The organism is Leclercia sp. UBA7405 (assembly GCF_037152215.1).
GTDB classification, from domain to species: domain Bacteria; phylum Pseudomonadota; class Gammaproteobacteria; order Enterobacterales; family Enterobacteriaceae; genus Enterobacter; species Enterobacter pneumoniae.
Genome location: NZ_JBBCMR010000003.1, coordinates 511,840 through 559,868 on the forward strand (window position 1 = coordinate 511,840; position 48,029 = coordinate 559,868).

General features: G+C 53.8%; 47 protein-coding genes and 1 rRNA gene (1 of these 48 running past the window's edge). 28 read left to right on the forward strand and 20 right to left on the reverse strand.

Annotated features, from left to right (window positions below; genetic code table 11):
* The 3 genes in view from WFN75_RS17780 to WFN75_RS17790 are tightly spaced (each overlapping or abutting the next) and all read left to right on the forward strand, a layout consistent with a single transcriptional unit that may run on beyond the window.
* Nucleotides 1-669: the 3' portion of a fimbrial biogenesis usher protein gene (locus WFN75_RS17780; RefSeq protein WP_336996600.1), read on the forward strand. The gene continues 1,767 nt to the left of window position 1, outside the view; 669 of the gene's 2,436 nt are visible here — the last part of the coding sequence; the start codon falls outside the window, past its left edge; its stop codon occupies nucleotides 667-669.
* Complete coding sequence (locus tag WFN75_RS17785; RefSeq protein WP_212476789.1) at nucleotides 666-1,202, forward strand: hypothetical protein; 537 nt, start codon at nucleotides 666-668, stop codon at nucleotides 1,200-1,202. Before WFN75_RS17780 ends, WFN75_RS17785 begins: the two co-directional genes overlap by 4 nt.
* The gene (locus WFN75_RS17790; RefSeq protein ID WP_336996601.1) at nucleotides 1,199-1,903 is read left to right on the forward strand and encodes a DUF1120 domain-containing protein; all 705 of its coding nucleotides are present in this window, start codon (nucleotides 1,199-1,201) and stop codon (nucleotides 1,901-1,903) included. Before WFN75_RS17785 ends, WFN75_RS17790 begins: the two co-directional genes overlap by 4 nt.
* 60 nt (nucleotides 1,904-1,963) lie before the next feature.
* Here WFN75_RS17790 and sspB read toward each other — a convergent pair whose 3' ends face one another.
* The 5 genes from sspB to zapE all read right to left on the reverse strand — a co-directional run bounded on the left by sspB (nucleotide 1,964) and on the right by zapE (nucleotide 5,656).
* A complete protein-coding gene (gene sspB, locus WFN75_RS17795; RefSeq protein ID WP_040073849.1) occupies nucleotides 1,964-2,461 on the reverse strand; it encodes a ClpXP protease specificity-enhancing factor in 498 nt (165 codons plus the stop codon).
* A 5-nt stretch (nucleotides 2,462-2,466) separates the two neighbouring features.
* The gene (sspA, locus tag WFN75_RS17800) at nucleotides 2,467-3,105 is read right to left on the reverse strand and encodes a stringent starvation protein SspA (protein WP_040073848.1); all 639 of its coding nucleotides are present in this window, start codon (nucleotides 3,103-3,105) and stop codon (nucleotides 2,467-2,469) included.
* 311 nt (nucleotides 3,106-3,416) lie between these two features.
* Complete coding sequence (gene rpsI / locus WFN75_RS17805) at nucleotides 3,417-3,809, reverse strand: 30S ribosomal protein S9 (RefSeq protein ID WP_003860436.1); 393 nt, start codon at nucleotides 3,807-3,809, stop codon at nucleotides 3,417-3,419.
* Nucleotides 3,810-3,824: 15 nt separating this feature from the next.
* On the reverse strand, nucleotides 3,825-4,253 hold the full coding sequence (gene rplM, locus WFN75_RS17810; RefSeq protein ID WP_040073847.1) for a 50S ribosomal protein L13: 429 nt from the start codon (nucleotides 4,251-4,253) through the stop codon (nucleotides 3,825-3,827).
* 278 nt (nucleotides 4,254-4,531) lie between these two features.
* The gene (zapE, locus tag WFN75_RS17815) at nucleotides 4,532-5,656 is read right to left on the reverse strand and encodes a cell division protein ZapE (protein ID WP_233800472.1); all 1,125 of its coding nucleotides are present in this window, start codon (nucleotides 5,654-5,656) and stop codon (nucleotides 4,532-4,534) included.
* A 190-nt stretch (nucleotides 5,657-5,846) separates the two neighbouring features.
* On the opposite strand from zapE, the gene zapG reads away from it, so the two are divergent.
* From zapG to degS, 3 genes are all read left to right on the forward strand, one after another.
* Nucleotides 5,847-6,245: a Z-ring associated protein ZapG gene (gene zapG / locus WFN75_RS17820; RefSeq protein ID WP_040073845.1), complete on the forward strand. Its 399-nt coding sequence runs from the start codon at nucleotides 5,847-5,849 to the stop codon at nucleotides 6,243-6,245.
* 170 nt (nucleotides 6,246-6,415) lie between these two features.
* Entirely contained in the window at nucleotides 6,416-7,780 is a 1,365-nt protein-coding gene (gene degQ, locus WFN75_RS17825; protein ID WP_286808707.1) for a serine endoprotease DegQ, read from the forward strand.
* Nucleotides 7,781-7,867: 87 nt separating this feature from the next.
* Nucleotides 7,868-8,938: an outer membrane-stress sensor serine endopeptidase DegS gene (gene degS / locus WFN75_RS17830; RefSeq protein WP_046885859.1), complete on the forward strand. Its 1,071-nt coding sequence runs from the start codon at nucleotides 7,868-7,870 to the stop codon at nucleotides 8,936-8,938.
* A gap of 53 nt (nucleotides 8,939-8,991) precedes the next feature.
* On the opposite strand, the gene mdh is transcribed toward degS, so the two are convergent.
* Entirely contained in the window at nucleotides 8,992-9,930 is a 939-nt protein-coding gene (gene mdh / locus WFN75_RS17835; RefSeq protein WP_040073843.1) for a malate dehydrogenase, read from the reverse strand.
* A gap of 404 nt (nucleotides 9,931-10,334) precedes the next feature.
* On the opposite strand from mdh, the gene argR reads away from it, so the two are divergent.
* From argR to yhcN (WFN75_RS17850), 3 genes are all read left to right on the forward strand, one after another.
* Nucleotides 10,335-10,805: a transcriptional regulator ArgR gene (argR, locus tag WFN75_RS17840; RefSeq protein WP_046885760.1), complete on the forward strand. Its 471-nt coding sequence runs from the start codon at nucleotides 10,335-10,337 to the stop codon at nucleotides 10,803-10,805.
* A gap of 378 nt (nucleotides 10,806-11,183) precedes the next feature.
* A complete protein-coding gene (gene yhcN / locus WFN75_RS17845; RefSeq protein WP_040073841.1) occupies nucleotides 11,184-11,447 on the forward strand; it encodes a peroxide/acid stress response protein YhcN in 264 nt (87 codons plus the stop codon).
* A 103-nt stretch (nucleotides 11,448-11,550) separates the two neighbouring features.
* Nucleotides 11,551-11,817 carry a peroxide/acid stress response protein YhcN gene (yhcN, locus tag WFN75_RS17850; protein ID WP_336996602.1) on the forward strand — a complete coding sequence of 89 codons (267 nt, stop codon included), beginning with the start codon at nucleotides 11,551-11,553 and terminating at the stop codon, nucleotides 11,815-11,817.
* A 56-nt stretch (nucleotides 11,818-11,873) separates the two neighbouring features.
* On the opposite strand, the gene WFN75_RS17855 is transcribed toward yhcN (WFN75_RS17850), so the two are convergent.
* From WFN75_RS17855 to aaeX, 5 genes are all read right to left on the reverse strand, one after another.
* On the reverse strand, nucleotides 11,874-12,146 hold the full coding sequence (locus tag WFN75_RS17855) for a barstar family protein (protein ID WP_040073839.1): 273 nt from the start codon (nucleotides 12,144-12,146) through the stop codon (nucleotides 11,874-11,876).
* A 44-nt stretch (nucleotides 12,147-12,190) separates the two neighbouring features.
* On the reverse strand, nucleotides 12,191-13,645 hold the full coding sequence (locus WFN75_RS17860; RefSeq protein ID WP_336996603.1) for an NAD-dependent succinate-semialdehyde dehydrogenase: 1,455 nt from the start codon (nucleotides 13,643-13,645) through the stop codon (nucleotides 12,191-12,193).
* A gap of 90 nt (nucleotides 13,646-13,735) precedes the next feature.
* Entirely contained in the window at nucleotides 13,736-15,703 is a 1,968-nt protein-coding gene (gene aaeB, locus WFN75_RS17865; RefSeq protein WP_207292485.1) for a p-hydroxybenzoic acid efflux pump subunit AaeB, read from the reverse strand.
* A 5-nt stretch (nucleotides 15,704-15,708) separates the two neighbouring features.
* The gene (gene aaeA, locus WFN75_RS17870; RefSeq protein WP_040073836.1) at nucleotides 15,709-16,641 is read right to left on the reverse strand and encodes a p-hydroxybenzoic acid efflux pump subunit AaeA; all 933 of its coding nucleotides are present in this window, start codon (nucleotides 16,639-16,641) and stop codon (nucleotides 15,709-15,711) included.
* Between the two features lie 7 nt (nucleotides 16,642-16,648).
* Nucleotides 16,649-16,852: a p-hydroxybenzoic acid efflux pump operon protein AaeX gene (gene aaeX, locus WFN75_RS17875; RefSeq protein ID WP_040073835.1), complete on the reverse strand. Its 204-nt coding sequence runs from the start codon at nucleotides 16,850-16,852 to the stop codon at nucleotides 16,649-16,651.
* A 179-nt stretch (nucleotides 16,853-17,031) separates the two neighbouring features.
* On the opposite strand from aaeX, the gene aaeR reads away from it, so the two are divergent.
* On the forward strand, nucleotides 17,032-17,958 hold the full coding sequence (gene aaeR / locus WFN75_RS17880) for an HTH-type transcriptional activator AaeR (RefSeq protein ID WP_040073834.1): 927 nt from the start codon (nucleotides 17,032-17,034) through the stop codon (nucleotides 17,956-17,958).
* Nucleotides 17,959-17,996: 38 nt separating this feature from the next.
* Here the strand turns inward: aaeR and tldD are convergent, their stop codons facing one another.
* The 8 genes from tldD to csrD all read right to left on the reverse strand — a co-directional run bounded on the left by tldD (nucleotide 17,997) and on the right by csrD (nucleotide 30,272).
* Nucleotides 17,997-19,442: a metalloprotease TldD gene (gene tldD / locus WFN75_RS17885; protein WP_286790051.1), complete on the reverse strand. Its 1,446-nt coding sequence runs from the start codon at nucleotides 19,440-19,442 to the stop codon at nucleotides 17,997-17,999.
* 90 nt (nucleotides 19,443-19,532) lie between these two features.
* Nucleotides 19,533-23,333, reverse strand: coding sequence for an AsmA2 domain-containing protein YhdP (gene yhdP / locus WFN75_RS17890; RefSeq protein ID WP_336996604.1), 3,801 nt, complete (start codon nucleotides 23,331-23,333; stop codon nucleotides 19,533-19,535).
* 45 nt (nucleotides 23,334-23,378) lie between these two features.
* Nucleotides 23,379-24,848 (reverse strand): ribonuclease G, encoded by a 1,470-nt coding sequence (gene rng, locus WFN75_RS17895; protein WP_040073831.1) that lies wholly within the window; start codon nucleotides 24,846-24,848, stop codon nucleotides 23,379-23,381.
* Entirely contained in the window at nucleotides 24,838-25,431 is a 594-nt protein-coding gene (locus tag WFN75_RS17900) for a Maf family protein (protein WP_046885754.1), read from the reverse strand. The genes rng and WFN75_RS17900 overlap by 11 nt, the downstream gene beginning before the upstream one ends.
* 10 nt (nucleotides 25,432-25,441) lie before the next feature.
* A complete protein-coding gene (gene mreD, locus WFN75_RS17905) occupies nucleotides 25,442-25,930 on the reverse strand; it encodes a rod shape-determining protein MreD (protein ID WP_040073829.1) in 489 nt (162 codons plus the stop codon).
* Nucleotides 25,930-26,943 carry a rod shape-determining protein MreC gene (gene mreC, locus WFN75_RS17910; protein ID WP_040073828.1) on the reverse strand — a complete coding sequence of 338 codons (1,014 nt, stop codon included), beginning with the start codon at nucleotides 26,941-26,943 and terminating at the stop codon, nucleotides 25,930-25,932. Before mreC ends, mreD begins: the two co-directional genes overlap by 1 nt.
* A gap of 61 nt (nucleotides 26,944-27,004) precedes the next feature.
* A complete protein-coding gene (gene mreB / locus WFN75_RS17915; protein WP_000913396.1) occupies nucleotides 27,005-28,048 on the reverse strand; it encodes a rod shape-determining protein MreB in 1,044 nt (347 codons plus the stop codon).
* 283 nt (nucleotides 28,049-28,331) lie between these two features.
* A complete protein-coding gene (gene csrD, locus WFN75_RS17920; RefSeq protein ID WP_046885753.1) occupies nucleotides 28,332-30,272 on the reverse strand; it encodes an RNase E specificity factor CsrD in 1,941 nt (646 codons plus the stop codon).
* Between the two features lie 183 nt (nucleotides 30,273-30,455).
* Here csrD and acuI point away from each other — a divergent pair, with 183 nt between their 5' ends.
* The 18 genes from acuI (at nucleotide 30,456) to WFN75_RS18010 (ending at nucleotide 47,800) form a co-directional block, all read left to right on the forward strand.
* Nucleotides 30,456-31,430 carry an acrylyl-CoA reductase (NADPH) gene (acuI, locus tag WFN75_RS17925; protein WP_263616203.1) on the forward strand — a complete coding sequence of 325 codons (975 nt, stop codon included), beginning with the start codon at nucleotides 30,456-30,458 and terminating at the stop codon, nucleotides 31,428-31,430.
* 77 nt (nucleotides 31,431-31,507) lie between these two features.
* Nucleotides 31,508-32,509 (forward strand): protein-methionine-sulfoxide reductase catalytic subunit MsrP, encoded by a 1,002-nt coding sequence (gene msrP, locus WFN75_RS17930; protein ID WP_040073825.1) that lies wholly within the window; start codon nucleotides 31,508-31,510, stop codon nucleotides 32,507-32,509.
* The gene (gene msrQ, locus WFN75_RS17935; RefSeq protein ID WP_263616202.1) at nucleotides 32,509-33,108 is read left to right on the forward strand and encodes a protein-methionine-sulfoxide reductase heme-binding subunit MsrQ; all 600 of its coding nucleotides are present in this window, start codon (nucleotides 32,509-32,511) and stop codon (nucleotides 33,106-33,108) included. The genes msrP and msrQ overlap by 1 nt, the downstream gene beginning before the upstream one ends.
* Nucleotides 33,109-33,342: 234 nt before the next feature.
* Entirely contained in the window at nucleotides 33,343-33,795 is a 453-nt protein-coding gene (aroQ, locus tag WFN75_RS17940; RefSeq protein WP_046885750.1) for a type II 3-dehydroquinate dehydratase, read from the forward strand.
* Between the two features lie 21 nt (nucleotides 33,796-33,816).
* Nucleotides 33,817-34,284 carry an acetyl-CoA carboxylase biotin carboxyl carrier protein gene (accB, locus tag WFN75_RS17945; protein WP_046885749.1) on the forward strand — a complete coding sequence of 156 codons (468 nt, stop codon included), beginning with the start codon at nucleotides 33,817-33,819 and terminating at the stop codon, nucleotides 34,282-34,284.
* A 10-nt stretch (nucleotides 34,285-34,294) separates the two neighbouring features.
* Entirely contained in the window at nucleotides 34,295-35,644 is a 1,350-nt protein-coding gene (gene accC, locus WFN75_RS17950) for an acetyl-CoA carboxylase biotin carboxylase subunit (protein WP_006178859.1), read from the forward strand.
* Nucleotides 35,645-35,753: 109 nt separating this feature from the next.
* Entirely contained in the window at nucleotides 35,754-35,996 is a 243-nt protein-coding gene (locus WFN75_RS17955) for a YhdT family protein (protein ID WP_006178860.1), read from the forward strand.
* On the forward strand, nucleotides 35,986-37,437 hold the full coding sequence (panF, locus tag WFN75_RS17960; RefSeq protein ID WP_046885748.1) for a sodium/pantothenate symporter: 1,452 nt from the start codon (nucleotides 35,986-35,988) through the stop codon (nucleotides 37,435-37,437). Before WFN75_RS17955 ends, panF begins: the two co-directional genes overlap by 11 nt.
* Nucleotides 37,438-37,448: 11 nt before the next feature.
* A complete protein-coding gene (prmA, locus tag WFN75_RS17965; protein ID WP_207292491.1) occupies nucleotides 37,449-38,330 on the forward strand; it encodes a 50S ribosomal protein L11 methyltransferase in 882 nt (293 codons plus the stop codon).
* A gap of 374 nt (nucleotides 38,331-38,704) precedes the next feature.
* A complete protein-coding gene (gene dusB, locus WFN75_RS17970) occupies nucleotides 38,705-39,670 on the forward strand; it encodes a tRNA dihydrouridine synthase DusB (protein WP_040073817.1) in 966 nt (321 codons plus the stop codon).
* Between the two features lie 23 nt (nucleotides 39,671-39,693).
* Entirely contained in the window at nucleotides 39,694-39,990 is a 297-nt protein-coding gene (gene fis / locus WFN75_RS17975; RefSeq protein WP_000462905.1) for a DNA-binding transcriptional regulator Fis, read from the forward strand.
* 199 nt (nucleotides 39,991-40,189) lie between these two features.
* Entirely contained in the window at nucleotides 40,190-40,354 is a 165-nt protein-coding gene (locus tag WFN75_RS17980; RefSeq protein WP_040073816.1) for a DUF2556 family protein, read from the forward strand.
* 155 nt (nucleotides 40,355-40,509) lie between these two features.
* On the forward strand, nucleotides 40,510-42,585 hold the full coding sequence (locus tag WFN75_RS17985; protein ID WP_336996605.1) for a putative bifunctional diguanylate cyclase/phosphodiesterase: 2,076 nt from the start codon (nucleotides 40,510-40,512) through the stop codon (nucleotides 42,583-42,585).
* A gap of 394 nt (nucleotides 42,586-42,979) precedes the next feature.
* Nucleotides 42,980-43,201 carry a lipoprotein gene (locus tag WFN75_RS17990; protein ID WP_040073814.1) on the forward strand — a complete coding sequence of 74 codons (222 nt, stop codon included), beginning with the start codon at nucleotides 42,980-42,982 and terminating at the stop codon, nucleotides 43,199-43,201.
* A 446-nt stretch (nucleotides 43,202-43,647) separates the two neighbouring features.
* Complete coding sequence (locus tag WFN75_RS17995; protein WP_046885744.1) at nucleotides 43,648-44,673, forward strand: amino acid ABC transporter substrate-binding protein; 1,026 nt, start codon at nucleotides 43,648-43,650, stop codon at nucleotides 44,671-44,673.
* Between the two features lie 66 nt (nucleotides 44,674-44,739).
* The gene (locus WFN75_RS18000; protein ID WP_212476802.1) at nucleotides 44,740-45,921 is read left to right on the forward strand and encodes an amino acid ABC transporter permease; all 1,182 of its coding nucleotides are present in this window, start codon (nucleotides 44,740-44,742) and stop codon (nucleotides 45,919-45,921) included.
* 9 nt (nucleotides 45,922-45,930) lie between these two features.
* The gene (locus tag WFN75_RS18005) at nucleotides 45,931-47,034 is read left to right on the forward strand and encodes an amino acid ABC transporter permease (RefSeq protein WP_046885742.1); all 1,104 of its coding nucleotides are present in this window, start codon (nucleotides 45,931-45,933) and stop codon (nucleotides 47,032-47,034) included.
* A 7-nt stretch (nucleotides 47,035-47,041) separates the two neighbouring features.
* Nucleotides 47,042-47,800, forward strand: a complete 759-nt coding sequence (locus WFN75_RS18010) for an amino acid ABC transporter ATP-binding protein (RefSeq protein WP_040073810.1) — start codon at nucleotides 47,042-47,044, stop codon at nucleotides 47,798-47,800.
* 116 nt (nucleotides 47,801-47,916) lie between these two features.
* Here the strand turns inward: WFN75_RS18010 and rrf are convergent.
* Nucleotides 47,917-48,029: ribosomal RNA gene (gene rrf / locus WFN75_RS18015) — 5S ribosomal RNA — on the reverse strand; the annotation flags it as partial.

The following is a 48,029-nucleotide window of genomic DNA, read 5'->3' on the forward strand; positions in this document are numbered from 1 at the left end:
ACCAAAGATAACGTTAACGCCGTCAACGGCGGTATTAACGCCAATCTGCATTATACCCAGTTGAACCTGAACGCCAGCGCAGACAACGATCGAAATCGGACCTACAGCGCATCGATGCAGGGGGGAATTGTGGCCCACGGCAACGGTGTGACCTTCTCTCCGTGGCAGATCAACGACACCTTCGCCGTTGCTCGCCTGGATAGCAATATTTCCGGGGTCAGAATTGAGACGCCACAAGGCCCGGTCTGGACTGACAGATGGGGCCAGGCCATCATTCCGGCGCTGCCCCCCTACCGTAACGCGTTAGTACAAATTGATACAGAAACCCTGCCGCGCAATGTGGACGTCAGTAACGGAAGTAAGCGCATGAAACAGGGCCGCGGTGCTGTCGGAAACGTCAATTTCAAATTACTGGAACAGCGTCGGGCACTCCTCTACGTCACCCTTCCTGATGGTAGCAAGCTGCCGAGAGGCATTGCCATTGAAGATACTGACGGGAAATACATCACCACCGTGGTCGAAGACGGTATCGTTTTCATTAATAACATTCTGCCGAGACAGATCCTGGCGGCAAGACTCGAAAATGGCGTTTGCCGTATCGAAACGTCATTGCCTGAAAACAGCGACCCTAACACCTTTTACGATACCGCAGAGGGGGTATGCAAATGAGAAGTGAACTCCGTTATTCACTCTGCCTGATGTTATTCACGTCCAGTCTGGCCCTTGCGGATTGTCAGATTACCGCCAGTCAGCCTTCGCTCTCCTACGGCCGGATGAGCCCGGCAGAACGCCAGCTGCAGGGTAGCCAAAAGATTACTCTGACGGAAAAGCAGGTGGTGGTACGCGCCGTGTGCGATACACCTTCCCGAATCCGTCTGTTTGTCTCTTCTGGTTTGGCCAACGGCAACCAGTTTGGATTCGGCAGTCGCGGAGCAATGAAAGTCATGGCGAGCCAGGCAATGCTGGATGACCGTAGCGTGCGGCTCAGTAAAGTGAGCGCTGGCGACGAGGCCATTACCGACGCGGGCCAATCCTCATTGTCTCTCAACGTCAACGACGGGTTAGCGTTTATCGACAGTGGCGAACGGACGGCAAGCCAGGCGAGCGTCACGCTGACGGTTACGCCGCAGTTTGAAAACGAAGCCATTACTGATACAACCCGCTATGCCGGTAACATTAGAGTTAGGGTGGAAGCACAATGAATACACTGCTCAAAACACTCATCGGGCTGGTTGTATCAACCTCTCTGGCCTGGGCATCGGACACCGTGAATATTGATGTGTCTGTCACCACAGATGCCGCAGCCTGTACGCCCACGCTCAGTAATAACGGCATCGTAGACTTCGGGAAACGTTCTGCCGCGTTGCTTTCTGCCACCCATTTCACTCAGTGGGGCAGTCGCGACATCACGCTGAATATCGTATGCGAAGCCTCCACGGCCGTGGCTATCACCGCCCGAGATTCGCGACCCGATTCTGTCGCTTATGGTCAGGATGGAAACGGCAATACCGGCCCTGACGTCCCTTTCCAGGGGCAGGGCAATATCAGTAATCCGGAGCGTCTGTTCGGACTGGGCAAAACCAGCGAAGGTAAAAATATTGGTAGCTATGCCATTGTCATCGACCAGGAGAGTGTGCAGGCGCAGGATGCGGGTTTGGCTGTCCCGATAAGCATTGTCAGTGCCAGCACCACGGCCGGCCCCTGGTCCATCGCCTCTCCTGCCGCGTTCTCATCGGGTATGAACGGATATTTATCCTTTGCCCGTAAAAACAGTACCACGCTGCAGCCTGTGACAACGGTAGTTGTGCCTCTGCGCGTATCCGCGAGCATCGCCAGTGGCCTCACTTCCGGCAACACTATCGGGTTAGATGGATTAGCCACCATTACGCTCGTTTATCTTTAAAGGTTTCTTACCGATAAAAAAAAGCCCAAATAGAAATTTGGGCTTTTTATCATTCGCACATTACTTCACAACGCGTAACGCAGGTCGACCACCGCGCGGCGGCGGATCGTCATCCGGATCGTTGTCGTGGTCATGGTCAGGCTTATCACCGTCGATAACCGACATGACGGTTTCGTTCTCGCCAGTCGCGGTCTCTCCGTCATCGTTCAGGCTTGTCACATCTTCATCATAAGCCGCTTCAGGCTCAAACATGGTACCGGCACCGTTTTCACGAGCATAAATTGCCAGCACCGCAGCCAGCGGCACGGAAACCTGACGTGGCACGCCGCCAAAACGCGCATTAAAGCGCACTTCGTCGTTTGCCAGCTCCAGATTACCTACGGCACGCGGAGCGATATTGAGAACGATCTGCCCGTCGCGCGCATACTCCATCGGGACCAGTACGCCAGGCAGCGTCACATCCACAACCAGGTGCGGCGTGAGCTGGTTATCCAGCAGCCATTCATAGAAGGCGCGCAGCAGATAAGGACGGCGTGGAGATAACTGTGACATTTCCACAATGATTAACCCCGGCCGAGACGCATTTCACGTTCGGCTTCTGTCAGAGAAGCCAGGAAAGAGTCGCGCTCGAAGACACGCGTCATATAGCCTTTCAGCTCTTTCGCACCCGGGCCACTGAACTCAACGCCCATTACCGGCAGACGCCACAACAACGGCGCCAGGTAGCAATCGACCAGGCTGAACTCATCGCTCAGGAAGAAAGGCTTCTGACCAAACACCGGTGCAATAGCCAGCAGCTCTTCGCGCAGCTGTTTGCGCGCGGCATCGGCTTCAGAAGAGGTTCCATTCACGATAACGTTCATCAGCGTATACCAGTCTTTCTCGATACGCTGCATGTACAGGCGGCTTTCACCACGCGCAACCGGATAAACTGGCATCAGCGGCGGATGAGGGAAACGTTCATCAAGGTATTCCATAATGATACGGGATTCCCACAGGGTCAGCTCACGATCAACCAGCGTCGGCACGCTTTGGCTCGGGTTGAGATCGATAAGATCCTGAGGCGGGTTATCCTTTTCCACATGCTCGATCTCAAAACTGACACCCTTCTCGGCCAGCACGATACGAACCTGATGGCTATAAATGTCAGTAGGACCAGAAAACAGCGTCATTACCGAACGTTTGTTGGCAGCGACAGCCATGAAAACCTCCAGGTATATTCAGAATTTTTACTGCTACCGGCCACGTGGCCAGCCAGATGATTTGTCACCCATCCCGGAGAGCCTAAATCATTGCTCAAAAAGCGAACAAAAATCGAGTATTCACCGATATTTGGGCATAAAATTGGATGATAGTTTACCAGATTTTGATGGCTTTGTGGTGAGGCGATTCTGGAAATGCCGAAAAAGAGGAGATAAACAAGCTTATCCTGTGGGTAACCGCAGCAGCGGTCATAAAAAAACCCGCCGAAGCGGGTTTTTGGCCAATTGTTGTCTGCCAAAGCAGAAAGCAATTAACGCTTGGAGAACTGTGGACGACGACGTGCTTTACGCAGACCCACTTTCTTACGTTCAACCTGACGAGCGTCACGAGTAACGAAGCCAGCTTTACGCAGTTCAGAACGCAGGGATTCGTCGTACTCCATCAGAGCGCGGGTGATACCGTGACGGATCGCACCTGCCTGACCAGAGATACCACCACCTTTAACAGTGATGTACAGATCCAGTTTTTCTACCATATCAACCAGTTCCAGCGGCTGGCGAACTACCATGCGGGCAGTTTCGCGACCGAAGTACTGTTCCAGAGAACGCTGGTTGATTACGATTTTACCACTGCCCGGTTTGATGAACACGCGAGCTGCGGAACTTTTGCGGCGACCAGTGCCGTAGTATTGATTTTCAGCCATTGCCTATAATCCCGATTAGATGTCAAGAACTTGCGGTTGCTGTGCCGCGTGGTTGTGCTCGTTGCCTGCGTAAACTTTCAGTTTACGGAACATAGCACGACCCAGCGGGCCTTTTGGCAACATGCCTTTAACCGCGATTTCAATCACACGCTCAGGACGGCGAGCAATCATCTCTTCAAAGGTCGCTTCTTTGATACCACCGATGTGGCCAGTGTGATGGTAGTACATTTTGTCAGTACGCTTGTTGCCAGTTACTGCAACTTTGTCTGCGTTCAGAACGATGATGTAGTCACCAGTATCAACGTGCGGAGTGTATTCCGCTTTGTGCTTACCGCGCAGGCGACGAGCCAGTTCAGTAGCCAGACGGCCCAGAGTTTTACCGGTCGCGTCAACAACATACCAGTCGCGTTTTACGGTTTCTGGTTTAGCTGTAAAAGTTTTCATTAAAAGCTTACCCAAATAAATAAGTTACACGTAGGTGTTCACCCAAACGTTTAATCAGTTGAGGTTCACACGACAGAGTCCGGCAAACCTACCCCTTCGAATAGCAAATGCCGACACATAGAAAGTTTTGGGAAAAAAACCTTCTTGTAACGTGGGGTCGCAAGATTATAGAGAAGTCGAGGTCAAAGATCGACCCCTAAATGTGATTTGACGAGGGTTTTTCAGCGGTGCGAAAAGCACCGCCCACTGCCCGACTTTTCCGGAACGAAAAGAGCCATTCAGGGCATATGCTCGCGTTTCAGGTACTCTTCGCTCTGCATCTCCTGCAAACGCGACAGACAGCGCTGGAACTCAAACTTTAACCGCTCGCCCTGATAGACTTCATAGAGCGGCACCGCGGCGCTTACCACCAGCTTAACGTGACGCTCGTAAAACTCATCAACCAGCGCAATAAAGCGACGAGCCTCACTCTCCATCAGCATGGTCATCACCGGCACATCAAAGAGCATGACGGTATGAAACAGGCGCGACAGTGCAATGTAATCATGCTGGCTACGGGCATCGACGCACAGCGTCGCGAAGGAGACGGCCAGCGTCTGGTTGGCCATGCCCAGCGTTGGCAACGGGCGGTGGTTAATCTCAAGTTCAGTGGCGTTTTCGCGCTTCGCCCCAGCCAGTGCCAGCCAGAGTTTATCCATCTGCTGGCGGGTATCATCATTGAGGGGGGACAACCAGAGATGTGCCTGCGTCAGCGTGCGCAGCCGATAGTCAACGCCCGCGTCCACGTTCATGACGTCACAATGCTGTTTAATCGCATCGATGGCGGGTAAGAAACGCGCCCGCTGTAAACCGTTGCGATAGAGTTCATCCGGCGGGATGTTCGAGGTTGCCACCAGGGTGATCCCCCGGGCAAAAAGCGCTTTCATTAGCCCGCCCAGCAGCATGGCGTCGGTAATATCGGAAACAAAGAATTCATCAAAACAGAGCACATCGGTTTCGGCTTTGAAACGTTCGGCGACAATATCCAGCGGATCGCTCTGCCCCTGAAGCGCGGTGAGCTCTTCATGCACGCGCAGCATGAAGCGGTGAAAGTGCAAACGCTGTTTACGCGTGCCCGGCAGGCTCTGATAAAAGAGGTCCATTAGCCAGGTTTTACCGCGCCCTACGCCACCCCACATATATAAGCCACGCACAGGTGTGATCGCCTGCGGCTCTTTTTTTCCTAACAGACGACCAAAGGCGGCTTTCAGTCCACCTGCGGGTGCGGCCTCGGTGGGACGGGATGTCAGCGCCTGAAAGATTTTTTCCAGACGATTTACCGCGTCGCGTTGAACATCGTCCGGCTGATGCGAGCCCTCCTGCAGGGCCTGCTGATAACGCATTGTCGGGGAGAGGCTTTGCATAATCTCGTTGTTATTCCTTCAATTAAGACGCGCCAACCTGCGCTGTTGACGAAAAAAAGGCCGTTCTACACTACGCGATGATACCGCGGGATTCCACTTCTACGGAAATAGCGGTTATAGTGGCATAATCAGGCACAGGCATGGAGCCGAGCCAATACCCTACGGAACCACAAGACAACGGGAGAAGTTCATGACCTGGGAATATGCGCTAATTGGTTTAGTCGTCGGCATCGTTATCGGCGCCGTGGCCATGCGTTTTGGTAATCGCAAATTGCGTCAACAACAGGCTTTGCAGTACGAACTGGAAAAGAACAAAGCTGAACTGGAAGAGTATCGTGAAGAGCTGGTTAGCCACTTTGCGCGTAGCGCAGAGCTGCTGGACAACATGGCGGATGATTACCGTCAGCTCTATCAGCATATGGCAAAAAGCTCCAGCAGCCTGCTGCCGGAAATGACCGCAGAAACGAATCCATTCCGTAATCGCCTGGCTGAATCCGAAGCCAGTAACGATCAAGCTCCGGTACAGATGCCGCGCGATTACTCTGACGGTGCATCTGGTCTGCTGCGCGGTGGCGTAAAACGCGACTAACCGCACAGCGCAAATATATTTCACGGGCGCAGCCTTTGCGCCCGTCCTTTCTTCATTACCCCAGCTATTATTTAGTCAAACACCTCATTGTTCAGCGTTTTAAAATTCAATAACATCAGACTGTTTTTGGGCCGATATTCCTTTACCCCAGGTTGCGAGAGCCAGCGTCAATGAACAAAAAAAATCAGCTGTTAAGCGCGTTAGCATTGTGTGTCGGATTCGCTCTTCCGGCATCTTTCCCTGTTTATGCAGCCATGCCTTCACAGGTTCCTGGCCAGGCGCCCCTTCCGACGCTCGCCCCAATGCTGGAGAAAGTGTTGCCGGCGGTGGTGAGCGTGAAGGTGGAAGGCACGGCGCAACAAAGCCAGCGCATTCCTGAAGAGCTGAAAAAATATTTCGGCGAGGATGGCGCCGATCAGGCGCAACCTTTTGAGGGGCTGGGATCCGGTGTGGTCATCGATGCCGCTAAAGGCTATGTACTGACCAATAACCACGTCATCAGCGAGGCTGACAAAATCAGCGTCCAGATGAACGATGGTCGTGAATTCGAGGCCAAACTGATTGGCGGGGATGATCAAAGCGACATCGCCCTGTTACAGCTCCAGAATGCCACTAACCTGACGCAAATCGCGGTTGCCGACTCTGACAAGCTGCGCGTAGGAGATTTTGCCGTTGCGGTCGGTAACCCATTTGGCCTTGGGCAGACTGCGACGTCGGGCATCATCTCTGCGCTGGGGCGCAGCGGCCTGAATCTCGAAGGGCTGGAAAACTTTATTCAGACCGATGCTTCCATCAACCGCGGAAACTCGGGCGGCGCATTGTTGAACCTGAACGGTGAGCTTATTGGTATCAATACCGCTATTCTCGCGCCGGGTGGCGGCAGCGTCGGCATCGGCTTTGCCATTCCGAGCAATATGGCTCGGACGCTGGCCCAACAGCTTATTGACTTTGGTGAAGTGAAACGTGGCCTGCTGGGCATTAAAGGGATGGAGATGAGCGCGGATATCGCCAAAGCGTTCAATCTGAATGTCCAGCGCGGTGCGTTTGTGAGTGAAGTCTTACCGAACTCTGGCTCAGCGAAAGCGGGCATTAAGTCGGGTGATGTCATTGTTAGCCTTAACGACAAGCCGCTGAGTAGCTTTGCGGAGCTGCGTTCACGCATCGCCACCACCGAGCCTGGCACCAAAGTGAAGCTGGGGCTGCTGCGAGAGGGTAAACCGATGACCGTAGAGGTAACGCTTGATAAAAGCACCTCCTCCTCTGCCAGCGCCGAGATGATTGCACCTGCGCTGCAGGGGGCGACCCTGAGCGATGGCCAACTGAAAGATGGTACCAAAGGGATCACGCTTGAGAGCGTAGAAAAGAGCAGCCCGGCGGCACAAGCGGGTCTGCATGAAGATGACGTGATCATTGCGGTCAACCGCACGCGCGTTCAGTCTATTGCCGAAATGCGCAAGGTGCTGGAGAACAAACCGGCGGTGATTGCCCTGCAGATCGTGCGGGGTAACGATACGCTCTATATTCTTCTGCGATAAGCATTTCTGCTCCGGGCATCACGGCATGTGATGTCCGGAAAAGTCATGTTATGCTGCAGCAGTTTTCACTTTAACGACGCCCGCATCATGTTTCTGAAGATCATTCGTTCGGTCGCCATTGGCCTGGCTGTTGGTGGCCTGTTACTGGTCGCCATGCCCTCTTTGCGCCAGTTTAATAAGCTGGCTGCGCCGCAGTTTGACAGCGCAGATGAAACACCTGCCAGCTACAACCAGGCGGTACGCCGCGCCGCGCCTGCGGTGGTGAATGTCTATAACCGCGGTCTGAACAGTACCAGCCATAATCAGCTGGAGATCCGTACCCTGGGCTCCGGGGTGATCATGGATGAACGCGGCTATATCATTACCAATAAGCACGTTATCAACGACGCCGATCAGATTATTGTCGCCTTGCAGGATGGGCGCGTGTTCGAAGCGCTGTTAGTCGGTTCAGACAGCCTGACCGACCTTGCGGTACTGAAAATCACGGCCACCGGCGGCCTGCCGGTGATCCCTATCAATCGCAAACGTAGCCCGCATATTGGCGATGTGGTGCTGGCCATCGGTAACCCTTATAACCTTGGGCAGACCATTACTCAGGGCATTATTAGCGCCACCGGCCGAATTGGCCTGAACCCCTCGGGCCGTCAAAACTTCCTGCAAACGGATGCTTCCATTAACCACGGTAACTCCGGCGGGGCGCTGGTCAACTCCCTGGGGGAGCTGATAGGCATCAATACGCTCTCCTTCGATAAGAGCAACGATGGTGAAACGCCGGAAGGGCTGGGATTTGCGATTCCCTTCCAGCTTGCAACCAAAATCATGGATAAGCTGATTCGCGATGGCCGGGTGATCCGCGGCTATATCGGTATTGGCGGGCGTGAAATCGCGCCACTGCACGCACAGGGCGGCGGCGGTATCGATCAGATTCAGGGAATTGTGGTTAACGAGGTCTCTCCGGGCGGGCCGGCGGCTGCAGCGGGTCTGCAGGTTAACGACGTTATTGTCTCGGTGAATGGCAAACCGGCGATTTCCGCGCTGGAAACTATGGATCAGGTGGCCGAAATCAGGCCTGGCTCCATCATTCCTGTCGAAGTGATGCGCGAGGACAAAAAGCTCACGCTGCAGGTGACCATTCAGGAATATCCCGCCACCAACTGACAGCAATAAAAAAACCGGAGCCTGGGCTCCGGTTTTTGTTCACTGGGAGGAGATTACTTGTTTACAAACTCTTCGCCCAGTTTGATATCGCCTTTCAGCGTATCCAGCATGCCTGCCATCGCTTGTTGTTCAAACGCGCTCAGCGTGCCGATAGATTGACGTTCTTCGATACCGTTTTTACCCAGCAGCAGTGGCTGAGAGAAGAAGCGGGCGTGTTCGCCGTCACCTTCAACGTAAGCACATTCCACAACGCCTTTCTCACCCTGCAGGGCGCGAACCAGAGACAGGCCGAAGCGCGCTGCTGCCTGGCCCATAGAGAGCGTCGCAGAACCGCCACCCGCCTTCGCTTCCACCACTTCGGTGCCCGCGTTCTGGATACGTTTGGTCAGGTCAGCCACTTCCTGCTCAGAGAAAGTCACGCCTGGGATCTGGGAAAGCAGCGGCAGAATAGTCACGCCAGAGTGGCCACCGATAACCGGCACTTCCAGCTCGGTTGGCTGCTTGCCTTTCAATTCCGCCACAAAGGTGTTGGAGCGGATGATGTCCAGCGTGGTCACGCCAAACAGTTTGTTTTTGTCATACACGCCCGCTTTTTTCAGCACTTCTGCAGCAATCGCCACAGTGGTGTTGACCGGGTTAGTGATGATACCGATGCACGCTTTCGGGCAGGTTTCAGCGATCTGCTGAACCAGGTTCTTCACGATGCCCGCATTAACGTTAAACAGGTCGGAACGATCCATACCCGGTTTACGCGCGACGCCTGCAGAGATGAGAACCACGTCCGCACCTTGCAGCGCAGGACGCGCATCTTCACCGGAGAAGCCTTTGATTTTAACAGCCGTTGGGATGTGGCTCAGGTCAACCGCCACGCCTGGGGTAACCGGGGCAATATCGTACAGGGAGAGTTCTGAGCCTGAAGGCAGCTGGGTTTTCAGTAGTAGGGCAAGCGCCTGGCCGATACCGCCAGCAGCGCCGAGGACTGCGACTTTCATCCTAAACTCCTTATTATGGTGAGCTAAATATCTGTTGCTCCGTCGCGGCGACCTTAATTCAGCAGATAAATAATTACAATCGTCGTTGCTGCAGAATCAGGGGTCACTCACTTTTCGCTGCGGCCTGAAGGCTATCAGGTGCCTGGCGAGAACTAAGCAACGAATCAAGAGGGGGTTACAATACACCTCTGCGCGCCACCAAAACAACATCAATTTGATAACATTTAATTTACTTTTAATGTTATTTATAAGGCGTGACGCAGGCATGTTCCTGGATAACAAAATTTGATAAAATCCCGCTCTTTCATAACATTATTTCAGCCTAAGTTTGGGCAGATAGTTTGCATAAAAATTCATCTATGTGCATAATAATGTTGTTTCTACCGCCATATTTCGGGTGACTTATGCGAACCTCTTCAAAACAAGAAGAATTAGTGAAGGCGTTTAAAGCGCTACTTAAAGAAGAAAAATTCAGTTCCCAGGGTGAAATCGTCCAGGCCTTGCAGGAAGAGGGCTTCGATAACATCAATCAGTCGAAAGTCTCGCGCATGTTAACGAAGTTTGGCGCGGTGCGGACTCGCAATGCCAAAATGGAGATGGTTTATTGCCTGCCAGCCGAGCTTGGCGTTCCGACCACCTCCAGCCCGCTGAAAAATCTGGTACTGGATATCGATTATAACGACGCGGTTGTCGTCATTCACACAAGCCCGGGGGCTGCACAGCTTATCGCGCGCCTGCTGGACTCGCTGGGTAAAGCAGAAGGCATTCTTGGCACTATTGCCGGGGATGACACTATCTTCACCACCCCGGCCAATGGTTTCTCGGTCAAAGACCTTTATGAAGCCATCCTGGTGCTGTTCGAACAAGAACTCTGATCCCCCTTCCCTGCTGCTCCTGGCAGCGGGGAACCTACTGCCACAAACGCCCTTCTCCCTACATTCTGTTGCTTATTGCTTTCACATTTAGTGCGATTTCCTGCCATTTGACATTCATGTGGTGAATGATAAACCGTAAAATCGCACAAAAAATCAAAGTACTCTATCCCAATGATTTTTAAGGCTATACACCACCAATGTGACGAATAAGTGACCATTTTAATTCATTTTAGTTATAAAAAACGCCGTGCTTAATACGTAATTTCAGGGGAAACAATTAGCATGGTATTAATTTTTGCCGTTATTAGTGTATACTTGATTTTGTGATGAGGGTCACGAAATGAAAGGCCCTATAAAAAATACGACGAGGAAAAAATCATGAAAATCAAAACAACTGTAGCAGCGCTTAGCGTCCTGTCCGTTCTCTCTTTCGGTGCCTTTGCGGCTGATTCCATCAACGCTGAACAGGCACAGTCTCGCCAGGCTATCGGTACTGTTTCTGTTGGTGCAATCGGTACGTCACCAATGGATATGCGTCAGATGTTGAACAAAAAAGCGGAAGAACAGGGTGCCTCTTCTTACCGTGTGATCGAAGCGCGCAGTGGTGACCACTGGCACGCAACCGCAGAGCTGTATAAATAAGTTCTGGTAATAAGCACTGATAATTCACTCAACGGCGTCAGATATAAAAAAAGCGGTTTAATCCTTCATGCCGTTGAGCAAAACAACTTCTGGAGTAATGACTATGAAAATGAAATCTCTCATCGCCACACTGGGTTTAACCTCTGTTATTTCCTTTGGTGCCAGCGCGGCTGTGCAACAAGTGAATGCCGATCAGGCGCAAAACCTGCAATCCTTGGGTAGCGTATCCGTATCACAGGTTTCTGGCTCGCCAATGGATATTCGCCACAAACTGGCGGCAAAAGCTGAAAAAGCAGGTGCCAGCAGCTATCGCGTCACTGAACTCACTCAGGGCGATCACTGGCACGCCACCGCAGAACTGTATAAATAAACCCTCGTCGTACTCCGCGTACGACTTGCCCCTGCCTGTCAGGGGCTTTTTTATGTCTACGGCCGGACATTGAACCGAATTTGTCCTTCCAGCTCCTCTTCTGCCTCATCAAACAGCAAAACCAACGCCCCAAAACGCCTGCGTAGCTTCTCGGGGAGATGAATGAACTCAATCTCCAGCGGTACAGGGAGCGGGTGAGTCGTTACCACATCCCACAAGGAATCCAGGTTGGCGACCTTCCCTTTTTCAATGCCGAACACCCGCGAGAACTCGCGATAAAAGTCTTCCTGACTGTCGATTTCATCAAAATCAAACGTGTAGATATTCATTGTCCGCCACCCCGTAAAGGTGGGCGGCATAGCCGCCCCGACGATTATAATCCCCCGATATGCAGGGTTTTGACTTCAAGAAACTCTTCCAGCCCCAGTACCGAGCCCTCACGACCCAGCCCTGACTCCTTCACCCCACCAAATGGTCCAAGCTCAGTTGAGACCGCGCACTCATTAATACCGATCATGCCGCTTTCAATGGCCTGAGACACCCGGAATACGCGCGACAGATTCTGGGTGTAAAAGTAGGCAGCCAGACCAAACGGCGTGTTATTGGCTCGCTGGATCACCTCATCTTCTGTAGTAAAGCGGAAGCATGCTGCCACCGGCCCGAAGGTCTCTTCGCTGGCCAGCTTCATACCTTCATGACAATCTCCCAGCACCGTAGGCTGCCAGAAATTGCCGCCCAGGCTGTGCGGTTTACCGCCTGCCAGCACGGTTGCCCCTTTTGCGACTGCGTCTTCCACATGCTCGCGTACCTTTTCCACGGCAGAGGATTCAATAAGCGGCCCGACTACGATGCCCTCCTCCAGTCCATTACCCACTCTCAGCGCATTGACCGCCTCAGCAAGCTTGTTAACAAACTCGTCGTACACCGATTCCTGAATATAGAAACGGTTAACACTCACGCAGACCTGGCCTGCGTTACGGAATTTGTTAGCGATGGCTCCTTTTACGGCAGCGTCGATATCGGCATCGTCGAAGACGATGTACGGCGCGTTACCTCCCAACTCCATGGAGACTTTTTTCATGGTCTCTGCGGCGTTGCGCACCAGGGTTTTTCCAACCTCAGTAGAGCCGGTGAAGGAGATTTTTCGCACCTCATGGCTGGCCATAATGGCGTCGCTTATCTCATGCGTATTGCCCGCAACGGCGTTCAGCACGCCATCCGGCACCCCCGCTTTTTTCGCCAGCGTCAGCAGTGCAAAGGCACTAAGGGGAGTGTTATTCGCCGGTTTGATCACCCCCGTACAGCCGGCAGCCAGCGCCGGACCGAGCTTGCGGGTCAGCATGGCCATGGGGAAGTTCCATGGCGTGATGGCCGCCACCACGCCAACGGGTTCGCGAGTAGCAAGGATCCGGGAGCCGGGTTTAATGGGTGGGATAATTTCACCGTTTGCACGCTTGGCCTGCTCGGCAAACCACTGGATAAAGCTCGCCGCGTATTCTACCTCGCCTTCGGCCTCTTTCAGGGGTTTGCCCTGTTCCGTGGTCATCAACTGACCGAGCCAGCTTTTGTTTTCGATGATGAGTTCATACCAGCGATAAAGTATCGTCGAGCGCTCTTTAGCGGTTTTCGCCCGCCATGCAGGAAACGCCTTACTGGCCGCAGCGATAGCCTCTTCGGTCTCTTTGGTGCCCGCTTTCGCCACTTTGGCGATCACCTCGCCGGTAGCCGGATTGAGCACATCGAAGGTGGTGTCGAGCGTTTTCCAGACGCCATCAACCAGATACCCGGTTTGAAAAAGCGCACTGTCCTGGAGAGTCTGCGTTGTCATGGTGTCCTCCCTTTCTGGATTTAAAAACTTGCCAGACTAAGTATAGCCACAAAAAAACCGACGCTTTGGGCGTCGGTTTTTGCGGGAGGATTAGCTGTCGGTAAGGGCATTTTGATACCGATGCAGCATGCTGACCAGCCGGTTTACCGGCTCGGTCACCTGCGGCGGCGCTTCCCAGATACGCAGTTTTTCCTGATAGACATCCAGCTCTTCCAGGAGTTGGCCAAAGTAGCGGCGGCGTTTGTCGTCGCTGGAGGCCGCAATCACGTGATCCGCGGTGCGACGCAGTTGGCGGTGAAACGCAGAGAGATCGTCATTCACCGGTACCGGTGCATTGCGCAGTCGCTGATGGGCAATGATTAACGTCAGCGCCAGACGGAACTTGGCGATATCTCCCGGGAACTTCGTCAGCAGTAAAAAGAGCTGCTGATAGAGCGCAGGCAGATGGTTCTCTTTACGCCGGGCGGTGTTGGTGGTCATCGCCGAGACGGCGGCCGAAACAAATTGATTCAGCAAAACGCGCCCGGTGCGGGCCTGCGAGTTATCGCGCACCAGCAGAATCACCATCATCGCCAGGAAACAACCCACAATCTGCCCCAGCGCACTATCCAGAAACTGGCTGAAGTGGAAGGTCATGGGGTTATCCAGCACGATGATGTTAATGGTACTGGCCAGCGCCCCCAGCGATCCCAGTCGACGCTTTTGCACCTCGATACCAATAAAGAAGGCCATCACTGCCAGACTGAGGCAGAGCAGGAACATGCTTTGTTGAGTCGAGGGGATCACCACCAGGAAATAGAATGCCCCCAGCGGCAGCGCCGCAATGGTGCCATAGAGGAAATCCAGTGCCACCATGCGTGGATTGGGCAGACGCATTGCCAGCGAAGTCACCACCGCAATCATTACCATCGCCCCGCTGCCGGAGGTCCAGCCGGTCCAGAGCCAGAACAAAGTACCGAGCATACAGGCAAGCGTTGTACGCCAGAAGTTGACCATGGCGTGGTGGCGTTCCGCCGATTCGGCTTTTACGACCACTTCGCCTGCCAGCACCTCTTCTTCCGTGGCGCTGATTTTGGTGTTACCGATGACGCCCCGCTTAAGAAGCAAATAGCGTGTCGCCGCGCCTACCCAGCTATAGATGGTGATGGGCGTATCACGTTCGCCAGTCCAGGCGATGACCCGACGCATGCGTTTTAACTGTCGGTGCACATCCTGCACCGTCTCTACCGGCTCTTCAAACAGTTCGCGGAAGGTGTCGGTGATGACTTCCGGGCGGCTATTTTGAATAAGATAGGTTTCGCAAGCCTGGGTGATCAGCGTTAAGGAGACGGTATTAAGCGCTTTCAGGCGTCGGTTAGCTCGCGACCAGCGAGAAGATTCCATATTGAGGTTGCTGCGCATCCCCTCCAGCGCGGTGGTACGGCGCACCAGCGCCGCCCAGGCATTATCCACCGCTTCGCTGTCGCCATGTTTGATACAGAGCTGCATCAGCTGATACTGAGCAACGATCAGCGCATCCAGCTCCCGGTCGACTTCCTGTTTGATGGATCGCGGCGAGAAGAGCAGATCCGCGACGATCGCACAGACAATACCAAGCACAATTTCACTGCAGCGCTCAACCGCAAACTGCGGCGTGAGCAACGGCTCGGTCTGAATAGTGATAACAATGATCAGCGCCGTATAGCCAGAAAGCCCCCAGGCGTAGGAGTTTTCGACACGGATCAATGAGGAGACCCAGGTACAAAAACCGGCCCAGATGCAGCACACCATAATCATTAGCAGCGGGGTGCGGATCATCAGAATGATGATGGTCAGCGCGGCGATACAACCAATGAAGGTACCGACAATACGTAACATCCCGCGATAGCGGATAGCGCCTGAATAGGGTTCGCCCCCGGCCGCGAACGCCGGGCCGGCCGCGACGATTGCCGCCGTCAATACCGCCCAGCGCGGGGTTTCCAGATTGAAGTGAAAGCCAACAAACAGCGCCAGCACAATGGCGCAGGCCAACTTAATGGCGAAGCGTAAATGCTGGTTGGCGATGGAGAAGATGCCCATAGTGATTAACCGAACTCACGCAGGCGATGCGCCATTTTACGGAACCATGAATCCTGGCTGGCATCACGATCTTTCTCGCCGGTGATCACCACCGTTGCCGTCGTGCCTGCCGGCCACAGGTTGCCTTGCTCTTCATCCAGACGGATACGTACCGGTACACGCTGGGCCAGACGCACCCACTCCAGATTAGAGTCAACGGTGGCCATCCCTTTGCTGTCACGGGTTGCGCTGGCGTTTGTCACGCCTGCCGCCACGCTATCTACCGTACCTTTCAGTACGCGGTTGCTGCCCAGAGGCGTAATCTCTGCCCGATAACCCGGGCGTACCCCCTCCAGCTTGGTCTCTTCCATATAGGCCAGCACGTAGAAAGAGCGTTGCTTAACCAGCGCCACTGCGGTCGAGCCGCGGGTAATAAATTCGCCGGTATAAACGTTCAGGTTCGTCACCCAGCCATCGGCCGGGGCGCGAATCACGGTGCGTTCCAGATCCAGTTTCGCCAGATCGCGGGTCGCTTCAGCTTTTGCCTGCTGATGCAGGACGGTTTGCAGCACGTTGTTAGATTGGTCAATCTCTTCACGGGACATGGCCTGCACGCCTAACTTGTTACGGCGTCCGGCTTCACGACGTTTCTCCGCGGCCAGCGCTTTGTAGTAGGCAACATCTGCTTCAGCCTCTTCCAGCGCTTTCTGATAACGTGGCTGATCGATGGTAAACAGCACCTGGTCTTTCTTCACCAGCTGGTTGTCTTTAATATTCACTGAGGTAATCAGCCCTGCGACGTCAGGCGCAATCGCCACGATATCGGCGCTAAAACGCGCATCGCGCGTCCAGGGTGACTCGGTGTAGTAGACCCATGCACGGAAAATCGCGATGAACGCCAGTACGACCAGCGCCAGGGTGATAGCGGTACGAGAGATTTTTCTTGTTAGTGTTTTCACATCTACCTCAAACAAACAAACGCGATATCAGATAAAACAGGCAGCAGTACAGCGCGGTATTGAACAATGCAGGGTGCCAGACGAAATCATAAATGCCAGTCGGCGTCAGCACCTTACGCACCAGCCAAAAAATCGCCAGTGATAAAAGCAGTTCAAAAAATATCGGTGGGAACGACAAACCGAACACCACGATAACGGGAAACAGACTCATGTTGACCTTGGTTAGAGAGCGAGCAGGCGAAAGATTTATTGAGCTGCGCCACCGCATTAAGGGCAAGAAAAGCCGGGCGAGAGTGGCGTAGCTGCCGGGTTATTAATAGTATATTAGCGTAACTGTTATGCTGTTATCTATAATATGTGATCTAAATCACTTTTAAGCCAGAGTGAATAATGGAACGTTTAAAACGCATGTCCGTTTTTGCCAAAGTCGTTGAACTGGGCTCATTTACTTCCGCTGCCCGGCAACTACAGATGAGCGTCTCGTCGATCAGTCAGACCGTCTCTAAACTGGAAGATGACCTTCAGGTAAAACTTCTTAACCGCAGCACCCGCAGTATCGGCCTGACCGAAGCCGGTAAAATTTACTATCAGGGCTGCCGCCGTATGCTGCATGAAGCGCAGGAGGTGCACGAGCAGCTCTACGCCTTTAATAACACCCCCATTGGCACCCTGCGTATCGGTTGCTCTTCCACTATGGCACAAAATGTCCTCGCCGGTATGACGGCAGAGATGTTGAAAGAGTACCCAGGCCTGTCAGTTGATCTGGTGACCGGCATCCCGGCACCGGACCTGATTGCCGACGGCCTGGACGTGGTGATCCGCGTAGGCGCGCTCCAGGATTCCAGCCTCTTCTCCCGGCGACTGGGTAGCATGCCGATGGTGGTTTGTGCCGCCAAAAAGTACCTTGTGCAGGCCGGGATACCGGATAAACCTGCCGATCTCAGTAACCACTCCTGGCTTGAGTACAGCGTGCGTCCGGACAACGCGTTTGAGCTGGTGGCGCCAGAGGGGTTATCGACAAAGTTGATCCCGCAGGGACGGTTTGTGACCAACGATCCCATGACCTTAACGCGCTGGCTGGTGGCCGGCGCCGGGATCGCTTATGTACCGCTAATGTGGGTGATCAATGAGATCAACAGCGGCGAACTGGAGATCCTCTTCCCGCGCTATCAATCCGATCCGCGTCCGGTCTACGCGCTTTATACTGAAAAGGATAAATTGCCGCTGAAGGTGCAGGTCTGTATTAACTACCTGACGGATTACTTTGTGGACGTGGCGGAGCTGTATCGGGCAATGCGGGAAAAAAGGAAGGAGTAGCAGGCTCCTCTTCCCGCAGGAAGAGGAGCAGAGTTGGATCAGGCCGTGCCGCCCACCGTCAGGTTATCTACTTTCAGCGTCGGCTGGCCTACGCCAACCGGCAAGCTTTGCCCCTCTTTGCCGCACACGCCCACGCCGTTATCCAGCTTGAGATCGTTGCCCACCATAGAGATTTGCTGCATCGCTTCAATACCCGAACCAATCAGCGTCGCCCCTTTTACCGCTTTGGTGACTTTGCCTTTCTCAATCAGATAGGCTTCTGAAGTTGAGAAGACAAATTTACCGGAGGTGATGTCCACCTGGCCACCGCCAAAGTTCGGCGCATAGATACCGTAATCGACCGACTCGATGATCTCTTGCGGCGTGGATTTTCCACCCAGCATGTAGGTGTTCGTCATACGCGGCATCGGCAGATGGGCATAAGACTCACGGCGACCGTTACCGGTAGGTGCCACGCCCATCAGACGCGCGTTGAGTTTGTCCTGCATGTAGCCTTTCAGCACACCATTTTCAATCAAGACGTTGTACTGCCCCGGCGTCCCTTCGTCATCGATTGAGATAGAGCCACGGCGATCGGCCATGGTGCCATCATCGACAACGGTACAAAGTTCAGACGCCACCAGCTGACCCATCTGGCCGCTGAAGACTGAAGTACCGCGACGGTTGAAGTCACCTTCCAGACCGTGACCGACCGCTTCGTGCAGCAGCACGCCCGGCCAGCCTGCGCCCAACACGACCGGCAGAGTGCCCGCGGGTGCTGCAACTGCGGAGAGATTTACCAGCGCCATGCGCACGGCCTCTTTCGCCCACGCGTCGGCACGCACTTCGCCATCCGCATCGGCAAGGAACCACTCATAACCGAAACGACCGCCGCCGCCGCTTGAGCCGCGCTCGCGTTTACCATCCTCTTCAACCTGTACGCTGACCGACAGACGCACCAGCGGACGAACATCGGCAGCCAGGGTGCCATCGGTGGCGGCCACCAGGATCAATTCATAAACACCGCTCAGGCTAGCGCTCACTTCCTGTACGCGCTTATCCGCCGCACGAGCGACTTTGTCTACGCGACGCAGGATGTCCAGTTTCTCTTCGCGGCTCATGCTCTGCAGCGGATCGATACTGGTATAAAGCGCCGTATGTGATACTTCGCCAAGGGTTTTTGCTTGTCCGTTGCCCGTCTCACGCACGATGGTACGAGCGGCCTGTGCGCTCTGAGTCAGCGACGCCAGGCTAATCTGGTCAGCATAGGCAAAACCGGTCTTCTCACCGCTGACCGCGCGGACTCCCACGCCCTGGTCGATGTTCCAGGAACCATCTTTGATGATGCTGTCTTCTAACACCCAGGACTCGTGATAGCTCGACTGGAAATAGAGATCGCCGTAGTCGAGACGGCGTTCGGTCAGTTGACCAAGAATAGAGAACAGATCCTGATGACTCAGGCCGTTCGCTGCCAGCAAATGTTCACTTACCAGGTTCAGACTCATCGTTTTGCTACTCGTTGTTCGTTGCCGCCCACGAGGCGGTAATTAAGATCTTATCTATTGAGAGTGAGGCAATTAATTGCCCGCGTCAAATCATTGCTGTGCATCTTTGCGCGGCTGGCGCAGGACTTCATTGATCTGCGGTTTATCTACCGGGCCAGTGATGCGATAGCGCAGAATCGAGACCTTGTTCCACAGTGGTCCTAACACCCTACTGGCAGCAAACACCGCAGCGCCCACAATCGGGTTAACCGCAAAGGCCGCCGCCACGCCGACGGTAGCGGAGATCTCCGGCGCGACAACCGCTTCCATATCCAGTTCGCGACGCACCAGGTTGACGGAGCCTTTCATAGCGATGTCAGCTTCCAGCCCATCAACCAGGGTGTCGTCCGTATGCAGTACCCCGTCCTTGATCCAGGCGGTGCTACGGATGGCATCGTAGTAGAAGCCTTCATTAAAGGTATCGCTAAAGTCGAAGCGCAGCTTACGCAGCAGGGCATCAAAACTCAGCAGACGCAAAATTTGCCCGGCATGGCCGGTGCTTACGTCGGCAATATGGCCCTTTCCAAGCCGCGCTTTGATGATTCCGTTCAGCGAGGCCTCATCCGGCTGCCACGGCGGATTGCGCCAGTGCAGGTCATAATCGACATCAAAATTCGAATCGCGAACCGGTGTGGTGACCCCAAAGAAGCCTGCTGCGGCATCCAGCTTATTACCTTTCACCTGCCCTTTCAGCGAGGTACGTTGCTCGCTCGCACTGTTTACCCATTCACCGTTCACCGTCAAACGGCCAAAGCCAGTATCCAGCAGCCCGTCCGTCAGGGACAGTGTGTTGCCCTTAATAGCAAAATCGCCGTCGATGCGACCATATTTTTGTCCCCACAGCCAGCATTCAGCACAGCGCAGTTGAAGGTCAGGCAGGCCGGTAAAATCGATGCGTTTATTCGCCGCGAAGGGGATTGCGTTAGTGTCGTTACTGCCCGTCGGTGAGGCCGGGTTGAAATAGAGGTAGCGGATATCAGCCAGCCACGGGGCGGCATCTCGCATCGTTAGCGTCGCGTTGATTTCACGACCATGCGCCTCGACCGTCGATCCCGTCGCCGTCGGTCGGGAGACAATGCTCAGGTTGTTCCACTGCTGTCCGCCCAGCGCCAGCGAAGGGGTCCGAACGGTGATCTGCTCCGGGAATTGCGCGGCATCATCCACGTTTTTCCCCACCCCTTTTTGTAACAATCCAAGCCACTCGGCGCCATCCATCGCCGGCAAATTCAGTTCAACGCCCGGCTGATCCGGTAGCGGCGGGAGGGTGCGGCTATCGGAGGTCCAGATTGCCCGATCCAGCGTTAGCTTGCGATTCAGCAGCCAGCGGCTGTTGAAGTGGTTATTGGCACCGGCGTTGCCCGTCAGGGTAAAACTGTTAAGGTTGCCATCGACATTGATTTTGACCGGTAATGCTTCACCTGCGCTCTTGTTCAGCGGAGAAGGTAAGTGACTGCTTACATTCTTCAGATCGCTGGTGATATCTACCTTATATTTCGCGCTGCCACGGTACGGCAGATCAATTGCCACTTTCCCCTGCCACGGCAACGAGCCGTTCACCGCTTCACTAACCGGTTTTGGCAGCACATCCATACGGGCTGGCTGCCAGTTAGCATCCAGATTCACCGCGACCTGATACGCCTTTTCCCCCTCGGTGGTCGAAAAGTCGATAGTGACCGGCTGCTTAAACCAGCTTGCCGTCAGGGGTTCACTCTTTAGATTGCCATTCACAAAGCTGAACTGGCCACTCAGGTTATTGATGGTGCTATTGAGGGGTTTAATAAACAAATCGTTGTCGTGCAGATGCACGTCGCCTTCAGCGGTGGTCATTTCACCGTCGAGCGGAATATCCAGATGTAAGCGAGCATTCACATCACCATCAAGCTGGAGCTCATCCAGGGTCGTAGCCAGGGAATCCTTCAACGGAGTCTCTGCAAAATAGGGCCCAACGGCCTTACCCGGCCCGTTGATATCGGCATCAATCAGCAATTTTTCTTTTGAGTAATCGGGGATAACCGCCTTCAGGTTGCTGGCAGTCACGCCGCCCAGCGCCACGCTGTCGCTCTTCATCCACAGGCCGTCGTTGATGAAGTTGAGTTCGATATCGAGATTCTTTAGCGCCGGCCAGTCCGGCTGGAAGGCAAAGGTCGCGTTATGCAGCGGGACCAGCACCTGGAACTGGCCTTCATTATGTTTGTATGGGAACAGGTGCGGGTTACCGCCATAGACCAGGGTAGCGTTGTCCGCCTGGCCCCCCTGAATCGCACCGCTCAGGTAATCCACCAGATCCTTGCCCATCAGGTTTTCGGGAAAATAGCGCCAGGCCTGCGACCCATCATCCGTGCTAATACCCGCCAGAATGCCCAGCCAGGGTTCTTCGCCCTGAGGCTGCATATAACGGAAGTCGCCCCGGGCATGTACCGCTTTCGCTTTCACGTCAATATGGCGGCCATCCAGCTGGAACCCTTTTTCGTTCTTTAACCAGTTGAGCGTTGCGGTCCCTTTCTCAATCTCCAGCGGGGCGCGGAAGACCGTTTCATAAGGCATGACGGCATTATTCATCTGGCCGGTCAGACGGCCATCTTCAACGCTCCCTTCCAGGGTTCCGCTGAAATGTTCTGCCCCTGGCAGCAGCTTCCACTGTTTCCAGGCGAGGTCGGTCCAGGCGATGTCGAAACGGGTTTTCTCGGTAGCCTGCAGAGGAATATCCAGCGCCAGCGAGTTAATGGCCCCGACCGGCTGTGTCGCTTGCCACACTTCCCCCAGAGCCGGTGAGAGTTTTGACGCCATTGAACGCAATCCTTCAAGCCCTTCCAGCTCGAGGTTACTGGCGCGAATACGCAACTCATCGCTGCGCTTGCTATTTTTGCCGCCGACTTCTTGTTCCGGGATCCACGCCAGCGCCAGCGCGCCACGCGGCCAGGGTTTATCATCCAGCGTGATGCGGGTATCAGGAATAGCAAACTGCCAGCCTTCGCCAGCGCGGGTAATATGCGCGGTGAGGTTATCCACCATAAGTCGATGCTGACGATCTTCACCCGGCCAGCTCGCGCCGCCCTGCTTCAGCCAGATGTCCCCACCGGCGATCTCGCCTTTACTGAGGGTCATCCAGCCTTCAATGCTGAACCGCGCCGTCTGCAACTGCATATCTTTCTGCAGCCATTCACCCAACCAGGGTTTAACATCTACGTCGTCAGCCTGCATCCACACTTTGCCATTGTTTAGCAGGCCGCTGTCATCATCACGCAGGTCCATACGTACCTGCACGATCCCGTGCTGACCGTTCAGGCTGGAGAGGCTGACCTGTCCCTCGGCGCGATGGCGATCTTTACCGTTAAGCCAGGTCAGTTGCGGGATCGCCAGTTCGGCACGCTGGCCAGAGAGGGTAATAAAACTCACTTCACTGTCGCGCAGATCGAAATGATCGAACTGGCGTAAAAAGAGATCGCTAATACGGTTTGCTTCAAACCCACCGCTCTGTTTGTCATTACTTAACGGCGTATTGGTTACAAACTTCAGCTGATAAAAGGTGAGATCGCGAAACTGCCAGCGCAGGTGCAACAAGCTTTGCCAGACATCCAGAGCGAGGGTGACGCGGCTTATTTTCAGATAGCCGCCATCGTTCAGGCCGGCATTGATGTCATGAACGTCGAGGGTGGGGCCGAAGTTTTGCCAGCTGGCGTTGAGCTTACTGGCCTCAATCGGCATACCGGTCGCAGATCCCAGTTTAGCCAGCACCTGCGGGCGCCAGCTATCCAGATGCGGCAATACGAGACGCAGCCCGCTTACCAGCAGCGCGACAATCACAATCAGCGTTGCCCCTGTAAGCAATAAAATCCCCGGCAGTCGCCTCACGCGTCGCTCCTTGTCAGCCGTTCTCGTATCGCAGCAGCCTGCGTATTACATCATTACCACATCGAATTGCTCCGGGTTATAGAGCGGTTCGATTTGTACTTTCACCTGTTTGCCGACAAAAATTTCCACTTCTGCCAATGCGTGGGACTCTTCCCCTTTCAGGGCTTCTGCCACCGAAGGAGAAGCATAGACCAGGAAACGGTCGGAGTCGTAGGCATGATGCACGCGAACAATTTCACGCATGATTTCATAGCAAACCGTCTCGGTGGTCTTGACTGTGCCACGGCCGTGGCACGTCGGACACTCATTACAGAGCACGTGCTCCACGCTTTCGCGGGTGCGTTTGCGGGTCATCTCCACCAGCCCCAGCTGAGAGAAGCCGTTAATACTGGTTTTAACGCGATCTTTACTGAGCGCCTGCTCCAGTGAATGCAGCACGCGGCGACGGTGGTCTTCATTACTCATATCGATAAAATCGATGATGATAATGCCGCCAAGATTACGCAGACGCAGCTGACGGGCGATAGCCTGGGTGGCTTCTATATTGGTATTGAAGATGGTGTCATCAAGATTTCGGTGGCCTACAAAGGCACCGGTATTGATATCCACCGTCGTCATGGCTTCGGTCTGGTCAATAATCAAATAACCGCCGGACTTCAGTTCCACTTTACGCTCCAGCGCGCGCTGGATCTCGTTCTCCACGTCGAACAGATCGAAGATCGGCTGCTTGCCGACATAGTGTTCCAGCAGACCCGGCATTTCAGGAATGTACTCGCTGGTAAATTCCAGCAAGGCTTCATAGGTCAGACGGGAGTCGACGCGGATGCGGTCAAGCTGAGCGTCAGCGAAGTCGCGCAGAACGCGCTGAGCCAGCGCCAGCTCGCCATACAGTTGATAGCGCGTCTGGTTGCGTTTTTTACGCTCCATCACCTTGGTCCAGACGCGTTTCAGGTAGGCCGCGTCCGAGGCCAGATCGTCTTCGCTAATCCCTTCTGCGGCGGTACGAATGATAAAACCGCCCTGCTCGTCGCAATAGGCACTGACGACCTTTTTCAGGCGTTCGCGTTCGGTTTCGCTCTCAATGCGCTGGGAAACCCCCACGTGAGACGCACCGGGCATAAAGACCAGATAACGGGAAGGCAGCGTAATGTCGGTTGTTAAACGCGCACCTTTGGTACCGAGGGGATCTTTCACCACCTGCACCATCAGATCCTGCCCCTGACGAACCAGCTCCGAGATATCACGTACGGTAAACTGTTTTTGCTCTTCACCCGCCACGCATTCGGTGTGCGGCATGATGTCAGAAGCATGAAGGAATGCGGCCTTATCCAGACCAATATCTACAAATGCCGCCTGCATACCCGGTAGCACACGACTCACACGACCTTTGTAGATATTGCCTACGATTCCGCGTCGCGCTTCACGCTCAATATGGATTTCCTGCAGAATGCCGCCATCAATATAAGCGACACGCGTTTCCGATGGCGTTACGTTTACCAACAATTCAGCCGTCATAATTATCCCTTCTCTCACGCAGTGAGTTAAAATTGCTCAGCAACTCATACGTTTCCACCAGCGGTAAGCCGACTACGGCGTGATAGCTGCCATTTATCTTCCTGACAAAACAGCCACCCAACCCTTGAATACCGTATGCACCTGCTTTATCCATAGGTTCACCGCTGTCGATGTAAGCGGTAATGTCTTCTTCGGTGAGCACTCTGAACGTAACATCGGTAACGACCAGGCAATCCAGTACGTGCTGGCTGTCAGCGATGGCAACGGCGGTCATGACCTGATGCGTATGCCCGGACAATTTGCGCAGCATGGTCGCCGCGTGAGCGCCATCGCGCGGTTTCTCAAGGACTTCACCATTAAGGATAACGATGGTATCTGCGCCCAGTACGGGTAAATCACGCGGCGTTTGCGCCACGCCTGCCTGTGCCTTCTCTCGCGCCAGGCGGGAAACATACTGTTGAGCGCTTTCGCCACTGGCCCGGACTTCTTCAATGCCGGTGACGATGCGTTCAAACGTTACGCCCAACTGGGTCAGCAATTCCTGACGGCGAGGTGAGCCGGAAGCGAGATACAAAGACGTCATAGAAACCTTTTTATTGCACGGCAAACTGCTGGCGAATTTTACGCATCAGCAGGAATAACCATGGCCAGAGGACACCGTTTACTACACTACTCCAGAACACTTCAGGTCGGAAAGAGACGTTGATCACTAAAAACTCTGCCCAGAAAACAATGATATCCGCAGCAAGAGATAACAACATCACCACCAGCGCCTGTTGCCAGAGCGCCAGATTGCGAAAAAGCTGGAATTTTAGTGCGACCAGATAAGCAATGATGCTCATGGACAAAGCGCGCACGCCAAGCGTAGAGCCACTGATGAGATCCAGTATGGCACCCATCACGAATCCCGTGCCCACATTTACGCGGTGCGGGAGCGCCAGAATCCAGTACAACAGAATAAGCAGTACCCAATTTGGCCGGAAGACAAGAATGTCGTCCGGCCAGGGCATAACTTGCAGTAGCAGTGCGACTAAAAACGAGAGCCAGATAACCCAGCGTCCCTGGCTACGATAACTTGCCACTATTGCCCTCCCGGGGAGCGCTGCGGTGGCGGCGTAGCAGGCTGAGGCTGGGTTAGCCCCGTCGCTGGCGCCGGAACGGGCGCCGGTGGCCCCATCGCGTCAGGTGATGGTAACACCTGCGGCATCATCTGCATCAGACGTTCATTTGCTACACGGTGCACATCTTCCGGCGTCATTGGGTTACTGCCGTTGCGATCTGCGCCCCAGAGCAATAACAGATAACGCAGACGCTGCAGACCGGCCGTTGGACGAGCCTGAATCACGGTATAGGCGCGCTGAGTATCCAGCCTCACAGAGGAGACCACACCCACAGGATAACCTTCCGGGAAACGCCCCCCCAGACCCGATGTCACCAGTACATCACCTACCCGAATGTCGGTGTTAGCAGGCAGATGCTCCAGTTGCAGATCATCAGTACAACCGTTGCCGGCAGCAATCACGCGTATATCGTTACGTAATACCTGAATCGGCAATGCATGCGTTGCATCGCAAATCAATAAAACGCGGCTGGTCAGCTTAGCAACGGCGACCACCTGCCCTACAACGCCTTTGTCGCTGATAACCGGCTGGCCTTCGTAAACACCGTTTACGCTGCCTTTGTCGATGACCACCTGATCGCTATAGGGATCGTTAACGGTCGAGATGACTTGGGTAACCATTTTCTGCTCATCCTGACGCAGCGGCGATCCTAACAGCTCACGCAGACGAGCATTTTCCTGACGATACTGGCCCAGCATCAGCAGTTCGCTGTTTTTCAACAGCAACTCCTGGCGTAATGCACGATTTTCAAGTTCGAGCTGGTCGCGCGATGACAACGTCTGGGAGACGCTATCCAGCAATTCACGGGGACCATTTGATATAAAGTAGAAAGGACTGACGGCGGTATCCATGTACGTTCGGATCTGGCTGAACGTACCGAGGCGGCTATCGGCGATAATGACGCCGAGCGCCACCAGCAACGCCAAAATCAGGCGAAACTGTAGCGACGGGCCACGGCTAAAAATTGGCTTCATAGGCTATGCGTACTCTCGCGTCAGAGAGAAAGGGTAGCATCCGCTACCCTTTCACTTCCGACTACTCTTCGCTGAACAAGTCGCCGCCGTGCATGTCGATCATCTCCAGCGCCTTGCCGCCGCCACGGGCTACGCAAGTCAGTGGATCTTCTGCAACTACGACAGGAATACCTGTCTCTTCCATCAACAGGCGGTCGAGGTTACGCAGCAGCGCACCACCACCAGTCAGAACCATACCGCGCTCGGAGATATCGGAAGCCAGTTCCGGCGGGCACTGTTCCAGGGCAACCATCACGGCGCTCACGATACCGGTCAATGGCTCCTGCAGCGCTTCGAGGATTTCGTTGGAGTTCAGGGTAAAGCCGCGTGGAACGCCTTCAGCCAGGTTACGTCCGCGAACTTCGATTTCACGCACTTCGTCGCCCGGATAGGCAGAACCGATTTCGTGCTTGATACGCTCTGCGGTCGCTTCACCGATCAGAGAGCCGTAGTTACGGCGCACATAATTAATGATGGCTTCGTCGAAACGGTCACCGCCGATACGTACGGAGGAGGAGTAGACCACGCCGTTCAGGGAGATAACGGCGACTTCAGTGGTACCACCACCGATATCTACAACCATGGAACCGGTGGCTTCGGAAACCGGCAGACCCGCGCCAATTGCGGCAGCCATCGGCTCTTCAATCAGGAAGACTTCACGCGCACCGGCGCCCTGAGCGGATTCACGAATAGCACGACGCTCAACCTGGGTAGCACCTACCGGCACGCACACCAGAACGCGCGGGCTTGGACGCATGAAGCTATTGCTATGCACCTGCTTAATGAAGTGCTGAAGCATTTTTTCGGTCACGAAGAAGTCAGCGATAACGCCGTCTTTCATCGGGCGAATAGCTGCGATGTTACCTGGGGTACGACCAAGCATCTGCTTAGCGTCATGACCAACGGCCGCCACGCTTTTCGGTGAACCAGCACGATCCTGACGAATGGCCACAACGGAAGGCTCATTCAGTACGATGCCTTGTCCTTTTACATAGATAAGGGTATTCGCGGTACCCAGGTCAATGGACAGGTCATTGGAAAACATGCCACGAAATTTTTTCAACATACTAAGGGATAATCCTGAAAGCTGGGGCGGAAAACAAAATCCGCTTACTTTACCAACCACGCGCAGCAGCGACAAGGCGCAAAAATCATCTGCTACGGTGAAAATTAGTGCAGTACGTTTCCTTTGTTACAAATCGACACCTGACTCCCTCAGGGCTGAATCAACAGCAGTGTTCCTCACACTTTCATTTGTAACCAGTCAAAGGTCGTTCACTGTCTTTTTTTGCTCGTCATACTCAAGCTACAGGCGCGATATTCTACGTGAAAACAAATTAAACGGCAGGTTAAACAGAGTATCTTTGCGAATATTTTTTCACATTGCTGTCAAGCGGCTGAGAGGCAGCAAAAAAATCCCCCTGACCGCCTGACACGCCGCGCTCTGTCAACGTCTGCCATTCACTTCTGCTGCGCACGCCAGTGGCAAATACTTGCGTCTGTGTCCCTTTGCACGCTTCCACCAGACTCTGCACCAGCAGCTGGTTTTCCGTGCGCTTTTCAATGTTCCGAACCAGACCCGGATGGAGCTTTAACAGTGCCACTTCAAGGGTCTTGATCCAACTGGTACTGACCAGCGTTAAACCCGCCTGGGTTACCGCCACGCGAGCGCCAAGCGCAGTGATCAAACGTACTATCGCTTGTAACCGGCTGATATGTTGACAGACATCTGCCTCTGCAAGTTCAAAAATAATCCGTTTTCGCTGTGATTTTTCACACTGCATCAAAACATCACGCAGCCAGCGCTGAAAACGCGGGCGAATCAGCGATTCAACGGTTATCTGGATCGCCAGATTTTCTTCCGGCCAGAAAGATAAAAAAGGCATCAGGCGCGTGATTTGCTGGCGGTCGTACTCTTCCGACAGCCCAAACTGGAGGATCATCGGCAGGTACTCCGCCGAGACCACCTCTTCGTTGCCATCAAAAATACGGCACAGCAGTTCACGATGATGGACCATGCCATCTTTTGTAACCGCCGGTTTCTGATAAATACGCGGCCCACCGCGGTTCAGAGTCTGCTCAATCAGGGTACGCCAGCGCACGTTGCCGCGCCCCTTCTCCGGCAGGGAGTCGTCGTACACGGCCCAACCGTTGGCGCCCTGTAGCACCGCGTTACGGGTAGCGGCTTCGGCGTGTTCCATTACTTGCTCCGTCGTCTGCCCGCCACGCCAGGCGCAGATGCCAATATGCACCATATCATCGCGATCGAGCATTTTCGTAGGCGGCAGGGCATCCACGGTTTTAAGCAGCAGGCTGGCAATACTTTCGGATTCTTTCAACGTGCGATGGGGAAGCAACACTGCATAATCACTGCGATGATAGCGGGCCAGTAACGCGCCCGGGTAACGCATAATAAATGTTGAGAGCAGATTAATAAGGGTAAACAGATGCTCTTCTGCGACCGTACGTCCCCAGTTATCTTTCATCAGATCAAAGTCTGGCAGGCGAACTAACATAACCACGCCGTGGGAGCCCACTTTCTCCTGGTCTTCCAGCAGCGTGGCCAACTGGTTATCAAAGAAGAGACGATTATTGAGACCGGTTTTGTTGTCCTGCGCGGCATAAGAGCGAATCAGGGTGTCCATGCGACTGCGCTGATCGCTGGCAAACTGGATTTCAGAGAGCAGGACATCGAGCGCGCTGCTGGTACGGGATGGCCATTCATAGACTGACCCGCGAACCTGTGCCCCCCGCTCTCCGTTCAGAATACGCGCCGAACGCGATTCAAGTAACTCCTGCCCGTTGAGCTGGCGGCGCAGCCAGCGCACGGCCAACAGGAGTAACAAAGCGATAAAGGCAACGGCGAGGGTGAGTGGCGCGGTGGTCATCAGCGAGTGGAGGTAGTTGTTCATCGGATCCTGATATACCAGTCTGAGGGTCATACCCGGATTTTTCAGCGAATGGATATCCTGTTCGCGATACTGCATCTGTATGCCTGCAGAGTGGTATACCCCGGTGCGCTGATGGCGAAAGACCGTCTCTCTGCCCTGCTTTATCTCAATGCTGACGATGTCCGTTGGTGCCATCAGTTCGTCAAGCTGGCCGGAGAGCTGGGAAAACGACGTGCTGACAAGTCGTGTATCAATGACCGAGGCCACGGCCTGCACGCGGTTGACCAGTTTGTCCTGAACGGCGTTATAGAAGCTCAGTGAACAGCCAATCAGTATGACGAAAATGGTCATGCCGGTCAGCAAGGTGATAAAAGCGGAGAACTTCGTCGATAATCGCATCCTTGAGATTACTCCGTGAGTGAATGAGGATAGCGAGTGAGCGCTAACTCGCTTTAAACAGCGGCATACTACCAAACCTGGTGTTTCTGGCAATTTATTGCGTTAAATCGGCATCGCGTTTCACTGTGCGAGTATAGTCTTCAGAAATTATTTTCCCATCATCATGCTTAGTAAGGAACCTGTATGCAGGCTTTGATCTTAGAACAGCAGGACGGCAAAACGCTTGCCACAGTGCAAGCCATCGAAGAGAGCCGACTGCCTGAAGGCGACGTGACCGTTGATATTGACTGGTCGAGCCTGAACTACAAAGACGCGCTCGCCATTACTGGTGCGGGTAAAATTATCCGAAACTTCCCCATGGTTCCGGGTATCGACTTTGCGGGTCGCGTTCATACCAGTGAAGATCCTCGCTTTCATGCCGGGCAGCAGGTGCTGCTGACCGGCTGGGGCGTTGGCGAAAATCACTGGGGTGGCCTCGCCGCTCAGGCTCGCGTGAAGGGCGACTGGCTGGTTCCTATGCCGAAAGGCCTTGATGGCCGTAAAGCCATGATCATCGGCACCGCCGGCTTCACCGCCATGCTCTGCGTTATGGCGCTCGAAGAGGCGGGTGTTACGCCGCAATCGGGCGAAATCGTGGTGACCGGCGCCAGCGGCGGCGTAGGGAGCACCGCGGTCGCGCTGTTACATAAGCTCGGCTATCAGGTCGCGGCGGTCTCTGGTCGCGAAAGCACCCATGATTATCTGCGCAAGCTGGGGGCGAGCCGCATTCTGGGCCGCGACGAATTCGCTGAAACCCGTCCGCTGGAAAAACAGCTCTGGGCCGGTGCGGTGGATACCGTCGGCGATAAAGTGCTGGCGAAAGTGCTGGCTCAGATGAACTACGGCGGCTGCGTGGCGGCCTGCGGTCTGGCGGGCGGCTATGCACTGCCCACCACGGTGATGCCATTTATTCTGCGCAACGTGCGTTTGCAGGGGGTAGATTCCGTTATGACGCCCGCCGCTCGCCGTACCGAAGCATGGACGCGGCTGGTTCGCGATTTGCCGGAAGCGTTCTTTGCCCAGAGTGCAACCCAGATTGGCCTCGAGCAGTCGGCAGAATATGCTGCGAAGATTATCGCCAACCAGGCCCAGGGTCGTACGCTGGTTAAAATCGCCTAATCTTCAATTTTTCGTGACATATTCGCATTAACCTCACTCCTCCGTCATGCTTACCTCATCGCATGACGGAGGATGCCATGAAAATGAAAAAACTGACGGAAGCCGATGTAACTGCTGAATCGGCTTTTATGCTCCAGCGCCGCCAGATCCTGAAAATGCTTGGCATCAGCGCCACTGCACTCACCCTTACCCCCTCGGCTCACGCCGATTTGCTCGACTGGTTCAAAGGCAATGATCGTCCGAAAGCCCCTGCCGGTAAGCCACTGACGTTCTCCAGACCCGATCAATGGCAGAGCAAACTGGCCCTGACGCCGGAAGATAAGGTCACCGGCTATAACAACTTCTATGAGTTTGGCCTGGATAAGGCCGATCCTGCGGCCAATGCCGGCAGTATGAAGACCGATCCCTGGACGTTAACTATTGACGGTGAAGTCGCGAAACCTTTAACGCTGGATCACCATGACCTCACCACCCGCTTTCCGCTGGAGGAGCGCATCTATCGTATGCGTTGCGTAGAAGCCTGGTCGATGGTGGTGCCGTGGATCGGTTTTCCGCTTCACAAACTGCTGGCGATGGTAGAGCCGACCAGCAATGCAAAATATGTCGCCTTCCAGACGCTTTACTCCCCTGAGCAGATGCCTGGCCAAAAAGATCGTTTTATCGGCGGCGGGCTGCAATATCCCTATGTAGAGGGCCTGCGTCTTGACGAAGCGATGCATCCTCTCACGCTGTTGACCGTTGGGGTATATGGCAAAGCGCTGCCACCGCAAAATGGTGCCCCTGTTCGCCTGACCGTGCCGTGGAAGTATGGATTTAAAGGAATTAAATCTATCGTCAGCATTAAGCTGACCCGTGAACGTCCGCCGACCACCTGGAACCTCGCCGCGTCCGATGAATATGGTTTTTATGCCAACGTGAACCCGCATGTGGACCACCCTCGCTGGTCGCAGGCTACTGAACGTTTTATCGGCTCCGGCGGTGCGCTGGATGTGAAACGCCAGCCTACACTGCTCTTCAATGGCTATGCCGATCAGGTGGCATCGCTCTATCGCGGCCTCGATCTCCGGGAGAATTTCTAGTGCGGCTGACGGCAAAACAGATTACCTGGCTGAAGGTCGCCCTGCATCTTGCCGGAGCGCTTCCTTTTATATGGCTGTTCTGGGCAGTGAATGCTGGCGCGTTCAGCGCCGACCCGGCGAAAGATATCCAGCATTTTACGGGTAGGATGGCTCTGAAATTTTTACTGGCGACCTTGCTGGTCTCACCGCTGGCGCGTTACGCTAAACAGCCATTATTGATACGCACCCGTCGTCTGTTAGGGCTATGGTGTTTTGCCTGGGCGACAATCCATCTCACCAGCTATGCGCTGCTTGAGCTGGGGATTAACAATTTGTCGCTACTGGGCCGCGAACTGGTGACGCGCCCTTACCTGACGCTGGGCGTTGTAAGCTGGCTGATTCTGCTGGCGCTGACGCTCACCTCGACGCAGTATGCCCAGCGTAAACTGGGCCGACGGTGGCAGTATCTGCACAACTTCGTCTATCTTGTTGCGATCCTCGCCCCCATTCATTACCTGTGGTCGGTGAAAATTCTCTCGCCGCAGCCCATCATCTATGCGTTACTGGCGTTGGGCCTGCTGGCGTGGCGTTATAAGAAGTTCCGCCAGTGGTTGCGATAGTTCGCGAAACTGTGCGTTTTCCCGCAGAATACTTATCATCCGTGAATCTTTTTGGGTTTGCGGTTGATAATCTTCCCTGATAAGACCAGTATTTAGCTGCCAAATGCTACGAAATCGTTATAATGTGCGACTTTGGTTTTCCTGACAGAGGTTTTGGACCTCTGAAAGGGTGACAATCGCGCATCGAAGGTATATTTTGTTTTTTACCCGAGATTCGCAGGAGATAGCGGCATAATGGCTGGTAAATTTCAAATCTTAGTTCTTAACGGACCGAACCTGAACATGCTCGGAACCCGTGAGCCAGAGAAGTATGGCACGCTAACATTGAATGAAATTGTTAACCGTCTGGGTACGGAAGCAGCGTCATTAGATGTGGATTTGGATCATTTTCAGTCAAATGCGGAGTACGCAATCATCGACCGTATTCATCAGGCTAAAGACAATGTGGACTATATCCTGATCAATCCGGCCGCGTTTACGCACACCAGTGTTGCTATCCGCGACGCACTGCTTGCGGTGAGTATCCCGTTTATCGAGATCCACCTGAGTAACGTGCATGCCCGAGAACCGTTCCGCCACCATTCCTACCTGTCGGATATCGCCGCAGGCGTTATCTGTGGACTGGGTGCAGACGGTTATTCATACGCTTTACAGACAGCGGTAAAACGCCTGTCACAATCACACTAAACAAGAGTACGGAACCCACTCATGGATATTCGTAAGATTAAAAAACTGATCGAGCTGGTTGAAGAATCAGGCATCTCCGAACTGGAAATTTCTGAAGGCGAAGAGTCTGTACGCATCAGCCGTGCAGCCCCAGCCGCTAGCTTCCCGGTAATGCAGCAAGCTTATGCAGCACCAATGATGCAGCAGCAGCCTGCGCTTGCCTCAGCCGTTGCGCCAGCAGCAGAAGCTGCACCTGCCGCAGCCGCAGAAATCAGTGGTCACATCGTACGTTCCCCAATGGTTGGTACTTTCTACCGCACCCCGAGCCCGGACGCGAAAGCGTTCATCGAAGTGGGTCAGAAAGTCAATGCTGGCGATACCCTGTGCATCGTCGAAGCCATGAAAATGATGAACCAGATCGAAGCAGACAAGTCAGGTACTGTGAAAGCGATTCTGGTCGAAAGTGGTCAGCCGGTAGAATTTGACGAGCCGCTGGTCGTCATCGAGTAACGAGGCGAACATGCTGGATAAAATTGTTATCGCCAACCGTGGCGAGATTGCACTGCGTATTCTTCGTGCCTGTAAAGAACTGGGCATCAAGACCGTGGCCGTGCACTCAAGCGCGGATCGCGATTTAAAACACGTATTGCTGGCGGATGAGACGGTCTGTATTGGCCCGGCTCCGTCCGTAAAAAGCTATCTGAACATCCCGGCTATCATCAGCGCCGCTGAAATCACCGGCGCGGTGGCAATTCATCCGGGTTACGGCTTCCTCTCTGAGAACGCCAACTTTGCCGAGCAGGTTGAACGCTCTGGCTTTATCTTCATCGGCCCGAAAGCCGACACCATTCGTCTGATGGGCGACAAAGTGTCTGCGATTACCGCAATGAAGAAAGCCGGTGTTCCAACTGTACCAGGCTCCGACGGCCCTCTGGGCGACGATATGGATGTTAACCGTGCCCATGCAAAACGCATTGGCTACCCGGTAATCATCAAGGCGTCCGGCGGCGGCGGCGGTCGTGGTATGCGCGTTGTGCGCAGCGATGCAGAACTGGCCCAGTCCATTGCCATGACAAAAGCGGAAGCGAAAGCGGCTTTCAGCAATGACATGGTTTACATGGAAAAGTACCTGGAAAACCCACGCCACATCGAAATTCAGGTGTTGGCTGACGGTCAGGGTAACGCCATCTATCTGGCGGAACGCGACTGCTCCATGCAGCGTCGTCACCAGAAAGTGGTCGAAGAAGCACCAGCGCCGGGCATTACCCCGGAACTGCGTCGCTACATCGGCGAGCGTTGCTCCAAGGCCTGTGTGGATATCGGCTATCGCGGCGCGGGTACTTTCGAGTTCCTGTTCGAAAACGGCGAGTTCTACTTCATTGAGATGAACACCCGTATTCAGGTTGAACACCCGGTTACCGAAATGATCACCGGCGTTGACCTGATCAAAGAGCAACTGCGTATCGCTGCCGGCCAGCCTCTGTCCATCAAACAGGACGAAGTTGTGGTCAAAGGCCATGCGGTAGAATGCCGTATCAACGCCGAAGACCCGAACACCTTCCTGCCAAGCCCGGGTAAAATCACGCGTTTCCACGCGCCGGGTGGCTTTGGTGTGCGCTGGGAGTCTCATATTTACGCCGGTTACACCGTACCGCCGTACTATGACTCAATGATCGGTAAACTCATCTGCTACGGCGAGAACCGTGACGTGGCGATTGCCCGCATGAAGAACGCCCTGCAGGAACTGATCATCGACGGTATCAAAACCAACGTTGATCTGCAGATGCGCATCATGAGCGACGAGCACTTCCAGAATGGTGGGACTAACATCCACTATCTGGAGAAGAAACTCGGTCTGAACGAGAAGTAAGTTTGCAGCAACGCGAAAAGGCCGGTTAATCCGGCCTTTTTTTATTTCTGGGGGGAGCCATGCCCCATCATGTACAATCCCCGCTTTCTTCATCCACAAGGGACAAAAAATGGACAAGCGCTTTGTTCAGGCCCATAAAGAAGCCCGTTGGGCATTGTGGCTAACCCTTCTCTATCTCGCCGCTTGGTTAGTAACTGCTTACCTACCTGATTCAGCCATTGGCATTACCGGCCTGCCTCACTGGTTTGAGATGGCGTGTCTGCTGGTGCCGCTGGTCTTTATCCTGCTGTGCTGGGCAATGGTGAAATTCATTTATCGCGATATTCCGCTGGAGGACGATGATGCAGCCTGAAGTCATTCTGCCGCTTATCGCTTACCTGTTAGTGGTGTTTGGTTTGTCCGTTTATGCGATGCGTAAAAGGACCACCGGCACCTTCCTGAATGAGTATTTTCTCGGTAGCCGCTCGATGGGCGGCGTTGTGCTGGCCATGACGCTTACCGCCACCTATATCAGCGCCAGCTCGTTTATCGGTGGTCCCGGTGCCGCCTATAAATACGGGTTAGGCTGGGTGCTGCTGGCAATGATCCAGTTGCCTGCCGTCTGGCTCTCTTTGGGTATTCTTGGCAAAAAATTTGCCATTCTGGCTCGCCGCTATAACGCCGTGACGCTCAACGATATGCTGTTTGCGCGCTATCAGAGCCGTCTGCTGGTGTGGCTCGCAAGCCTGAGCCTGCTGGTCGCCTTTATTGGTGCGATGACGGTACAGTTTATCGGCGGCGCGCGTTTGCTGGAGACGGCAGCGGGGATCCCCTATGAGACGGGCCTTATCATCTTCGGGGTGAGTATTGCGCTGTACACCGCCTTTGGCGGGTTCCGTGCCAGCGTGCTGAACGATACGATGCAGGGGATGGTGATGCTTATTGGCACTATCGTTCTACTGGTGGGCATTGTTCATGCGGCAGGCGGACTGAGCCATGCCGTGGAAACCCTGGAAGCGATCGACCCGAAACTGGTCTCGCCGCAGGGCGCGGACGATATCCTCTCCCCAACGTTTATGACCTCGTTCTGGGTGCTGGTGTGCTTTGGGGTGATAGGCCTGCCGCATACCGCGGTGCGATGCATCTCTTATAAAGACAGCAAAGCGGTGCACAGAGGCATCATCATCGGCACTATCGTTGTGGCGATCCTGATGTTTGGTATGCACCTGGCAGGCGCGTTAGGCCGCGCGGTGATCCCGGACCTGACGGTCCCCGATTTGGTGATCCCAACGCTGATGGTCAAAGTGCTTCCACCTTTTGCCGCCGGGATATTCCTCGCCGCGCCTATGGCCGCCATTATGTCGACGATCAATGCTCAGCTCCTGCAAAGTTCCGCTACGATCATTAAAGACCTCTATCTGAACCTGCGCCCGGAGCAGGTCGAAAACGAGCGACGCCTGAAGCGGATGTCAGCCGTGATTACGCTGCTGTTAGGGGCATTGCTGCTGCTGGCCGCCTGGCGTCCGCCGGAGATGATCATCTGGCTCAACCTGCTCGCGTTCGGTGGGCTTGAGGCGGTCTTCCTGTGGCCGCTGGTGCTGGGGCTTTACTGGGAGCGGGCCAATGCCGCAGGCGCGCTGAGCGCTATGATTGTAGGCGGCGTGCTGTACGCCGTTCTTGCGACGTTTAATATTCAGTACCTGGGCTTCCATCCGATTGTGCCTTCGTTACTGTTAAGCTTACTGGCGTTTGTGGTAGGGAACCGTTTTGGTCAACCCGTCCCACAGCCCGCTATGATTTCTACTGATAAATAAAGAGTTTTGCCATGCCGTGGATCCAACTGAAACTGAATACAACCGGCGCGAATGCCGAAGAGCTGAGCGATGCGCTGATGGAGGCCGGCTCGGTTTCCATCACCTTCCAGGACACGCATGATACGCCGGTTTTCGAGCCGCTTCCGGGTGAAACCCGCCTGTGGGGCGACACCGACGTTATCGGCCTGTTCGATGCCGAAACCGACATGAACGAGGTTGTCGCGATTCTGGAAAACCATCCGCTTCTGGGTGCTGGTTTTGTGCATAAGATCGAGCAGATCGAAGACAAAGACTGGGAACGCGAGTGGATGGATAACTTCCATCCAATGCAGTTCGGTAAACGCCTGTGGATCTGCCCGAGCTGGCGCGACGTTCCCGATGAAAACGCGGTAAACGTGATGCTCGATCCGGGTCTGGCATTTGGTACAGGCACGCACCCTACCACGTCGCTGTGCCTGCAGTGGCTGGACGGGCTGGATCTGGAAGGCAAGACCGTGATCGACTTTGGCTGCGGCTCGGGGATCCTGGCCATCGCAGCGCTGAAGCTGGGTGCAGCCAAAGCGATCGGGATCGACATCGATCCCCAGGCTATCCAGGCCAGCCGCGATAACGCTGAACGTAACGGCGTCTCCGATCGCCTTGAGCTCTATCTGCCGCAAGACCAGCCAGCTTCCATGAAAGCCGATGTCGTGGTGGCTAACATCCTGGCGGGCCCGTTACGCGAGCTGGCTCCGTTAATCAGCGTGCTGCCGGTTGAGGGCGGTCTGCTGGGACTTTCTGGCATCCTTGCCAGCCAGGCGGAGAGTGTTTGCGAAGCCTACACCGAGCTGTTCGCGCTTGATCCTGTGGTCGAGAAAGAAGAGTGGTGTCGTATCACGGGTCGTAAAAAGTAAAACGATGGGAGCGCCTGTTTTTCAAACTGTTACGTCGGTCAAAAAACAGGCCCCCCCCGACTGCGATCATGTTCTAAAATGCGACTCAGATCGCAAAGAACTGGAAAAATCTGCTGCTAAAAACAGCAGATTATTCGGTTTTCGGTTTCATTGATTAAGAAAAAACGAGAAGTTTTGGGAAATTGTAAGCGGCTATAAAATCACCTTATTCTGTTAAGCTAATGATTTATATCGCATATAATTCTCTTCGTTATGCTTCGCTCCGGATTCCATGATCTGCAACAGGTGATTGTTCAAAGTTTGGCCTTTCATCTCGTGCAAAAAATGCGTAATATACGCCGCCTTGCAGTCACAGTATGGTCATTTCTTAACTCATGCGCATCGGACACCACCAGCTCAGAAATCGCCTGATTGCAGCCCCTATGGCAGGTATTACCGACCGGCCGTTCAGGACGCTGTGTTACGAGATGGGAGCCGGTTTAACCGTATCCGAGATGATGTCGTCTAACCCGCAGGTTTGGGAAAGCGATAAGTCTCGTCTTCGGATGGTGCACATTGATGAACCAGGTATCCGCACCGTGCAAATTGCCGGAAGCGTGCCTGAAGAGATGGCAGATGCCGCGCGTATCAACGTGGAAAGTGGCGCCCAGATTATTGATATCAATATGGGTTGCCCGGCCAAGAAAGTGAATCGCAAGCTTGCAGGTTCAGCCCTTCTGCAATACCCCGACCAGGTGAAGTCCATCCTGACGGCGGTTGTCAGCGCGGTGGACGTTCCTGTTACGTTGAAGATTCGCACGGGTTGGTCGCCGGAACACCGTAACTGTGTAGAGATTGCCCAACTGGCCGAAGACTGTGGCATTCAGGCCCTGACAATTCATGGACGCACACGCGCCTGTTTGTTCAATGGTGAAGCTGAATACAGCAGTATTCGGGCAGTCAAGCAGAAGGTTTCCATTCCGATTATCGCGAATGGCGACATTACTGACCCGCTTAAAGCCAGAGCTGTGCTCGACTATACGGGAGCTGATGCTCTGATGATAGGACGTGCCGCTCAGGGAAGACCCTGGATCTTTCGGGAAATCCAGCATTATCTGGACACTGGGGAGCTGCTTGCCCCGCTGCCTCTGGCAGAGGTTAAGCGCTTGCTTTGTTCGCACATTCGGGAACTGCACGACCATTATGGTCAGGCAAAAGGGTACCGAATTGCGCGTAAACACGTCTCCTGGTATCTCCAGGAGCACGCTCCAGATGACCAGTTTCGGCGCACATTCAACGCCATAGAGGATGCCAGCGAACAGCTGGAGGCGTTGGAGGCATACTTCGAAAATCTTGCGTAATGAAATAAAGAGCTGACAGAACTATGTTCGAACAACGCGTAAATTCTGACGTACTGACCGTTTCTACCGTTAACTCTCAGGACCAGGTAACCCAAAAGCCCCTGCGTGACTCGGTTAAACAGGCACTGAAGAACTATTTTGCTCAACTGAACGGTCAGGATGTTAATGACCTGTATGAGCTGGTACTGGCTGAAGTTGAACAGCCACTGTTGGACATGGTGATGCAATACACCCGCGGTAACCAAACCCGCGCTGCGCTGATGATGGGTATCAACCGTGGTACTCTGCGTAAGAAACTGAAAAAATACGGCATGAACTAATTTCGATTAGCTAAATGCTTGTTTAAAAAGGCGCTACTCGGCATGGGGAAGCGCCTTTTTTATGCCTCGCGCAGGCAAAATATGACGGACAATCCCCCTCTTCTCTGCAGAAACGTAAAGCCTGACTTCCCCTCTTCTCAGCCGCTATTTTTCGTGTATATTTCCTGCACTCTTGTCAATTATTCCCGGAAAAATCCGCATGATCCGTAAGTATGGGTGGCTCGTTGTCTTCGCAATCACCATTTTTCTTTTTGATGCACTTTTAATGCAGTGGATCGAGATGATGTCTACGGAAACTGACAAGTGCCGCAATATGGATTCCGTTAATCCACTTAAATTGATTAACTGTTCAGATTTGGAATAATCATCCAAATGCAGTGAAAAGAGACGAACTCACGACATTCCCGCTAAAAAAGTACGGACTTAAAACCCTTTCAGGCGTATCCATTGGATGATAATGTCTCCCCCCTTCTTACCCGGTATAACCGAATACCTCACTATGTATGAGTAGAAGTGATCATGCTGGTTAGTCATTACGACCAAGTCCTTGTGGTTATCTCTTTTGTTGTTGCCATCCTCGCATCTTACACTGCGCTGAACATGGCCGGCCGGGTGGCTGGCAGTACCGGAACCGCAGCCCGCGTCTGGCTGACCGGTGGCGGCGTTGCTATGGGCATTGGAATCTGGGCCATGCACTTTATCGGCATGCTGGCGATGGATGTCTCGATGCGCATGAACTATGACCTGCTCGTGACGCTGGTTTCAATGCTGATTGCTATTGGCGCATCGATCTTTGCCCTTTGGTTCGTCAGCCGGCAGCAACTGCGCTTACGTCGACTGTTCCCGGGGGCGCTCATTCTGGGTACCGGCATTGTGGCGATGCACTATACCGGTATGGCGGCCCTTCAGGTCGAACCGGCAATCGTCTGGGATATACGCTGGGTGGTGCTCTCAGTCGCGATTGCAATGCTCGCTTCGCTGGCGGCGTTGTGGCTCACTTTCCGATTACGTCATGATGCCGCACAGGTTGCACTCATGCGCGCTGGCGCGGCGATCCTGATGGGACTCGCCATCGCCGGCATGCACTTTACTGGCATGATGGCCGCGCAGTTCCCTGTTCAGATGCATATGCAGCACCAGGGGGTGAACGGCAGCTGGCTGGCCATGCTGGTGAGCGTTGTGGCGCTTTCTATTCTCGGTATTACTCTGCTGGTATCGATGTTCGATGCCAGATTACAGGCTCGCACCGCTCTGTTGGCGTCATCGCTGGCGGAGGCTAACCGTGAGCTGGCCCAGTTGGCGTTACACGATACCCTGACCCGTTTACCTAATCGCGTATTACTTGAAGACCGTCTCGATCAGGCAATCAGCAAAGCCGATCGCGAAGGGCGGACATTTGCCCTGCTGTTTATGGATCTGGATGGCTTTAAAGCCGTCAACGATGCCTGGGGACATGATGCCGGGGATAAACTGCTGATCGCGGCCACTGAGCGGATGAAGCAACCGCTGAAAGGGCAATATACTCTGGCGCGTATTGGTGGCGATGAGTTTGTCCTGCTCGCGGAGATCGAAGCCCCGGACGATGCCGCGACGCTGGCCAGCTCGCTGGTTCATGTTATCGATAAACCCTTTAGCCTGGATCTTCATGAGCTGAATGTGACCCTCAGTATCGGGATTGCCCTTTACCCTCACGATGGTAAAAACCCCCGTGAATTGATGTTCAATGCCGATGCCGCGATGTATCACACCAAGCATATGGGTCGAAACGGCTATCACTTCTTCCAGCCATCGATGAATACCCTGGCGCAAAAACAGCTCCAACTGATGAACGATCTCTGGATGGCGCTGGAACGTGACGAGCTAAAACTGGTATATCAGCCAAAGTTCAAGGCTCCAGTGGGGCCCGTGGTCGGCTTTGAAGCCCTGCTGCGCTGGCATCATCCTGTAGACGGGCTGCTCTCACCTGACCTGTTCCTGCCGCTCGCCGAAAAGAGCGGGCTTATCATTCCTATCGGTAACTGGGTTATCGATGAGGCCTGCCGCCAGCTCCGTGAGTGGCATTTGCAAGGCCACGAGACGTGGTCGGTGGCCGTTAATCTTTCTACGCTGCAATTTGAACAACCGCAACTGGTAGAGACGGTGATGAACAGCCTTGCGCGCCATCATATTCCACCGCATACCCTGATTCTGGAAGTGACAGAAACCACGGCGATGAATAATCCGGAGGAGAGCGTAAGGGTACTCACCGAGCTGACGCAGGCGGGGGTAAAAGCCTCGATTGACGATTTTGGCACCGGCTACTCCAGCCTGCTTTATTTAAAACGGTTGCCCGCCTGTGAACTCAAAATCGACCGCGCCTTTGTAAAAGAGCTCAGCGGTGAGAGTAACGATGCAACTATCGTTTCGGCCATCGTTGCGTTGGCCAAAACGCTTAATCTGAAGGTGGTGGCAGAAGGCGTAGAGACTCCGCAGCAGCAAGAGTTCTTAACCGAACTGGGGTGCAATACATTGCAGGGTTATCTGCTTGGACGGCCTGTCTCGCCGCAGACCATTGCCTCGCTATGCCACGATCCCCAAGCCCTGCTCTCTACGTAGCATTAAACGACAGGCGCCACGCTAAGGCGCCTTAATGCGACCCGTATTTAACGCAGCCCTGGTGACAGTGTGCTTTGCGACAGATTGCTGGCACGTCAAAATTTACCTTTGCGAGCATGTCGCGGACCTCATTAATGTCACAGAACATTGTTTAGATTAATTAATAGATTAGCCAGTTAATAAATCAGGCTCGCCCAGAGCAGATATTGTGTCTCCCTAATCTCTCCATTATTAAGCCTCCGCAGTCCCTTTTTCTCCACGAAGTTTACAATCCAAATAATTTGAGATTAATCATCCTGTATGGCCCCTTTAAACCGATGGTAAAATGGCCTCCTGCTTTGCGGAATACTTGCTGATGGCATCGTAAAGTAAGAATTAATTTTGAGGTAAGATCATGAAAAGATTCATTTCAGTTGCCCTGCTTACTGCACTCCTCGCGGGTTGTGCACATGATTCACCCTGCGTTCCGGTCTATGACGACCAGGGCAGATTGGTTCACACCAACACCTGCATGAAAGGAACCACTCAGGATAACTGGGAAACGGCTGGCGCGATCGCAGGTGGTGCCGCGGCTCTCGCCGGGCTGACGCTGGGTATCGTTGCTCTGACGAAATAATCCTGAAGCGCGGACAGCTGTCCGCGCTTTAGCTTTTCCCGTCTAATTTCCGCTACGCATTTGCGTTAATTAATATTTAGTTCTTGCTCACATCTTTTTTGCCTTATTTATCTTTTATCAGAATAACCGCGTGATGCTATTCACAAGTTATTTAAATTAACTCGCCTGCCAATATTCACCTTAGAAATCACTTTATTTCCTCATCACGTTTTATTCAAACTTTTGCTCTAAATTGTGGCGCAGGTTGTCATTTCGCACCATTTCAGGGCGCTCGAAATATTTATTGCTGTCTACACTCAGCATTACGCATCGCGTATTCGTTAATTGCGTTGAATGCAAAAACTGGCATTGCGTTTGCTTAGAAAACGTTGGCCATAGCCACAGACAGGTTAAAGCGTATATAAGCGCTTCACTATAACGATAATTCTCGCCACACAGGATGCAATATGAAAAAAACGATGATAGCCAGTCTGGCCGCCGTTGCGGTCATGCTCGTAGTCGCTAACCAGGCTCACGCGGGGGCAACTCTGGATGCCGTGAAGAAAAAAGGGTTCGTTCAGTGTGGGATCAGTGACGGGTTACCTGGCTTCTCTTATGCCGATGCCAGCGGTAAATTCTCGGGTATTGATGTGGATGTTTGCCGTGGGGTCGCCGCGGCGGTGTTTGGCGATGATACAAAAGTGAAATATACCCCGCTGACGGCGAAAGAGCGTTTTACCGCATTGCAATCCGGCGAAGTGGATCTGCTTTCACGTAATACCACCTGGACCTCCTCCCGTGATGCAGGAATGGGTATGACATTTACTGGCGTAACCTATTACGACGGTATCGGCTTTCTGACTCACAATAAAGCAGGGCTGAAGAGCGCGAAAGAGCTGGATGGTGCCACAGTCTGTATTCAGGCAGGTACAGATACTGAGCTGAACGTGGCCGATTACTTCAAGTCTAATAAGATGAACTATACCCCCGTCACGTTTGACCGCTCCGACGAATCTGCTAAAGCGCTGGAGTCTGGCCGTTGCGATACCCTGGCCTCTGACCAATCTCAGCTGTATGCCCTGCGTATTAAACTGAGCAACCCGACTGAATGGATTGTTCTGCCGGAGGTTATCTCAAAAGAGCCGCTGGGTCCGGTCGTACGTCGAGGTGATGATGAGTGGAACGCTATTGTGCGCTGGACGCTGTTTGCCATGCTTAATGCAGAAGAGATGGGCATTAACTCGAAAAACGTCGATGAAAAAGCCGCGAATCCTTCTACTCCCGATATGGCTCACCTGCTGGGTAAAGAGGGTGATTACGGCAAAGATTTGAAGCTTGATAACAAGTGGGCCTACAACATCATTAAAAAGGTGGGCAACTACTCGGAGATCTTCGAGCGCAACGTAGGATCGGAGAGCGCGCTGAAGATCAAGCGTGGCCAGAACAACCTCTGGAACAATGGCGGCATTCAATACGCACCGCCGGTACGTTAAGCATTTTGCTGTAACGGGCACTGCTGCGGCAGTGCCCAGCCCAGAGTCATGGTTACCGAGGTTTCTATGTTTCATCGCCGCTCAGCCGTCAAAGGCGCGCTCTCTTTTTCTCATCCTGCAGTTCGCGCATGGCTGTTTCAAATCCTTGCCATTCTTGCTGTACTGGCCGTCGCGATCTATCTGATTCATAACACCGTTACTAACCTGAGCAATCGGGGTATTACTTCGGGCTTCGCATTTCTGGACCGTGGTGCGGGGTTCGGTATTGTCCAACATTTAATTGATTACGATGAGGGCGACACTTACGGCCGCGTTTTCCTTGTAGGCCTGCTCAATACGCTGCTGGTCTCAGCGCTTTGTATTGTGCTTGCTTCCATCCTGGGGTTTTTTCTGGGCCTGGCGCGTCTGTCCGATAACTGGCTCCTGCGTAAAATCTCGACGATCTATATTGAGACGTTCCGTAATATTCCCCCTCTGTTGCAGATCTTTTTCTGGTACTTTGCTGTACTACGTAATCTGCCCGGCCCCCGGCAGGCTGTTAATGCGTTCGAGCTCGCCTTCTTAAGCAACCGCGGGTTGTATATCCCCTCACCGCAGATGGCCGAAGGTTTACTGCCATTTATCGCCGCGCTGGTTATTGTGGCTGCCATTTCCATTGGGTTGTTTCGCTATAACCGCGCGTATCAGATAAAAACCGGTCAGTTACGACGCACCTGGCCTGTCACTCTGGGACTGCTTATTGTTCTGCCGCTTCTGGCGCACTGGATATTTGGCCCAGCGTTACACTGGGACGTCCCAGCGCTCCGCGGGTTTAATTTTCGCGGTGGAATGGTGCTAATTCCTGAACTGGCAGCGCTGACGCTGGCGTTATCGATCTATACCTCTGCTTTTATAGCCGAGATTATTCGCGCCGGAATTCAGGCCGTTCCTTATGGTCAGCACGAAGCCGCCCGATCTCTGGGCATACCTAACCCGGTAACGCTACGCCAGGTCATCATCCCCCAGGCGATGCGAGTGATTATTCCCCCGCTGACTAGCCAGTATCTCAACATTGTTAAAAACTCCTCGCTGGCTGCCGCTATCGGCTATCCCGATATGGTGTCGCTGTTCGCCGGAACCGTGTTGAACCAGACCGGCCAGGCTATCGAGACTATCGCCATCACCATGTCTGTCTATCTGATTATCAGTCTGACAATTTCACTGTTGATGAACCTCTATAACCGCCGCATCGCGCTGGTTGAGCGCTAAGGAGCCATGATGACTAAAGCCGTACTGTCTCACGCCCCGCGTTCGTCCAGCATCGGAAGCTGGCGTTTTATCGCCTGGGCACGAAAGAATCTGTTCTCCTCCTGGAGTAACAGCCTGCTGACTCTCTTCTGTTTATGGCTAATGTGGACGTTGATCCCCCCCTTGCTGAACTGGGCTTTCTTACAGGCTAACTGGCTGGGCACCACTCGCGCAGATTGCACAAAAGAGGGAGCCTGTTGGGTATTTATTCATCAACGTTTCGGCCAGTTTATGTACGGGCTCTATCCGCACGACCAGCGCTGGCGGATCAACATCGCCTTAATCATTGGGCTGTGTTCCATTGTGCCGATGTTCATGAAACAGCTCCCCCGTCGGGGGCGGTACATCGCATGCTGGGCAGTGGTATATCCCATTTTAGTCTGGTGGTTGCTGTATGGCGGATGGCTGGGGCTGGAGCGCGTGGAAACACGCCAGTGGGGCGGGCTGACGTTAACATTGATCATCGCCTCTGTCGGGATCGCCGGCGCGCTACCGCTCGGTATTTTATTGGCGCTGGGCCGTCGTTCAACCATGCCAGTGGTGCGTATCCTCTCCGTTATCTTCATCGAGTTTTGGCGTGGTGTACCGCTCATTACCGTTTTGTTTATGTCTTCGGTCATGCTGCCGCTGTTTATGGCAGAAGGAACGACCATCGACAAATTGATCCGCGCCCTGGTGGGGGTCGTTCTGTTCCAGTCAGCCTATGTTGCCGAAGTGGTCCGCGGTGGGTTACAGGCACTACCAAAAGGCCAGTATGAAGCAGCGGAGTCACTTGCCCTGGGGTACTGGAAAACACAGGGCTTAGTCATTCTGCCCCAGGCGCTCAAACTGGTAATACCTGGACTGGTTAACACCATCATCGCGCTTTTTAAAGATACGAGCCTGGTGATCATCATCGGGTTGTTCGATCTTTTCAGCAGCGTGCAGCAGGCTACGGTTGACCCCGCATGGCTGGGCATGTCGACCGAAGGCTATGTTTTCGCAGCACTTATATATTGGATCTTCTGTTTTAGCATGTCGCGCTATAGCCAGCATCTGGAAAAGCGCTTTAACACCGGGCGTACACCGCACTGAGGAAATTATGAACCCGATTACTATGTCACCCGCTGACGCGATGATTACGCTGGAAAATGTGAACAAATGGTATGGGCAGTTTCACGTGCTAAAGGATATTAACCTGAAGGTTAAACAGGGGGAACGTATTGTACTTTGCGGGCCATCCGGCTCTGGTAAATCAACAACGATTCGCTGCATTAATCACCTGGAGGAGCATCAACAGGGCCGGATTGTGGTGGATGGAATTGAGCTGAATGAAGATATTCGCAATGTCGAACGTGTCCGTCAGGAAGTAGGCATGGTGTTTCAGCACTTTAACCTTTTCCCCCATTTGACTGTTCTGCAGAACTGCACGCTGGCCCCCATCTGGGTACGCAAAATGCCGAAAAAGGAGGCCGAGGCGTTGGCGATGCACTATCTGGAACGTGTACGTATCGCCGAGCATGCCCACAAATTTCCGGGCCAGATCTCCGGCGGGCAGCAGCAGCGCGTGGCAATTGCGCGCTCGCTCTGTATGAAACCGAAAATCATGCTTTTTGATGAACCCACATCTGCTCTGGACCCGGAGATGGTTAAAGAGGTCCTGGACACCATGATTGGCCTGGCGCAATCCGGCATGACGATGTTATGCGTTACACATGAGATGGGTTTTGCCAGAACGGTAGCAGACCGAGTAATTTTTATGGATCGTGGTGAAATTGTTGAGCAGGCGCCACCGGATGAGTTCTTTGCGCATCCTAAATCAGAACGTACCCGCGCCTTCTTGTCGCAAGTAATCCATTAACGCCTTATACCAATATAAAAGGCCATCCGTCAGGATGGCCTTTCTTATTAATGCTAATTCAATAATGCATAAACAAAAGGCCCCGTCGTCAGACGGGGCCTTTTGTTTTATTTGATGTCTGGCAGTTCCCTACTCTCGCATGGGGAGACCCCACACTACCATCGGCGCTACGGCGTTTCACTTCTGAGTTCGGCATGGGGTCAGGTGGGACCACCGCGCTAAAGCCGCC

Coding starts and splice junctions, on each gene's coding strand:
- zapE (WP_233800472.1), bottom strand. CDS start 5,656: ATGCAAAGCCTCTCCCCGACAATGCGTTATCAGCAGGCCCTGCAGGAG.
- rpsI (WP_003860436.1), bottom strand. CDS start 3,809: ATGGCTGAAAATCAATACTACGGCACTGGTCGCCGCAAAAGTTCCGCA.
- rplM (WP_040073847.1), bottom strand. CDS start 4,253: ATGAAAACTTTTACAGCTAAACCAGAAACCGTAAAACGCGACTGGTAT.
- mreB (WP_000913396.1), bottom strand. CDS start 28,048: ATGTTGAAAAAATTTCGTGGCATGTTTTCCAATGACCTGTCCATTGAC.
- accB (WP_046885749.1), top strand. CDS start 33,817: ATGGATATTCGTAAGATTAAAAAACTGATCGAGCTGGTTGAAGAATCA.
- zapG (WP_040073845.1), top strand. CDS start 5,847: ATGACCTGGGAATATGCGCTAATTGGTTTAGTCGTCGGCATCGTTATC.
- WFN75_RS17860 (WP_336996603.1), bottom strand. CDS start 13,645: ATGACAACGCAGACTCTCCAGGACAGTGCGCTTTTTCAAACCGGGTAT.
- WFN75_RS17790 (WP_336996601.1), top strand. CDS start 1,199: ATGAATACACTGCTCAAAACACTCATCGGGCTGGTTGTATCAACCTCT.
- aaeB (WP_207292485.1), bottom strand. CDS start 15,703: ATGGGCATCTTCTCCATCGCCAACCAGCATTTACGCTTCGCCATTAAG.
- fis (WP_000462905.1), top strand. CDS start 39,694: ATGTTCGAACAACGCGTAAATTCTGACGTACTGACCGTTTCTACCGTT.
- mreC (WP_040073828.1), bottom strand. CDS start 26,943: ATGAAGCCAATTTTTAGCCGTGGCCCGTCGCTACAGTTTCGCCTGATT.
- degQ (WP_286808707.1), top strand. CDS start 6,416: ATGAACAAAAAAAATCAGCTGTTAAGCGCGTTAGCATTGTGTGTCGGA.
- WFN75_RS17980 (WP_040073816.1), top strand. CDS start 40,190: ATGATCCGTAAGTATGGGTGGCTCGTTGTCTTCGCAATCACCATTTTT.
- panF (WP_046885748.1), top strand. CDS start 35,986: ATGCAGCCTGAAGTCATTCTGCCGCTTATCGCTTACCTGTTAGTGGTG.
- WFN75_RS17955 (WP_006178860.1), top strand. CDS start 35,754: ATGGACAAGCGCTTTGTTCAGGCCCATAAAGAAGCCCGTTGGGCATTG.
- csrD (WP_046885753.1), bottom strand. CDS start 30,272: ATGCGATTATCGACGAAGTTCTCCGCTTTTATCACCTTGCTGACCGGC.
- aaeR (WP_040073834.1), top strand. CDS start 17,032: ATGGAACGTTTAAAACGCATGTCCGTTTTTGCCAAAGTCGTTGAACTG.
- WFN75_RS18000 (WP_212476802.1), top strand. CDS start 44,740: ATGTTTCATCGCCGCTCAGCCGTCAAAGGCGCGCTCTCTTTTTCTCAT.
- aaeX (WP_040073835.1), bottom strand. CDS start 16,852: ATGAGTCTGTTTCCCGTTATCGTGGTGTTCGGTTTGTCGTTCCCACCG.
- tldD (WP_286790051.1), bottom strand. CDS start 19,442: ATGAGTCTGAACCTGGTAAGTGAACATTTGCTGGCAGCGAACGGCCTG.
- sspA (WP_040073848.1), bottom strand. CDS start 3,105: ATGGCTGTCGCTGCCAACAAACGTTCGGTAATGACGCTGTTTTCTGGT.
- prmA (WP_207292491.1), top strand. CDS start 37,449: ATGCCGTGGATCCAACTGAAACTGAATACAACCGGCGCGAATGCCGAA.
- dusB (WP_040073817.1), top strand. CDS start 38,705: ATGCGCATCGGACACCACCAGCTCAGAAATCGCCTGATTGCAGCCCCT.
- argR (WP_046885760.1), top strand. CDS start 10,335: ATGCGAACCTCTTCAAAACAAGAAGAATTAGTGAAGGCGTTTAAAGCG.
- yhcN (WP_336996602.1), top strand. CDS start 11,551: ATGAAAATGAAATCTCTCATCGCCACACTGGGTTTAACCTCTGTTATT.
- msrP (WP_040073825.1), top strand. CDS start 31,508: ATGAAAATGAAAAAACTGACGGAAGCCGATGTAACTGCTGAATCGGCT.
- WFN75_RS17900 (WP_046885754.1), bottom strand. CDS start 25,431: ATGACGTCTTTGTATCTCGCTTCCGGCTCACCTCGCCGTCAGGAATTG.
- WFN75_RS18010 (WP_040073810.1), top strand. CDS start 47,042: ATGAACCCGATTACTATGTCACCCGCTGACGCGATGATTACGCTGGAA.
- WFN75_RS17985 (WP_336996605.1), top strand. CDS start 40,510: ATGCTGGTTAGTCATTACGACCAAGTCCTTGTGGTTATCTCTTTTGTT.
- WFN75_RS18005 (WP_046885742.1), top strand. CDS start 45,931: ATGACTAAAGCCGTACTGTCTCACGCCCCGCGTTCGTCCAGCATCGGA.
- WFN75_RS17990 (WP_040073814.1), top strand. CDS start 42,980: ATGAAAAGATTCATTTCAGTTGCCCTGCTTACTGCACTCCTCGCGGGT.
- aroQ (WP_046885750.1), top strand. CDS start 33,343: ATGGCTGGTAAATTTCAAATCTTAGTTCTTAACGGACCGAACCTGAAC.
- yhcN (WP_040073841.1), top strand. CDS start 11,184: ATGAAAATCAAAACAACTGTAGCAGCGCTTAGCGTCCTGTCCGTTCTC.
- rng (WP_040073831.1), bottom strand. CDS start 24,848: ATGACGGCTGAATTGTTGGTAAACGTAACGCCATCGGAAACGCGTGTC.
- WFN75_RS17785 (WP_212476789.1), top strand. CDS start 666: ATGAGAAGTGAACTCCGTTATTCACTCTGCCTGATGTTATTCACGTCC.
- accC (WP_006178859.1), top strand. CDS start 34,295: ATGCTGGATAAAATTGTTATCGCCAACCGTGGCGAGATTGCACTGCGT.
- degS (WP_046885859.1), top strand. CDS start 7,868: ATGTTTCTGAAGATCATTCGTTCGGTCGCCATTGGCCTGGCTGTTGGT.
- acuI (WP_263616203.1), top strand. CDS start 30,456: ATGCAGGCTTTGATCTTAGAACAGCAGGACGGCAAAACGCTTGCCACA.
- WFN75_RS17855 (WP_040073839.1), bottom strand. CDS start 12,146: ATGAATATCTACACGTTTGATTTTGATGAAATCGACAGTCAGGAAGAC.
- mdh (WP_040073843.1), bottom strand. CDS start 9,930: ATGAAAGTCGCAGTCCTCGGCGCTGCTGGCGGTATCGGCCAGGCGCTT.
- WFN75_RS17995 (WP_046885744.1), top strand. CDS start 43,648: ATGAAAAAAACGATGATAGCCAGTCTGGCCGCCGTTGCGGTCATGCTC.